We start from the raw sequence: 57,671 nt of genomic DNA on the forward strand, positions 1-57,671 counted from the left end.
ATGACGAGCGAAAATAACAGCTTACTTCTGAACCTTCAGGAAGTTGATAAGACAACCGGCGAAGTTGTTAAGCTGGATGTCAACAGCACCAGTACCGTGCAGCCAGTAGCGCTCATGAGACTCGGTCTCTTCGTCCCAACTCTGAAATCAACAGGGAAGAGCAAGGCGAACCGGAAAAACGTTACAGACGCGACTGAGGAGCTTGTACAGCTGTCCATTGCCAAAAGCGAAGGGTACACTGACGTTAAGATCACCGGTTCGCGTCTTGATATGGACACGGATTTTAAAGTCTGGCTGGGGATAATTCGCTCCATGTCGGAGTATGGGGTAAAAAGTGACACCCTGGAACTGTCGTTCGTCGAATTCGTTAAGATGTGCGGATTTGACTCCCGTCGTTCAAACAAAAAAATGCGCGATCGCATCAGTAATTCCCTGTTTAAACTCGCCTCGGTTACGTTGAAGTTCCAGAGCGAGACCAAAGGATGGACCACCCATCTGGTGCAGTCAGCCTATTATGACATCAACGAGGATATCGTTGAGATCAAGGCTGAACCTAAGCTGTTTGAGCTTTACCACATGGACAGAAGGGTACTGCTGCGGCTGAAAGCCATTGACGCCCTGCAGCGCAAGGAATCAGCCCAGGCGCTTTATACCTACATCGAAAGTCTTCCCCAGAATCCTGCACCTATTTCCATGAAACGGATGCGTGAGCGGCTGAATCTCACCTCAAATGTCTATACGCAGAACCACACGGTGCGTAAGGCGATGGAGCAGCTGCGGGATATTGGTTATCTGGATTACACCGAGTTTAAACGTGGCCGAGCCACCTATTTCAGCGTGCATTATCGCAACCCCAAACTCATCAGTGGCCCTGTGAAGGTTCCGCGCAATGAGGAAGAAGAGAAGGCGCCAGAGCAAAATTATGACGAAGTCATTAAGGCGCTGAAGGCTGCGGGCATCGATCCTCTTAAACTGGCTGAAGCCCTCTCAGCGATGAAGCCAGAAAATTGACTGCGATATGCATATCATGACTGCCGTATGCCGCTAAGGACATTCCATTGACTGTGATATGCATCACGCATACCGCAGTCAATATTTATTCTCTATCATGTCTGCCCGGATCGAACAATCTTGACTGTAATATGTGATTTCGGGTCTTGATACGCAGATATTGACTACGGCATGCGGGTTTAACGGGGGTATTCCCTGGTCTGTTCACTATTTCATGGGTGATAACATGCCACAGTCAATTTTTCAGTAAAGCTCTATACCCCTTACGAAGATCTCAATCGGATGCTGAGACGGTCATGTTACCTGATGGTATCCGTTCCCCTGTGTACTGCAGATTTAGCCCGGCAGGATGAGACTGCAGCTGTTTGTATAACCCGGCGCCAGCTTCACGCTGCTAAATGCGATCAGGAAACGGGAGCCGGATGGCAGAAAAATGTGGGCCACAGATGGTCAATGACTGTCGCAGTTAACGGGATGATTCGCTGAGCTTTCAGGAAATAACGCACCGTGGGATGCACGGCCAGAATGCCTGCATTGTGCCCTGTCTTGTCTGCGGTATGTTGATGCCTGCAGGATTGCAGGTCACCGGGTAAGACCACGGCGGTTCAGTCATCAGCATGATGGACTGGTGTGCTGGAGCAGGGAGGGGGCTGAATGCGCTCTGCTCCTGTATTCCGTATTAGCGGAATACAGGACGTCATGCCAGGCGTGCCAATCTCAGCCGGCCGGGGGCAGGGAGCGAAGGATCTCCGCGGCATCGCGACCGTCACCGGTAAAGGGAACGGCCAGGGTGGCAGCCATGTCCAGCGCAAATACCCGGGTATAGACTTCCATCGAGCGCGGATCCTTATGCCCGGCCAGCGCCTGGATGACCTTCCTGGACTGACGGTGATAAAGCATGTGCATGATATAGCTGTGCCGGAAAGTATGCGGCGTTACCGGAATCGAAAAATGCACGCCGTCAGCTTCAGCCCGCTTCACCGCCTGTTTCAGCCAGTTGCGCATTGTCTCATCCGTGACCGGCCATAACGGCTCACGCCGGCGGGGGCGGGTGGTGACCATCCAGCTTTCCATCTGACGCACAAAACTGGCATCCGTCAGCGGTACCAGACGCACTTCATCTTTTGGCGGCCGGCCACGACGTGCCCGCACTTTTTCCGACAGCACCCGAACAAAAGGGCGCAGACCATCCAGGTCGAACGATTCCGGGGTGAGCGTCCGGGCTTCACCGATACGGATCCCGGTATTCCACATGGTGGCGAACAACATGTGGTGACGCTGGTCAGGCATATACCAGAGGAGGGCGCTCACTTCCGGCGCCAGGAGGTAAGCCGGCGTGGCACCTGTTGAGGTGGCCATCCGCCGGAGTGCCACCGCGGTCGCAAAATCAACGCCCGGGGCGATCGGCAGCAGGGAGACGCGTTCTGGTGAATTCTGCAGGGGAATGATGCTGTTCATGAGTTATTTTTCACGTAGCGCACGCACTGTTTATGGATACAGGTATTTTGCACCTGACGGGCCGATCCTGCCATGACAATAAATCGCAGCGCGCGGATCCTTTTGTTGTCTTATCCCGCATTATTGCGGGTAAAACCAAATACGTAAAGGATCCTTTTTCTGCTCAGATCCTCCATGAAGCCAGTAATGACGCGGGTTGATGGCTGTTTTACGGTTTTTGGGAGAATTGGAGTAATGCCAGGATGTACATGTTAGGCAGGAAACAGAAGAGAAGAGAGCGCTACGCGATTTCCGGCCTGGTACACCCCTGTAACCTTGCGGGATTTCGCGTAACGCTTTCATAAGTTTACAACAGAAGAGAAAAGATAATTGCTGAAAAATGAAGTCCGTAAGTTAAATAAAAAATCATGATCCGTCCGGCACTATGTACTTAGCTGTCGTTTAGGTCTTAGGTGTTTTTGCTAAATTACGATGGTATCCCTTGTAAGAGTAATCTGGCTTGTCCTGCACATCTTCAGGTGACAATTCAGTGCAATTTCAGGGATTAATCCTTTTGTCGTCTGCAGAATCTCTCTATAAACGGGCTGTTTGTTGGTTCGCCAGAAGGAAAAAATTTAGCGTCGCGCAGATTCAGGCTGTGTTGAACTTTTCTGTTCTGTATCAACAGTTCCTGTCTTAAGCTGATACAATATACCCTCAGTAGAAAATATTGGATAAGGAAACTATGTACCTTCCTGGACAATTTTCTTGAACCTTTCATGCCGTCTCGTCTTGTTCAGATTCAGAACTGCCATACGTTTCTTCAGCCACTGGTTTTCATAAGAAACCATGAAGATCAAGCATTAATGTCTTTACATTTATTTGAACAGATGCGCTTTAATTGTGCCACAAAAAATAAGTCATTGTAAGTTATGGCGATTTTTAATATACAAATCATTATGCATTCTGAATACATGGAAGTGTATAATGAGCGCTTCAGGTCACAGATGATTAGATGTAACAGTTCACTATTCATCATGATTTATTGGAAACTTGTTAAGTTTTATATGATTATGAGATATTGGGATTATTGAGTTCCAGGACAATTCTGATAAGATAGCGATAACCAACACTACCCTGCAATAACCACTCAAGATGAAAATTATGACAAACCATAAAGAAGAGAACAGGTTATTATCATTATATTCTATGGGGATCCTTGATACAAAATATGAAGAACGATTTGACAGATTGACGAGGATTGCCACCAAACTCTTTGATGTACCAATAGCACTTGTTTCATTAATTGATAGAGACAGGCAATGGTTTAAGTCATGTTATGGGCTGAAGATAAAAGAGACAGATAGAAGTGATTCATTTTGTACAATAGCAGTAGATCTTAGTGAACCATTAATAGTGCCCGATGCAAGCCTTGATCCAAGATTCAAAGAAAATAAATTAGTTAAAAATGATCCTTATATCCGGTTTTATGCAGGGCATCCCGTAAGACTGCCAGATGGTGAGATAGCTGGAACAATATGTATTATTGATACAGAACCAAGAGTATTAACCAGAGATGACTTCTTATTGCTTAAAGATTTAGCAGAAATCGTAGAGGATGAGTTTAGAATAATAAACGAAGCAACTACTGATCCTTTGACAGGTATATGTAACCGGCGTTCTTTCGCCCTAATGACGGATGAATCGTTAAGAAAAGCCAAAAAAAAGAAAAAAACATTCTGTGTTCTGATCATAGATCTCGATAATTTTAAACCAATCAATGATAACTTCGGTCATTCAGAAGGTAATGAAGTACTTTGCAATTTTGCAGATATGCTGGAAGATCTTAGTAGTTCAAAAAGCGTTGTTGCAAGATTAGGAGGTGATGAATTTGGTGTTCTATTACCCGAGTCAACCTATAAAGAAGCAGAAGAATTCCTTCATAAATTGAGGGCCGGGATTACCAGCTACAATCTTAATTCTCAAAAAAAATACAACATAGATTTTTCTGCAGGGATTATTGAATATGATGAGAAAATTCATACTGAATGCTCTGCTATCATGCAGGATGCAGACGAAAGAATGTATGAAATTAAAAAGGGAAAACGATAGTATATGAAAAAATAGGACATACAGCCCTATTTTTTTTGGCCCCTCAAAAAATCAATCAGTTGATCACCTGACAAAGGCTTCGAATAATAATAACCTTGAAATTCATCGCAATTCATATTTTTTAGCAATTCAAACTGTTCATTATTTTCCACACCTTCTGCGACTATACCTAAACTGAAAGCTTTTCCAAGAGACACTATGCTTCTTACAATAGATAAGTCCCGTGCAACGTGGGCAATACCACTAATGAATGTTCTGTCTAACTTAATCGCATCAAATGGAAATTCTCTTAGATAGTTGAGAGAGGAATATCCAGTCCCAAAATGGCTTTGTTGAATAAATCGAACTTTTGCTGAGTTGAAGGATCAGATCACGTATCTTCCCGACAACGCAGACCGTTCCGTGGCAAAGCAAAAGTTCAAAATCACCAACTGGCCCACCTACAATAAAGCCCTCATCAACCGTGGCTCCATAACTTTCTGGCTGGATGATGAAGCTATTCAGGCCTGGTATGAGTCAGCAACACCTTCTTCACGAGGCAGACCTCAGCGCTATTCTGACCTTGCCATCACGACTGTGCTGGTCATTAAACGCGTATTCAGGCTGACCCTGCGCGCTGCGCAGGGCTTTATTGATTCCATTTTTTCTCTGATGAACGTTCCGCTACGCTGCCCGGATTACAGCTGTGTCAGCAGGCAGGCAAAGTCGGTTAATGTCAGTTTCAAAACGCCCACCCGGGGTGAAATCGCACACCTGGTAATTGATTCCACCGGGCTGAAGGTCTTCGGTGAAGGCGAGTGGAAAGTCAAAAAGCATGGCCAGGAACGCCGCCGTATCTGGCGTAAGCTGCATCTCGCCGTTGACAGTAAAACACATGAAATCATCTGCGCTGACCTGTCGCTGAACAATGTGACGGACTCAGAAGCCTTCCCGGGTCTTATCCGGCAGACTCACAGAAAAATCAGGGCAGCATCGGCAGACGGCGCTTACGACACCCGGCTCTGTCACGATGAACTGCGGCGTAAGAAAATCAGCGCGCTTATCCCACCCCGAAAAGGTGCGGGTTACTGGCCCGGTGAATATGCAGACCGTAACCGTGCAGTGGCTAATCAGCAAATGACCGGGAGTAATGCGCGGTGGAAATGGACAACAGATTATAACCGTCGCTCGATAGCGGAAACGGCGATGTACCGGGTAAAACAGCTGTTCGGGGGGGCACTGACGCTGCGTGACTACGATGGTCAGGTTGCGGAGGCTATGGCCCTGGTACGAGCGCTGAACAAAATGACGAAAGCAGGTATGCCTGAAAGCGTGCGTATTGCCTGAAAACACAACCCGCTACGGGGGAGACTTACCCGAAATCTGATTTATTCAACAAAGCCTATAAAAGAAATAAAGAAAAAGATGAAACTGGCTAGCACATATGAGTTGTATCAATTCGCGTATATGTTAAAATCACTCACGGACTCGACCTAATCTGACCTGCTCCCCGTTGATTAATACACCGTGATGTTAGTAATGTCTTCATAAGCCACATGAGGACATCCCCATGAAGAAGCGTTTTTCCGACGAACAGATCATATGTATTCTCCGCGAGGCCGAAGCCGGCGTTTCTGCCCGTGAGCTCTGCCGTAAGCACGCCATTTCCGACGCCACCTTTTACACATGGCGTAAGAAGTATGGCGGTATGGAGGTGCCTGAGGTTAAGCGCCTGAAGTCGCTTGAGGAAGAGAACGCCAGACTCAAGAAGCTGCTTGCTGAAGCCATGCTGGATAAGGAGGCGCTTCAGGTGGCTCTTGGGCGAAAGTACTGACGACAGACCAGAAGCGGGAAGCCGTGGAAGTCATGTGCGAGGCTAAGGGTCTGTCGCAACGTCGTGCCTGCAGGCTGGCAGGTCTGTCCCTGTCAACCTGCCGATATTCGGCTCAGCGTCCGGCTGCTGACGCGCAGCTGTCTCTACGCATCACAGAGCTGGCACTTGAACGCCGCCGTTTTGGTTACCGGCGTATCTGGCAGCTTCTGCGACGTGAAGGTCTTTGCGTTAACCACAAGCGGGTTTACCGCATCTATCAACTTAATGGCCTGAGTGTAAAACGCAGACGACGTCGTAAAGGGCTGGCAACAGAACGTCTGCCGCTGCTCCGCCCGATGGCGCCCAATCTGACCTGGTCAATGGATTTCGTCATGGACGCACTGGCCACAGGTCGCAGGATCAAGTGCCTGACCTGCGTGGATGATTTCACAAAGGAATGCCTGACGGTCACTGTTGCCTTCGGGATTTCAGGCGTGCAGGTCACGCGTATTCTGGACAGCATTGCGCTGTTTCGCGGCTATCCGGCTATGATAAGAACCGATCAGGGCCCGGAGTTTACCTGCCGCGCACTCGATCAGTGGGCTTTTGAGCATGGTGTGGAGCTGCGACTTATCCAGCCCGGCAAGCCAACGCAGAACGGATTTATTGAGAGTTTTAACGGACGCTTTCGTGATGAATGCCTGAATGAGCACTGGTTCAGCGATATTGTTCACGCCAGGAAGATCATTAATGACTGGCGACTGGATTATAACGAGTGTCGACCACATTCATCACTGAATTACCTGACGCCGGCTGAATTTGCAGCGGGCTGGCGAAACGGGAAATATGAAGAAAAACCAACCGACATTACTAACTGAAGGTTGTATCTAACTCTGGGGGCAGGTCAAATCTCCTTTTTTAATTGTTAACACAGGTATTTTTATGTTATTGTATGTTGTTTTGTCTATTTCGCTGGTTTTATTATATGGGATGATAATAAAATATAAAGTGAAGTCAAGGAAATCACAGGGTACTGTAAAAAAGCCTATGGCAATCAGAAATAATAGAAATCTAAAGTAGATTCAAAGAGAATAGCTTTCGGGTATAAATGTAGTTATTCCGTCTTCAGTAAGTTAATGATAAATGCTTTACTCTACCTGATGTTATACAGGACGAGTTTTTCTCACTTTTATCTAATGTGTATATTGTTTTTTCTTTATATCTAAAACTGAAGTCATTGATTCCAGACAGGGCGCGATGACGGTAGTTATCCCGCCTTGTCATCGCACAAGAATACTGAAACTCTACGGCCAATCCGACTGACCAGAATAATCAGAATTATTATTGCACAACAAATTTCATTTTCCTCACGTCAGTGATTCCGGCGGGCGTTAAGTAAAAACGGAGATGTTCTGCCAAATAATTTATGATTTAATGTAGCTCTATATTATTTTTCCCGGAAATTAGTTGCAACAGATATATTCTGTCTTTCTCAATGAGAGCTGGAAATGTATCGCCAGCAGCTGCCAGCAGAGACCATACTTCCAGGATAGCATAGGCCTTTGTATATTCAAGTGCGAAACCTAACCCTTCCAGAGAACCTGCTCTGCGAATATGTTCACATATTGCATTTTCACATACCCGTGTTAAGGCTTCATAACTGAGCGAAAAATCATATTTTTTATCCATCTTAAGCTATCTTCACCCAAATGCAGATATCCGGTTACACGTTGCAATGCGTAACATTATCAATAATAACCCGATTATAACATGAATTTTCGTTTTGTAATGCCGATGTCACACAACATTTTACTCTGTTTTTTTCAAAAAAGAGTGTCTTTATTTTGGTGTACACCTTAGTGTGCGATCGCCCAGCAAGAAATGAATATTCGTTCTATACTAGTGGGTAAAAAACCGCATTACATGCATCGCTTAAAAGTTGCACCATGCATCTGGAGCCTTCACGAGGCTATTAATAACGCATGAATTATCTCTGTAAATCATAACCAGTATCTATCCGAACCATGTCACATTATTTGATTCATACCCGGGATGAGTAAGGCAAGAATAGGTATACTGGAATAGTATGTTCAGTGCCAGCTAATCGGTCAGTGAAGTTGGCGAAAATATAGCTTTATATCTTTTCAATTTGAGGGGAGATCTGCATGGTTAGTCGTAAGCTGGAACGTTTGATTAGCCCTGGAAAGTGGATACATAATCTATCAGTCCTCTCTTTATCGATTCTTTCAGCTGGTATATTTTTTTTGTATTATCTGAGAGCGTATCTTACCTGATTTTTCGGGATAAAATTAAAGACTATACTTCCGATGTGCTTGTTCGCTCTGAATCGCTCCTGGTTCAGACTGAATCTGTCAAGACTGCTGCAAAGTCACATTTGAATATAGGAGACAGTCCATGTACTAATGAAAATATCCTACATCTTCGGGTTGTAGTATGGCCCTATCCGTTGATTAAAGATGTTGGCTACATCATAAAAGGAGAATTAGCCTGTAGTGCTCTGTGGGGGAGTTTACGTCCCACCTTAAGTCTGGAACATTTTGATAAAAAATGGACTTCGCGGGAAGGAGTGTGGCTTTTTGGTATTAAGCTTATGGATGATATATCCGTCAATGGATATATTTCTGAAGGTATTATGGTGACCCTATCACCATTTGTCTTCAGACGATTCGAAACTGATATGTATTCAAAAAACTTTAGCGCTGTTGTCGGAAATAGTAAGCATGACAGGCATTACTTCAATATAGGACCTGATGCTCCTCTTCTTGATCGGCATGATAGCGTTCCACTAAGGTTTAGAGTGTTTAGGGCATGTAGCCTACATTATGATCTCTGTGTTGCAGGAGGTGGGTATTTTACGGGGATATTTTCAGAGCACTGGAGCATACAAATGTTATTAGTAACAGTGTCACTACTTTCCGGTTTAATGATTTATATTATCATTATGAACAGAGCAGAACTCAATAGTTCACTATCTGCAAGGTTTGTAAAGGCTTTGAAAAATGAAGCCCTGTCGCTGGTCTATCAACCTATTTACAGAATTGAAGACGGACAGATCTGCGGATTTGAGGCCTTGCTCAGATGGAAAGATGAAAGACTCGGGAATATTAGCCCTGAAGTATTTATACCGCTTTCTGAAAGGGAAGGGTTGCAGGAGGATGTGACTTTATTCGTCATTAACCATGCTATCCGAGAATTTATCCATACTGCTATTCAGAATGAAATATTTTTGAGCGTAAACATTAATCCAAGCGATCTTGATTCAGAAAAATTCAGGGATAAACTACTAGGATTAATTTCTGAATATAACATCCCATATAAAACAATCCTTCTTGAAATTACGGAGCGTCAAGGAGGGGATTTTGAAGGTATGAAAATTCACATTGATAAATATAAAAATCATGGTGTCAGGTTTGCCATCGATGACTTTGGGACAGGATATTCTAATCTTAATCTGGTAACTGCGCTTGATGTAGATGAAATAAAAATAGACAAATCGCTAACTAGTGCTATTGGTACTGAATCTTTACGATATGATCTTCTTCCCGGACTGCATGAGATGTTCCGCTCCATTGCAGATAAGATTGTGTTTGAGGGTGTAGAGACTCAGGAGCAGGTGAACTATCTGAAGACGTTCTGGCCACAGAGTTATGCTCAGGGCTGGTATTACTCCAGAGCGCTTCCGCTGGAAGAAGCGAGAAAACTTACCATCCGGGAATTGAACTGACCGGCACTTTCAGCGCAAACACTCAGCAATTGCTTGCCGATCAGCTGGTAGAAATTGAAGGGCAGTGTAATCACCTGCTGCTGGCGCAGGGGAAAGCGTTACTGAAAAGTCGTTCTGAACTGCTTAAATAACAGAGAAACCAGGATGTGATTTGATGCAAAACACGGAACAGCGAATGTAATATTTACTGAGATGAGCGAGCTTTGTCTCATAGTACAGAGGAGTCGGGGCTGCCAGTATCCGGTAGACAGCATTATTCGTCTGCAACATAACTCTGCTGGTTGCTGCGGATAACTACTCAGCGCCTTCCAGAGATGGCATTGATGAAAGTAGTAGAAAAAACCTGGAATCTTTGAAGATGTGTCCCTACCTCAGGGGGCTGGAGTGCCATCTGGCCCTAATTCAGCACAGTGCTGCAGATATGTGTTATGTACAAGTAGACACTGTCTTGAAAATCAGAAGTCGTTGAGGGTTGAATGCAATTCCAATATTTGCTTCAGCAGATAACGAGGACCTCTATCTATTGCATCTAGTGAATAGGAAGCCGTTTCCATTTTTCTCTAAAGCAACTGGTGTTGACATCCTGAATTCCTTCAAATGTCTGATATTCCTTTTTTCAAAGCACTAGGGAAGGTGCGAACAAGTTCCTGATATGAGATCATCATATTCATCCGGAGCGCATCCCAGAGGGACATCATGAGCCATCAACTCACCTTCGCCGATAGTGAATTCAGCACTAAGCGCCGTCAGACCCGAAAAGAGATTTTCCTCTCCCGCATGGAGCAGATTCTGCCATGGCAGAATATGACCGCTGTCATCGAGCCGTTTTATCCCAAGGCGGGCAATGGCCGACGGCCCTATCCGCTGGAGACCATGCTGCGTATTCACTGCATGCAGCATTGGTACAACCTGAGCGACGGTGCCATGGAAGATGCCCTGTACGAAATCGCCTCCATGCGCCTGTTTGCCCGATTATCCCTGGATAGCGCCCTGCCGGATCGCACCACCATCATGAATTTCCGCCACCTGCTCGAGCAGCATCAACTGGCCCGTCAATTGTTCAAGACCATCAATCGCTGGCTGGCCGAAGCAGGCGTCATGATGACCCAAGGCACTTTGGTGGATGCCACCATCATTGAGGCACCCAGCTCTACCAAGAACAAAGAGCAGCAACGCGATCCGGAGATGCATCAGACCAAGAAAGGCAATCAGTGGCACTTTGGCATGAAGGCCCACATTGGTGTCGATGCCAAGAGTGGCCTGACCCACAGCCTGGTCACCACCGCGGCCAACGAGCATGACCTCAATCAGCTGGGTAATCTGCTTCATGGAGAGGAGCAATTTGTCTCAGCCGATGCCGGCTACCAAGGAGCGCCACAGCGCGAGGAGCTGGCCGAGGTGGATGTGGACTGGCTGATCGCCGAGCGTCCCGGCAAGGTAAAAACCTTGAAGCAGCATCCGCGCAAGAACAAAACGGCCATCAACATCGAATACATGAAAGCCAGCATCCGTGCCAGGGTGGAGCACCCGTTTCGCATCATCAAGCGGCAGTTCGGCTTCGTGAAAGCCAGATACAGGGGGCTGCTGAAAAACGATAACCAACTGGCGATGTTATTCACCCTGGCCAACCTGTTTCGGGTGGACCAAATGATACGTCAGTGGGAGAGATCTCAGTAAAAACCGGAAATAACGCCAGAAATGGTGGAAAAAATAGCCTAAATAGGCTGATTCGATGTGTTTGCGGGAAAAAAATCGGCCCAGATCCGCGAAATTTTAATCAGCGAGTCAGCTTGGGAAGAAATGACCTGCTTATTCGCACCTTCCCTAGAAAAATACCCGAAAGCTGTTAATCTAATACATTGACTGACCATACAGTACAGCGTTATTTTGTTGGGTTTACTTCACGTACTTTTTATTGTCGGATACTGTTGGGAAAAGACACAAAGAAGCAAGCCATTAAGCGGAATACTGCGTAGGGTTAGAATATACAATTAACTTTTCCGTGATAGGACTAGTGATAACAATATTTCCAGCATGGGCTGACAGGAGTATAGATGGAACTGCTCTCCATAGGTTAATACATCTCGCAATTAACACGCCCGCATATGCCACAAAACTGACGCCCATTCTCGGAATTTTTTTTGCCATTATCTTTCCTGCGGCCTAATTACTTTCCCCACAACTATGGTTTTTTATTAGAGTCTTCACCACTAAATAAATTATAATAAATTGATTTTATTAGACATCTGTCAGAATCTATATGGTCAGCACGTATTGCATGCTCTAATGTTTCAAATGCTAAATTATGCGCGGCCTCAGAAAATATCCCAGGCCAACCCTTACTCAGCATAGACAGTCCTTTAAGGACTCTTATCTGTATCTCCCTCATACCGGCACCATCGCGCGCGACAGGTGAGAAAAAGTCTTCCAGTAGATCGTTATTCTGAAGTGGTGCAACATGAACTGAAGGATATTTCACTTCTATTTCATCAGATTTATTCTGCGCGTAAGTGGAAAGTATACGAACACCTCTGCCAATGACATCAATGGCGGTTCCAGGATCGTTCACTGCGGGGGAAAGTGCCCGGCAGGCTATTTCGGCCATGACGCTAAGACAAAATCGGGGATCCTGAGCAAATGAACGTACATCCGAGACAATAATCGTCTCAAGTAAATCGGCGCTGATTGATGACTCCTGGCCTTGACTCAGGTACAAAACGGGCATGGATGGATGGATGAAACTGCCTGGCTGCGCCACGAGGTATACATGACGGGGATCATTGGTCAGCAGCTTGCTAAGTTTCACCATATTAATATATTCAACATAGCCAATCTTCTTCGGATAAACTGCAACCGTTCCTTTCGGCTGTTCATTGTTCTCAAGCCATGGATATCCGCCGAGACAGGGATTTCTTGCTCTCGCAATAAATGTTTCGATGGCCGCCTGTTCTACTTTTGCCGTTGTCTCACCTACCCTTCCCAGAGAGGTCAAATGCTGTATCCAGCGAAGCAATGTGATGAGGATTAAGGCAATGACAACCAGTGTGACAATGAATAAAATGACTCTCCCCCTTTCTCCATAAGCTCCCATACTGAGGGCAATAATCCCTACCAGACTGAAGAGAAAAGAACCGATGAAGGTGGCCAGTACATTTTGTGTGGTTACGTCTTCAACAACTAAACGCGTAGCTCTGGGAGTCACATTAGTAGTGGCTGAACCGTAGGCTGTGACCATGATACTCAACGAAAAAGTGGTCACTGCCAGCATACTCGATGCCAGTATGTTCAGAATGTTATCGACTGCTTCCGCACCAACCTTCACGGAAACCGACTCAGGTATCATTGATTTAAAAAGAATTGATAAAAGGGCCGTTATTATCGCGACAATGGCGAATAACGTTGCCCTGAACCATAGCTTTTTAACTGTCTGCTTCAGAATCCATTTCCAGCGTGAAATCATTCTGCATTCCTCATATTGCGGCCGGGATAAATAATTGCCGCCCCCAGGACGGCATGTTGCTATTAACGAACGAGGTGCAGGAAGTGCAGATGTTTTTCGTACTGGTCCAGTATGTCATTAATCAGCTGCTCCTGGTTCCAGCCCATCACATCATAATTTTGACCGCCTTCTTTGAGATATACCTCAGCGCGATAATATCTATGTTGTTCAGTCTGCTGCTCATTATTATCCATCGCGGCGAGCGCGAAGGTCGGTGAGCTATACCCGCGAAGCCTCACTTCATATATAAAATTCAGCTCGTTACCCAAATCGACTTCAAGACGAATACGATCCTCGACTGCGTCACTGATGTGGCTTATCGTCCCCTGCTTGTTCAGCTCTTCCTGAACCAGCGTCATGGCGGGCTGGATGACGTCGTCCATAAAACGTTTCACAAGAGATCGCTTCGGCAGATACGCGATATTGCGTAACCTTCTCTGCCAGGGAATTGGGTTACGTGCAGCCGTAGGAGCAATTGTCGCCATGCTCAGGCTTTCACGCTTGGTCAAATCCCGGCGCAAAGCTTTTAAAAGTCCGTATATGGATATCAGTAAGATCACTGAGAAAGGCAATGCACTCGCTATTGTCACTGTTTGCAGCGCACTTAGCCCTCCGGCAAGGAGAAGCGCAATTGCGACAATGCCCATGAGCGAGGCCCAAAATATTCGCTGCCAGACGGGTGTGTTTGCCACTCCACCTGTTGCCAGAGTATCAACTACCATTGCCCCCGAGTCAGCAGACGTGACAAAGAAGACGATGACCATCGCCATTGCGATGAATGACAGCACGGAAGAGAACGGGAAATGCTCCAGGAAATTAAACAGGGCCAGCGCCACATCCTGCTGAACAGTATTGGCGAGGTCTGTGGCCCCCTGGTTCATAATGAGATAGATCGCGCTGTTACCAAACACTGTCATCCACATTAGCGTAAAACCCGCGGGAACAAACAGCACGCCGGTGACAAACTCGCGAATGGTTCGCCCGCGGGAGACCCGTGCGATGAACATCCCCACAAACGGCGACCATGAAAGCCACCATCCCCAGTACAGTAATGTCCAGCCCCCCAGCCATTTGCTCGACTTAGGCTCATACGCGTAAAGGTTGAACGTTTTACTCACCAGTTCCGAAAGATAACCGCCCGTATTTTCCACAAATGACTTCAGCAGAAGCACGGTTGGTCCCAGACACAGGACCAGCGCCAGGAGCAACAACGCCAGACCCAGATTGAGCTCAGACAGGATACGTATTCCCTTATCCAGGCCGGACACCACTGAAATCGTCGCTAACCCCGTGATGACCACGATCAGAATAACCTGCACCGTTTCATTGATGGGCACCCCGAAAAGATGGTTCAAACCGGCATTCACCTGCAAAACGCCGTAACCCAGCGATGTCGCGACGCCAAAGACCGTGCCTATAACAGCGAAAATATCAACCGCATGACCTACAGGCCCGTATATGCGATCGCCAATAATGGGATAGAGTGCGGAGCGCAGAGTTAAAGGCAGACCGTGACGGTAACTGAAGAACGCCAGAATCAGCGCCACAATGGCATAAATTGCCCATGCGTGCAGTCCCCAGTGGAAGAAGGTCAGACGCATTGCTTCCTTGGCTGCCGCAACGGTTTCTGGCGTGCCAACGGGAGGCGAAAGATAATGCATTACAGGTTCGGCAACGCCAAAGAACATCAGGCCGATCCCCATCCCTGCCGAAAAAAGCATCGCAAACCAGGAATGGTAGCTGAAATCAGGCTGCGCATGGTCCGGGCCCAGCTTGATATCACCGTAGCGTGAGAGTCCAAGGAACGTGACACTTAGTAAAATCAGGGCCACAGCAAGGATGTAGAACCAGCTGGCATTCGTGAAGATTTGTTGCTGTAGTAGTTTAAAATTTTTGTCGGCGACATCCGGGAATACGGCGGCAAAGGCGACAAGAAGGAAAATTAGCAAAGCAGATGTAAAGAATACCGCTTTGTTAATCTGGCTTGTAGACTTCTTCGGGATTGTATCATTATCACTCATAATCATTTATTCCATTAATTAAATCCGCACTGGATAGACGGTACTACCTTTCACAGAGTAGCAAAGTTCAACTGGCTATGCGGCGTTAATCGGAACGCATGGTGTAATGAGTTCCGATACAAATCATCCGATATTCGGTAATGACTCCAACTTACTGATAGTGTTTTATGTTCAGATAATGCCCGATGACCTTGTCATACAGCTCCACCGATTTTGAGAACGACAGTGACTTCCGTCCCAGCCTTGCCAGATGTTGTCGCAGATTCAGGTTATGTCGCTCAATGCGCTGAGTGTAACGCTTGCTGATAACGTGCAGCTTTCCCTTCAGGCGGGATTCATACAGCGGCCAGCCATCCGTCATCCATACCACGACCTCAAAGGCCGACAGCAGGCTCAGAAGACGCTCCAGTGTGGCCAGAGTGCGTTCACCGAAGACGTGCGCCACAACCGTCCTCCGTATCCTGTCATACGCGTAAAACAGCCAGCGCTGACGTGATTTAGCACCGACGTAGCCCCACTGTTCGTCCATTTCAGCGCAGACAATCACATCACTGCCCGGTTGTATGCGCGAGGTTACCGACTGCGGCCTGAGTTTTTTAAGTGACGTAAAACCGTGTTGAGGCCAACGCCCATAATGCGTGCACTGGCGCGACATCCGACGCCATTCATGGCCATATCAATGATTTTCTGGTGCGTACCGGGCTGAGAGGCGGTGTAAGTGAACTGTAGTTGCCATGTTTTACGGCAATGAGAGCAGAGATAGCGCTGATGTCCGGCAGTGCTTTTGCCGTTACGCACCACGCCTTCAGTAGCGGAGCAGGAAGGACATCTGATGGAAATGGAAGCCACGCAAGCACCTTAAAATCACCATCATACACTAAATCAGTAAGTTGGCAGCATTACCAATCATCTGTTCTCCAATGACTGGTCTAAAAACTAGTATTAAGACTATCACTTATTTAAGTGATATTGGTTGTCTGGAGATTCAGGGGGCCAGTCTAGTGATCTTGACCCTCCATCTCCGAACAGCTTTTGTATCTTAAGTTAACGATGTCCGCTGCCGCCGGTATTCCCTCGGGGAGTGATATCCCAGCGCGCTGTGCGGGTGGTTTTCATTGTAATGCGTGAACGCTACTGCAAGGTTTCGCAGTGCTGTTCTCACATCCGGTTTTGGCATGAACGCGATATAGTCTTCTTTCATCGTTTTCACGAACCGTTCGGCCATGCCATTACTCTGCGGGCTGCTCACCGCTGTTGTGCAGGGCTCCAGATTCAGCTCTCTCGCGAACCTCCACGTTTCATACGCGGTATACGCTGAACCGTTGTCCGTCAGCCACTGCACCGCTGTATCGGGCAACCTGTCGCCGAAGCGCTTTTCCACCGACCTCAGCATCACATCCTGCACGGTTGAACTGTCATAGCCTCCCGTGCTTGCTGCCCAGTCTATGGCCTCACGGTCGCAGCAGTCCAGCGCGAACGTTACCCGCAGTTTTTCGCCGTTGTCGCAGCCGAACTCGAAGCCATCTGAACACCAGCGCATATCGCTTTCTGCCACCGCTATCTTGCCCTTATGTTCACGCTTCGGTCGCTCTGGTTTGTCATGCAACAACAACAGGTTATGCTCGCTCATTATCCTGTAAAGCCGTTTGGCGTTCACAGGTGGCTGTCCCTCTGTGCGACGTTGCTTGCGCAGGATGCCCCACACGCGTCGATAACCATAACTCGGCATATCGCTGATGATGTCGAGGATAGCCGACAGTATTTCTTCGTCTGCTTCGTCATTACGCCGGTTACAGCGCTTGTCCTGCCAGTCGGCAGAACGGTTAATCCGCAGTGACAGCTGCGCACGCGACACGCCCATGGTGCGGCTGACCAGGGCTATTCCCCGTCCTTTGGCAACAAGGGCGCGTGCGCTATCCATTTTCGCGACTGGCCGTACTCCACGGCTTCTTTCAGGATCTCAACTTCCATCGTCTTCTTGCCCAGAAGGCGCTGAAGTTCCCGGACCTGCTTCAGAGCAGCAGTAAGCTCAGAAGCAGGAACGACTTCCTCTCCGGCCGCAACGGCGGTGAGGCTGCCTTCCTGATATTGCTTCTTCCACTTAAACAGCAGGCTGGGCTGGATACCATGCAGGCGGGCGACATGGGAGACATTCATGCCCGGCTCCATCGTCTGCTGGATAATGGCGATCTTCTCCTGAGGAGTTTTACGTTTACGGGCTTCTTGCCCTAACAGGATCCCGGTCATCTCAAAATTGGCGTTAGTGTTAGACATATATTCAAGCCTATCTCTTATCTGGAGATACAGCTACTGTCCGGTGTTTCAGGGGGCTACATCATTATGGGCGTTGGCCTCAACACGGTTTTACGTCACTTAAAAAACTCAGGCCGCAGTCGGTAACCTCGCGCATACAACCGGGCAGTGATGTGATTGTCTGCGCTGAAATGGACGAACAGTGGGGCTACGTCGGTGCTAAATCACGTCAGCGCTGGCTGTTTTACGCGTATGACAGGATACGGAGGACGGTTGTGGCGCACGTCTTCGGTGAACGCACTCTGGCCACACTGGAGCGTCTTCTGAGCCTGCTGTCGGCCTTTGAGGTCGTGGTATGGATGACGGATGGCTGGCCGCTGTATGAATCACGCCTGAAGGGAAAGCTGCACGTTAACAGCAAGCGTTACACTCAGCGCATTGAGCGACATAACCTGAATCTGCGACAACATCTGGCAAGGCTGGGACGGAAGTCACTGTCGTTCTCAAAATCGGTGGAGCTGCATGACAAGGTCATCGGGCATTATCTGAACATAAAACACTATCAGTAAGTTGGGGTCATTACCCAGGCACAGTTAAGCAAAGAAGATCGCATTTACGTCAAAAAGTCCATTCGCTGGCTTACCCTGAAGCGACCCGGCAACCTGACGCCCGCAGAGCAAAAGGCGCTGGAGGTTGTAAAGCAGGCGATCCCAGCACTTGCCATGGCCTATGACTTCAAGGAAGCCTTCTTCTGCATCTACGACGAACCCGACAAGCAGAGTGCTCAGAACGCCTTTGAGGCTTGGAAGAACAGCCTGCCGCCTTATGGCATGGAGCCTTTCAAAAAACTGGTAAAAACGGTACACAACCATTACGACGACATCTTTGCCTACTGGGATGCGCCGTTCTCACTCACCAATGGCTATACCGAAGGGCTCAACGGTTTGATCAAGATGTCCAACCGGTTAGGTCGGGGTTATAGCTATGAGATCATCCGTGCAAAGACGTTGTACTCCAAAGAAGCCCGCAAGGTTGGCAGTGGTATTCGAGCAGGACGAGGCAAGGTCGAGTATGGACCGCACATTCCGACATTGTTGAAGCAGGCAGAAGGTGGAGAGTTGGATTAACGCGAGAGAGGGCGCGTCTGAGAATCCAACCAATGTTAGATTTTCGCAGGGTGGTGAAAAACAGAAAAATCCAACCAGAAGCAGCTTTTTGTCCGACTAAGAATCAAGGGTTAGAATGGATGAATTCCAACCCTAGAATGCAAATAGCCCATATAATAATTCCTTTCAGACAGGTACCGGTTAAGTGTAGCTGAGTCAGACAAAAAAGCCCCCTGACGGGGGGCAAAAATGTAGCAACGTTGTTTCAGGAAAATCTATCAGGGAAAAGGTAACAGCACGGATACTACCGTCGCATTCAGCCTGCATTGATCATGCGGCGGTGCGCTTCGGCCATGGCCTGATGTGGGCCGGATTGCCCGTTATTCATGAATTCATGAGCAACCGCTGCTCTTTCATGCTCATTCATCGCCGCGTAAGACGTTGACGGGACGGTCGTGGATACCGTGTTATTTCCCATCATCTTCTGATGACTTTCCACCATTTTCTGGTGAGCATCCGCCGAGCCGTTCGTCATGGTTTCATGAGCAATAATGGCCTGTTCATGCTGGTCCATACCGGTCATACGAGGAGCAGTCCCCTGGATCCCGACAGGAGCCTCAGCAGACTGCATCTGGTGAGCAGGAGCCTGTGCATTGTTGACGCGATCATGGATATTCACGGTTTCAGTGGCCCAGGCCGATGAAATTAAACCAAAGCCCAGCAAAGATGCTAATACGATATTTTTCATGATAACTCTCCATTTCTGAATTAGTGATGTCCGGGGAAGTACAACCGGTGTTTTCAGTTCCATAACTGAAACAAGTTCGGCAGCGTTTATTTCTCCGGAAGAGGGCTGGATATTCATTTCCTGGCGTACTCTGACGCCGGGTATTGATGAAGCAATCCAGCCTTCCTGATAAGTTGCACTAATTATATCGAATGGCTTCTGTTTGCTGCATGACAGGCTAATGACATCTTTGTCATTTACATCTTTATTTTCAGCATTGGGTTTCCGGGATCATTTTCTCCAGTCTGGGCACGGATAAGATAAAACGCGTGGAGCGTACGTCTGATTCCACCTGCACTCTTCCGTGATGTGCTTCCACGATTGACTTCACAATCGCAAGGCCGATGCCGCTGCCTTCTCCTTTTCGTTGTCTGGATGGATCCACCCGATAAAAACGGTCAAACAGCCTTGATAAATGTTCTTCAGGGATCGGTTTCCCCGGATTTTCAATCACAAGGTCAAAAAAGCTCTCCTGCTCTCTTATTGAGACGGTGATTGCCTGTCCCTCCGGGGTATAACGCAGGGCATTGGATAACAGATTATTGATCGCCCTTCTGAACATTTGTGGATCTCCCTCAACCAGGCAGGGCATCCCGTTAAATTTGAGCGTGATATTGCGTTCTTCGGCCCAGGCTTCGAAAAACTCGAAGACTTTCATGACTTCCGCTCTGAGGTCAAACATGACCCTGTCAGGTATCAGCTGATTATTATCTGCCTGTGCCAGGAACAGCATATCGCTGACCATTTTGGTCATCCGGTTATACTCTTCAAGACTGGAATAGAGGACATCCTCAAGTTCCCTCTGTGTTCGATCCTGACTCAGTGCGATTTCAGTCTGCGTCACCAGATTGGTGATGGGCGTTCTGATCTCATGCGCGATATCGGCAGAGAAATTGGCCTGGCGGGTAAAGACATCCTCAATCTTTCCAATCATATGATTGAACGAGATAACCAGTTGCTCCAGCTCAATGGGAACGCGTGTCGGTTCCAGTCGCGCATCAAGATTCTCGGAGGTGATGTTTTTAATGGCATTGCTGACATTACGAAGGGGCAGGTGCCCCTGACGGACAGCGATTCGAATGATCAGAACAATCAACAGGCTTATCACGACGGCAATCGCAATCAGGTTCTTTTTCAGCGCATCGAGGTAATGGAGATGGAAATTAATGGATAGGCCAGTCAGCATGACATAGTTCTGCTGTTTGCCCTGAAATATCGCCTGACCAGAGGAGGCGATAATCCTGTATGTTTCCATCTTCATTTCGGACCCGGTATCCATCGGTCCCGCAGGATCCTCCACCGTCCAGAGAAAGACATCCCGTGCGCGGCTGTGCTCGCTAAAATCTGCTGAATTCACTGCCGGGCGTAGTGCCGCCCCCTGAGCTGAGCTAAAGAGCACTTCACCCCTGGGATTGAGGAGCAAAAGGGCAACGTTGCGGTAGCTGGCAATTGATTCCTTTATTTTGCTTACTTTTTTTTCATCCGGATCTGCCGGGGACTGGAGTATACGGCTCAGTGTGGTGCTGATTTGTTGCAGATCGCTGACATCCTGCTCGGCAAAATGCTTTTCAACAGAATGCAGCATAAACCAGGTGAAGGCGATAAACGCCAGTATTGTGGACAGGCTGATAAAAAAGGTCAGCCGCAGAGCGAGTGAGAAAGGTCGTCTGGACGGTTTGCTATGCATCCGGGATCTCCAGCATGTAGCCCACGCCCCGCACTGTCTGGATCAGTTTTGTCCCGTAATCGTTGTCTATTTTAGCGCGGAGTCGCTTTACTGCGACATCAATCGCGTTAGTGTCGCTGTCAAAATTCATGTCCCAGACCTGAGAGGCAATCAGGGAGCGGGGAAGAACTTCTCCCTGATGGCGAATGAAGAATTCCAGCAAGCTGAACTCTTTACTGGTGAGCACAATGCGGTTCCCGGCGCGGCTGACTTTTCTGGATACGAGATCAACCGAGAGGTCAGCCACTTTAAGCTGGCTTTCCGTGATCATCGTGTTTCCCCGCCTGAGGAGGGTTCTTACCCGGGCGAGCAGTTCAGCAAACGCAAAGGGCTTCACCAGATAATCGTCCGCACCCAGCTCAAGTCCTTTGACCCTGTGTTCAATCGTGCCAAGGGCCGTCAGCAGTAATACCGGCATCCCCTTTCCGGCACTGCGCAGCATACGGATGATATCCCAGCCGTTTACATCAGGCAGCATGATATCCAGGATGACTAAATCATACTCGGCTGTCATGGCAAGATGATATCCGGTCAGACCATTATCAGCGTGATCCACGACGAACCCCGCCTCTGTCAGCCCCTTGCTGAGATATTCACCTGTTTTAATTTCGTCTTCAACGATTAATATTTTCATCATGCTCCCCGGCTGGCTGCTAATGTCATTTTATTGCGCCCACGATCGTTATCAACGGATTACAGCAAAAATGACAACATTGTCATTATCCTGTCACCCGGCAAACAGAGAGCGTTCGGTAAAGTATCCCTATCAATACTCTGGATTTCGTTTGAACCATTTACCAGGTCTGCCTGTACGAGAAGCGTTATGTTCAAATTAAAATTACTCAGCATCAGTACCATATTCATCCTGGCTGGTTGTGTTTCTCTGGCACCTGAATATCAGCGTCCGCCAGCTCCGGTTCCCCAGCAGTTTTCATTGTCTAAAAACAGTCTGACGCCTGCGGTAAACAGCTATCAGGATACGGGCTGGCGAAACTTTTTTGTCGATCCCCAGGTCAGCAGGCTGATCGGTGAAGCCCTGAATAATAACCGTGATTTGAGAATGGCTGCCCTGAAGGTTGAAGAGGCCCGGGCCCAGTTCAACGTCACGGATGCAGATCGTTATCCCCAACTGAATGCCTCATCCGGGATCACATACAACGGTGGTCTGAAAGGTGACAAGCCGACCACACAGGAGTACGACGCGGGTCTGGAGCTCAGCTATGAGCTCGATTTTTTTGGCAAACTTAAGAACATGAGTGAGGCTGATCGCCAGAACTACTTTGCCAGCGAAGAAGCCCGTCGTGCCGTACACATCCTGCTGGTCTCCAACGTTTCACAGAGCTATTTCAGCCAGCAACTGGCGTACGAACAACTCCGTATTGCGCGGGAAACGCTGAAAAATTATGAACAGTCCTATGCTTTCGTTGAGCAACAGCTCGTGACCGGGAGTACGAACGTTCTGGCACTTGAACAGGCGAGAGGACAAATCGAAAGTACCCGCGCCGAAATAGCCAAACGAGAAGGCGATCTGGCTCAGGCAAACAATGCCCTGCAACTGGTGCTGGGAACGTACCGCGCACTTCCGTCAGAAAAAGGGATGAAAGGCGGGGAGATCGCACCAGTAAAATTGCCACCAAATCTATCTTCACAAATTTTGCTGCAGCGACCGGATATTATGGAAGCGGAATATCAGCTGAAAGCGGCTGATGCCAATATTGGCGCAGCGCGAGCGGCCTTTTTCCCCTCCATTACCCTGACCAGTGGTCTTTCCGCAAGCAGTACGGAGCTGTCAAGCCTGTTTACGTCAGGAAGTGGAATGTGGAATTTTATCCCTAAAATTGAAATTCCTATTTTTAATGCTGGCAGGAATAAAGCCAATCTGAAGCTGGCTGAAATTCGCCAGCAACAATCGGTGGTTAATTACGAACAAAAAATTCAGTCAGCCTTTAAGGATGTTTCCGACACGCTTGCGCTGCGCGACAGTCTTAGCCAGCAACTTGAGTCACAGCAGCGTTATCTTGATTCACTTCAGATAACTCTCCAGCGTGCCAGAGGATTATATGCAAGTGGTGCTGTCAGTTACATCGAAGTGCTGGATGCAGAACGTTCCCTCTTCGCTACGCAGCAAACCATTCTCGATCTTACCTATTCCCGACAGGTTAACGAAATTAATCTGTTTACCGCGCTGGGTGGCGGTTGGGTAGAGTAAATTTATTTAATTAATCAGGAAATTAAAAATGCGTAATTCACTTAAAGCCGTTTTATTTGGTGCCTTCTCTGTCATGTTTTCTGCCGGTCTTCATGCTGAAACACATCAGCATGGCGATATGAATGCTGCCAGTGATGCTTCGGTACAGCAGGTTATCAAGGGCACCGGTGTCGTTAAAGACATTGATATGAATAGTAAAAAGATTACCATTTCGCACGAAGCAATCCCTGCTGTGGGCTGGCCTGCAATGACCATGCGCTTCACTTTTGTTAATGCAGACGACGCTATCAATGCCCTGAAAACCGGCAACCATGTCGATTTCTCGTTTATTCAGCAGGGCAATATCTCCTTACTCAAAAGCATTAACGTTACGCAATCCTGATTATCAGTCCGGAGCGAATACATCCAGTGCGCCTGAACATTCATTAAGGGATTACTGTGAATGAATGATCGGGCGCATATGCCAGGTGTTTTGATTTTTCAGCGAGAAATTGTATGGCTTCTTTAAAGATAAAATATGCTGCAATAATTATCAGCAGCCTCATAGCAGGGGGGCTGATATCGGTTACTGCCTGGCAGTATGTAAACTCATCACAAAAAACAGTACAAACCGAACAAAAGGCACCGGAGCGAAAGGTACTTTTCTGGTATGACCCGATGAAACCGGATACCAAATTTGATAAACCCGGAAAATCTCCCTTTATGGATATGGACCTGGTGCCGAAATATGCTGATGAAAGTGGCGATGAAAGCAGTGGCGGGATCCGTATCGATCCAACGCAGGTTCAGAATCTGGGATTAAAAACGCAAAAAGTCACGCGAGGAATGCTGAATTATTCCCAGACAATCCCGGCTAATGTCAGTTACAACGAGTATCAGTTTGTCATTGTGCAGGCGCGCTCTGACGGTTTCGTCGAAAAAGTGTATCCCCTGACGATTGGCGATCATGTGAAGAAAGGCACTCCGCTTATCGATATCACCATTCCTGAATGGGTTGAGGCACAAAGTGAGTTCCTGCTGTTATCCGGTACAGGCGGTACGTCAACCCAGATAAAAGGGGTTCTGGAGCGACTTCGTCTGGCTGGTATGCCGGAAGAGGATATTCAAAGGCTGCGTTCAACCCGCACAATCCAGACCCGTTTTACCATTAAAGCACCTATTGATGGTGTCATTACTGCGTTTGACCTGCGCACCGGCATGAATATTTCGAAAGATAAAGTAGTGGCTCAGATTCAGGGGATGGACCCGGTCTGGATCAGCGCTGCAGTGCCAGAATCTATCGCATATCTGCTGAAAGATACGTCGCAGTTTGAAATTTCGGTACCGGCTTATCCGGATAAAACATTCCATGTCGAAAAATGGAACATTCTTCCCAGCGTGGATCAGACAACCCGTACGCTTCAGGTCCGTCTCCAGGTTTCTAATAAGGATGAGTTTCTCAAGCCGGGCATGAATGCCTATCTGAAACTGAATACCAAGAGCCAGGAGATGCTGCTGATACCAAGCCAGGCCGTTATCGATACCGGCAAAGAACAGCGCGTGATTACTGTTGATGATGAAGGCAAGTTTGTGCCGAAACAGATCCACGTTCTGCATGAATCACAGCAACAGTCCGGCATCGGTTCCGGCCTGAATGAAGGCGATACCGTGGTGGTCAGTGGCCTGTTCCTCATTGACTCCGAAGCCAATATTACGGGCGCGCTGGAACGTATGCGCCACCCTGAAAAAACAGAAAGCAGTATGCCAGCAATGTCTGACCAGCCTGTAAATATGCATTCAGGGCACTGAGGAGACGACGATGATTGAATGGATTATCCGGCGCTCTGTCGCCAACCGTTTCCTGGTCATGATGGGGGCCCTGTTTCTCAGCATCTGGGGTACATGGACGATTATTAACACGCCGGTCGATGCCTTGCCTGACCTGTCAGATGTACAGGTCATTATCAAAACCAGCTATCCCGGCCAGGCCCCGCAGATTGTAGAAAACCAGGTCACCTATCCACTTACCACCACCATGCTGTCCGTACCTGGCGCAAAAACCGTGCGTGGTTTTTCACAGTTCGGGGATTCGTATGTGTATGTCATTTTTGAAGACGGCACCGATCTGTACTGGGCCCGTTCCCGCGTGCTGGAATATCTGAATCAGGTTCAGGGAAAACTGCCTGCCGGTGTGAGTTCTGAAATCGGTCCTGATGCCACGGGTGTGGGCTGGATTTTTGAATATGCCCTTGTCGATCGCAACGGAAAACACGACCTTTCAGAACTGCGCTCTCTGCAGGACTGGTTCCTGAAATTTGAGCTGAAAACCATCCCGAACGTGGCTGAGGTCGCTTCGGTTGGCGGCGTGGTGAAACAGTACCAGATTCAGGTCAATCCGGTAAAACTGTCCCAGTACGGTATCAGCCTGCCCGAAGTGAAACAGGCACTTGAATCGTCTAACCAGGAGGCCGGTGGCTCATCCGTTGAAATGGCCGAAGCGGAGTATATGGTCCGTGCCAGCGGTTATCTTCAGAGCATTGATGATTTTAATAACATCGTCCTGAAAACAGGTGAGAACGGCGTGCCGGTTTATCTGCGGGATGTTGCCCGCGTGCAGACCGGGCCCGAAATGAGGCGTGGTATTGCCGAGCTGAACGGCCAGGGAGAAGTCGCTGGCGGCGTGGTGATCCTGCGGTCGGGTAAAAATGCGCGCGACGTTATCACGGCAGTGAGGGATAAACTGGAGACGCTGAAGGCCAGCCTGCCGGAAGGCGTTGAAATCGTGACCACCTACGATCGCAGCCAGTTAATCGACCGGGCGATTGATAACCTCAGTTACAAGCTTCTTGAAGAGTTTATCGTTGTTGCTGTCGTTTGCGCACTGTTCCTCTGGCATGTCCGTTCTGCCCTGGTGGCGATTATTTCTCTGCCACTTGGCCTGTGTATCGCCTTTATCGTCATGCACTTCCAGGGACTGAACGCCAATATCATGTCGCTGGGAGGGATAGCGATTGCCGTCGGTGCGATGGTGGATGCCGCCATTGTGATGATTGAAAATGCGCACAAACGGCTTGAGGAGTGGGATCATCAGCATCCGGGTGAGCAGATTGACAACGCCACCCGCTGGAAGGTGATTACCGACGCCTCCGTGGAAGTGGGACCCGCGTTGTTCATTAGCCTGCTGATCATCACCCTGTCCTTTATTCCTATCTTTACCCTGGAAGGGCAGGAAGGTCGTCTGTTTGGCCCGCTGGCATTCACGAAAACGTACTCCATGGCGGGAGCGGCCGCACTGGCCATCATCGTCATTCCTATTCTGATGGGATTCTGGATCCGGGGGAAAATTCCTGCCGAGACAAGTAACCCCCTGAACCGGGTGCTGATCAAAGCGTATCATCCTTTGCTGCTGCGGGTCCTCCACTGGCCAAAAACAACCCTGCTGGTTGCGGCCTTGTCCATTTTCACGGTTATCTGGCCACTGAGTCAGGTGGGCGGTGAATTTCTGCCGAAGATTAACGAGGGCGATCTGCTGTATATGCCGTCGACCTTGCCTGGCGTCTCTCCGGCAGAAGCTGCAGCGCTCCTGCAGACAACAGACAAGTTAATCAAAAGCGTTCCTGAAGTGGCTTCTGTATTTGGCAAGACCGGTAAAGCAGAGACCGCAACGGATTCCGCGCCGCTCGAAATGGTGGAAACCACGATCCAGCTCAAACCTGAGGATCAGTGGCGTCCCGGCATGACAATTGACAAGATTATTGATGAACTCGACAGGACAGTCCGTTTACCGGGTCTGGCAAACCTCTGGGTGCCGCCTATCCGTAACCGTATTGATATGCTCTCAACCGGGATCAAAAGCCCGATAGGTATCAAAGTGTCCGGGACTGTTCTGTCCGATATCGACGCGACGGCGCAGAGTATCGAGGCGGTAGCCAAAACCGTGCCTGGCGTGGTGTCTGTCCTGGCTGAGCGACTTGAGGGCGGGCGCTACATCGATATCGATATCAACCGGGAGAAAGCTTCCCGGTACGGGATGACTGTGGGCGACGTCCAGCTGTTCGTCTCTTCAGCAATCGGTGGGGCTATGGTGGGTGAGACGGTTGAAGGCGTGGCCCGGTACCCTATTAACATTCGCTATCCGCAGGATTACCGTAACAGTCCGCAGGCGTTGAGAGAGATGCCAATCCTGACCCCAATGAAGCAGCAAATTACGCTGGGCGATGTTGCCGATATTAAGGTCGTTTCCGGACCAACCATGCTGAAAACCGAAAATGCCCGGCCAGCCAGCTGGATTTATGTTGATGCCCGCGGCAGGGACATGGTGTCGGTGGTGAACGATATTAAGACGGCCATCAGTGAGAAAGTGAAACTGAGACCGGGGACCAGTGTGGCATTCTCAGGACAGTTTGAATTACTCGAGCACGCCAATAAGAAATTAAAACTGATGGTACCGATGACGGTGATGATCATCTTCATCCTGTTATATCTGGCATTCCGCCGGGCTGATGAGGCCTTACTTATTCTGATGAGCCTGCCGTTTGCCCTGGTTGGCGGGATATGGTTCCTGTACTGGCAGGGCTTCCATATGTCAGTGGCGACCGGAACCGGGTTTATCGCCCTGGCCGGGGTGGCAGCAGAGTTTGGCGTGGTCATGCTGATGTATCTGCGTCATGCCATTGAAGCGCACCCGGAATTGTCCCGTAAAGAGACGTTCACACCGGAAGGCCTTGATGAAGCCCTCTATCATGGTGCCGTACTGCGTGTCCGGCCGAAAGCCATGACCGTGGCGGTGATCATTGCGGGTCTGCTGCCAATACTCTGGGGAACCGGTGCAGGTTCAGAAGTCATGAGCCGTATCGCGGCACCCATGATTGGTGGGATGATCACGGCTCCGCTGCTGTCCCTGTTCATTATTCCTGCCGCCTACAAATTAATCTGGCTGCGCAGACATAAAAAAAGCGTGTCCTGAACCTGAAAGGGCACCCCCTGTGGGTGTCCTTCTTTACTGATTCACCCTGACGTCAGGGTTTATATCGATAATATACAGAGGTGAGTATGAAAAAAGTGGTTCTAATGGCGCTGGCTCTCGGCCTTTCACTACCCGCGATGGCGAGTGAAAAAGTGATTGATATGTACAAATCTGAAAACTGTGGCTGTTGTTCCCTGTGGGGCAAAGCGATGGAAAAAGACGGGTTTGAAGTACGAACTCACGTCATGAATGATCAGGCGCTGTCAGCCCTGAAAGAAAAGCATGCTATTCCTGCAGGACTACGAAGTTGTCATACCGCGGTTGCCGGTAATTTGATCATTGAAGGCCATGTGCCTGCGACAACGATACATAAGGCAATGCAGTCTGGTTCGGGTATATACGGTCTCGCCACCCCCGGTATGCCAGCAGGAAGTCCTGGAATGGAGATGGGAGCCCGAAAAGAGGCTTACGATGTTATCGCATTCTCACCGGATGGAAGTAAAAAAGTCTTCCAGCGAATCGAATAGTCAGCGGAACGGCTGATAACGGGACGCCGGTAGCAGGCACTCCTGTGCCGGCGATATTCGTGGTAATCGCATCCATGACATACCCTGAAGACAGAAGATGCTTCGGTATGCATAAGGAGAGTTACTGTGAAAAATGACAATGCAGTGCAACACAACAACCAGACTGCTTCTGAGCAGACATTATCCCCGGACGAGGGCCACGTATTGCATAAGGTGAGAGATCCCGTGTGCGGGATGGCCATCCTGCCCGACAGGGCGCACAGCAGCATTCGATACCAGGACCACCAACTTTATTTCTGCTCCGCCAGCTGTGAGAGTAAATTTAAAGCCCATCCCGATCGTTATCTTACCGAAGATGCCAGTGAACATTCCCATCACCATCACCACGATCATCACGAAGTCAGCCCTGATCAGATAAAACAGCCTCACAACCAGGCGGAAAAAGAGAATTCTGAAGGTGTGTGGACATGTCCGATGCACCCGGAGATACGCCGCAGTGGTCCCGGAAGCTGTCCTGTCTGTGGAATGGCACTGGAGCCGCTCGTAGCTACGGCATCCACGGGGCCGAGTGATGAACTTCACGACATGACAAGACGCTTCTGGCTGGGGTTGTTGCTGGCGTTTCCGGTTCTGGTACTCGAAATGGGATCTCATCTGTTTCCCGACTTGAGGAATACAGTACCGCCACAGTACAACACATGGCTGCAGTTGCTTCTGGCCTCCCCTGTCGTGTTGTGGTGTGGCTGGCCATTCTTCGCCCGGGCCGGAATGTCGTTACGTAACCGCTCCCTGAATATGTTTACCCTTGTTGCAATGGGGACCGGCGTAGCCTGGGTTTACAGCGTCATTGCAACCGTCTTCCCCTCCTGGTTTCCTGCATCGTTCAGAAACATGGATGGCCTGGTGGCCGTTTATTTTGAAGCCGCAGCAGTTATTACGGTGCTTGTTCTGCTGGGACAGGTTCTTGAGCTGCGGGCACGGGAACAAACCTCAGGCGCCATTACTGCGCTTCTGAACCTTGCCCCCAAAACCGCCAGACGGCTGGATCATGACGGTCATGAAACGGATATTAATGCGGAAGATGTCCTGCCTGGCGATAAGCTCCGCATCAGACCTGGAGAGAGTATTCCGGTCGACGGTATCGTGATCGAAGGCAAAACAACCGTTGATGAATCGATGGTGACCGGGGAGTCTATGCCGGTTACCAAAACGAAGGGTGACCCTGTCATTGGGGGGACGATTAATCAGACAGGTAGTCTTATCATCCGTGCAGAGAAAGTCGGTGATGAAACGATGCTCTCACGAATTGTTCAGATGGTCGCTGATGCACAGCGTTCGCGTGCCCCCATCCAGAGAATGGCAGACAGCGTTTCAGGCTGGTTTGTTCCTCTGGTGATACTTATCGCGGTTGTTGCTTTCTTGATCTGGTCTGTCTGGGGGCCCGAGCCCAGGATGGCGCACGGTCTCATTGCGGCTGTGTCGGTCCTGATTATTGCCTGTCCCTGCGCGCTGGGACTGGCCACGCCGATGTCGATAATGGTGGGGGTGGGCAAAGGCGCCCAGGCCGGGGTGTTAATCAAGAATGCCGAAGCCCTTGAGCGTCTTGAAAAAGTGGACACGCTGGTTGTCGACAAAACAGGCACGCTCACGGAAGGTTCGCCTACGGTGACAGGGATTATCAGTCTCAGTCCGGGTGGGGAAATATCTCTTTTACGTGTAACAGCTGCAGTGGAAAAAGGTTCGCAGCATCCGTTGGGTATGGCTGTTGTCAGAGCCGCGCATGAAAAGGGGATCGTGATACCTGCCGTCAGTAATTTCAATGCCCCGTCGGGGAAAGGTGTCTCAGGCGATGTCGAAGGTCAACGGGTTGTTATTGGTAATGAACTGGCTATGCAGGAAAACAGTATCGTTATTGATAATCAAAAGGCCGTTGCGGATACGTTGCGGATGGAAGGCGCTACCGTTATCTATGTGGCCACAGACGGGAACCTTGCAGGCATGATAGCTATCTCGGATCCCGTGAAAGCAACCACGCCGGATGCGCTTAAAGCTTTGCGTCAGGCGGGGATCCGCATTGTTATGCTCACCGGGGATAACCAGCTTACTGCTGAAGCAGTCGCACGGAAACTGGGAATAGATGAGGTTGAAGCCGGGATTCTGCCGGATGGCAAAAAAGCAGTGATAACCCGACTGAAAGCGTCTGGCCATGTGGTTGCGATGGCCGGAGACGGTGTGAATGATGCCCCGGCGCTGGCAGCGGCTGACGTGGGTATAGCCATGGGAACGGGTACAGATGTGGCAATAGAAAGTGCTGGCGTTACCCTTCTCAAAGGCGATTTGATGATACTCAACAGGGCCCGTCATCTGTCAGAAATCACCATGAAAAATATCCGGCAGAATCTGTTTTTTGCGTTTATCTACAATGCTCTTGGGGTGCCTGTAGCTGCAGGTCTGCTTTATCCTGTGTATGGAATACTGCTGTCGCCAGTTATTGCGGCGGCGGCTATGGCCCTTTCCTCCGTTAGCGTCATTGCAAATGCGTTGCGTCTGAAAAGTGTCAGGCTCGGGAAATAACCCTGAATGAAGGGTCTGTTACTAACAGAAGGAGTCCGGTATGAAAAGTACCACCTATGCGCTTATTGCTGTCGCCGCGATTGCGGCATTTGCCCTCCTGCGCGAACACTGGTCACATGTGGCAGGTTACTGGCCATATCTGTTATTGCTGGTCTGCCCGCTAATGCATCTTTTCCACGGCCACGGAGGGCATGGAGATCATCAACATCAAGGAAGTGAAAACGATAAAAAAAATTAATCCGGCAGACGGGGCCGCGTCGCGGCCCCGTTATCAGTCCAGGTATCGTTCGTAGTCTCTGGCATGCGCAAAGGCATGCTGTTCAAGTTTGTTATCAGCGGGTGCCGCTGCCCGGAACGCCAGTGAGTTAACAGGATTGTTATTGATGACCAGCTCGTAATGCAGATGAGGACCGGATGAACGTCCGCTGTTACCGGATAACGCAATAGCGTCTCCCCGGGTAACCCTGGCCCCTTTAGTAACGAGTATTTTATTGAGGTGGAGATAGCGAGTTTTAACACCGGCTTTTCCCGTTACTTCAACAAAATATCCCATGGTACTGTTGTATTCGGCCCGGGTGATTTTTCCGTCGATGACGCTGACTATTTTCGTGTTCATGGGCATGGAATAATCAATGCCATTATGGGGACTCACTTTTCCCGATACCGGGTTAAGTCTTGCAGGATTGAAAGGCGAACTGAGTCTTGCTGTGGCCGGTAACGGATAATCGAGACTGCCTTTCCCGGAAGTATCGGAAAGGTTATAGAACTTTTTATCTGATATACGATACGCCGTGTAATTAAATGAACCGGACGTAAATTTATAGGCCACGACACGTGATTTTCCCGCTTTCTTTTGCAGTACGAGTTTTAATGATTCATTTTTTTTCAAATGCCGCAGATTAAACCGGGAAGGCAAGGAGCGCTGAAGAGTAGCGATCTCGTTCGATTCCAGCCCCGAGCGGGTGGCTGAAAGGTAGGCATTTTCTTTTACGACATCGGTAGAATACATTTACTGGAATTCGCCGTTAGCATGAACACTGCGGCGTATGCTAGGGGTTTTCAGGAGGCGTGTCATCTGTCAGTTAATCGGGAGCACCGTTGATGGTCGTCATTTTTGTAACATATCTTGTTTCCCGTTTGCTCCTGAAGCTCTGGGAACTGTATGACCAGCCCGACGGTGATGATTAACGGGACTGAAACAGGTTACGGCAGAGCAATATGGGGCTCATGTCCTGCTACGTAACCCGTCAGTAAAGCCCTGCTGCGCACCTGACGCTAAGCACTAACCCGCCTGCAGTTACCTGGTCGAATACAGCCCGCGAAGCTTTCTTGCCTGCGTCTGATGTGCTTCCGCACCGGCATTATTGACCTGCTCATGCACGAGAGCGGCTTTTTCTCCGGCATTCAGTTCGTTAAAAGAAGAAGACGAGGTCTTTGAATTTGCATCACTGCCGGACAGCATTTTTTTATGTTCCTCAATCATTTTCTGATGCGCATAGGACGCGCTGTTGTTCATAAATGAATGAGCAACAATGGCCCTTTCATGTTCATTCATTTCAGAGAATGAGGACGTGTTGTTTTTATTAACCCTGTCCGGTAAGTTTTCATGCGTCGAGGAGTTCACATGACTGACGGCTGAGGCATTATTAACAAATCGATGTGCTTCATGGGCAATATCACTGGACTGAGCAAAAGCTGCCCCACAAAATAAAGCTGTAAACGCAGTGGTCGTGATTAATATATTCATGTGTAATTACCTTCTGAGGTACATAAAAGATGTCCTTATGATCATATATAAAAAAATCAACCTGTGGGGAAGATGACGTAAATGTAATACAGCCACGTACATTACACGATTGTAATGAATTTGTTTCTTAAGGTGTGCTAGATTCATTTCATTGTAAGTGGATGAACCAGTAATTTAATTTAAATCGGTTCTCGAATTCTGTCAGTAACCATACTTTAAATAAGGGAATGCGCATGCTGTTGAAAACGTCTCGACGAACTTTCCTGAAGGGGTTAACCCTCTCTGGCGTAGCCGGAAGTCTTGGCGTATGGAGTTTCAATGCGCGTTCCAGTCTGAGCCTGCCAGTTGCCGCATCCCTGCAGGGTACTCAGTTTGACCTGACCATTGGTGAAACGGCCGTCAATATCACGGGCAGTGAGCGTCAGGCCAAAACAATCAATGGAGGCCTGCCGGGGCCCGTTCTTCGCTGGAAAGAAGGTGACACCATTACCCTGAAGGTCAAAAACCGTCTTAATGAACAGACGTCCATTCACTGGCACGGCATTATTCTTCCGGCCAATATGGATGGTGTTCCGGGGCTGAGTTTTATGGGCATAGAGCCTGATGATACCTACGTTTACACCTTTAAGGTTAAGCAGAACGGGACTTACTGGTACCACAGCCATTCCGGTCTGCAGGAACAGGAGGGGGTATACGGTGCCATTATCATCGATGCCAGGGAGCCAGAACCGTTTGCTTACGATCGTGAGCATGTGGTCATGTTGTCTGACTGGACCGATGAAAATCCTCACAGCCTGCTGAAAAAATTAAAAAAACAGTCGGATTACTACAATTTCAATAAACCAACCGTTGGCTCTTTTTTCCGCGACGTGAATACCAGGGGGCTGTCAGCCACCATTGCCGATCGGAAAATGTGGGCTGAAATGAAAATGAATCCGACTGACCTCGCGGATGTCAGTGGCTACACCTACACCTATCTCATGAACGGGCAGGCCCCGCTGAAAAACTGGACCGGACTGTTCCGTCCCGGTGAAAAGATACGCTTACGGTTTATCAACGGCTCGGCAATGACCTATTTCGATATCCGTATCCCCGGGCTGAAAATGACGGTCGTGGCTGCAGATGGCCAGTATGTAAACCCGGTTACCGTTGACGAATTCAGGATTGCCGTTGCCGAAACCTATGATGTCATTGTGGAGCCTCAGGGTGAGGCCTATACCATCTTCGCACAATCCATGGACAGGACCGGTTACGCTCGAGGGACACTGGCCACGAGAGAAGGGTTAAGTGCTGCCGTTCCCCCCCTCGATCCCCGTCCTCTGTTGACCATGGAAGATATGGGTATGGGGGGAATGGGACATGATATGGCAGGAATGGACCACAGCCAGATGGGAGGCATGGATAACAGCGGAGAGATGATGTCTATGGACGGTGCTGACCTTCCGGATAGCGGGACATCCTCCGCGCCCATGGATCACAGCAGCATGGCCGGTATGGATCATTCCCGGATGGCCGGAATGCCGGGTATGCAAAGTCATCCTGCGTCAGAAACGGATAACCCACTGGTTGATATGCAGGCGATGAGCGTCTCTCCGAAATTAAATGATCCGGGTATTGGTCTTCGAAATAACGGAAGAAAGGTTCTCACGTACGCGGATTTGAAAAGCCGCTTTGAGGATCCTGACGGACGTGAACCTGGCCGTACCATAGAACTGCATTTAACCGGCCACATGGAAAAGTTTGCCTGGTCATTTAACGGAATCAAGTTTTCAGATGCCGCACCGGTGCTGCTGAAATACGGTGAGCGGCTCAGGATCACGCTGATCAACGATACCATGATGACTCACCCCATTCACCTGCATGGTATGTGGAGCGATCTGGAAGATGAAAACGGTAATTTCATGGTTCGTAAACACACAATAGATGTTCCCCCTGGTACAAAACGCAGTTACAGAGTGACAGCAGATGCGCTTGGCCGCTGGGCGTATCACTGCCATTTGCTCTATCACATGGAAATGGGAATGTTTCGTGAAGTCCGGGTGGAGGAATGATGCGAATGAAGAGAAATTTGAAGGCCATACCTGTTCTGGTCGCCGGTTTGTTTACCTCACAGCTTTCTATTGCGGCGGGCTCCGTCTCTGCAGATCCCCACGCCGGGCACGACATGTCTGCCATGCAGATGCCAGCAGATGAGAATTTCACTGAGATGACGTCAATGGAGCCCATTGTAACTGAGAGCAGAACGCCAATTCCGCCTGTTACCGATGCCGACCGGAAGGCTGCATTCGGCAATTTACAGGGGCATGCGATTCACGACAGTGCGATTAATTATCTGGTTCTGCTGGATCAACTGGAATGGCAACGGTCGGATAACACCAACAATTTCAGCTGGAGTGTTAACAGCTGGATTGGAGGCGACACAGATCGGATTTGGCTAAAGAGTGAAGGTGAACGAAGCAATGGGGAAACGGAGGCGGCTGAAGCGCAGTTACTCTGGGGACATGCGGTTGGCCCATGGTGGGATTTGGTTGCGGGTGTCAGGCAGGATTTCAGACCTGCTTCTGCCCGGACCTGGGCTGCTGTCGGTTTTCAGGGGCTGGCACTCTATAATTTTGAGTCTGAAATTACGGGTTTTGTCAGTAATGGCGGAAAAGCAGCCCTTCGTCTGGGAGGAGAATACGACGTTTTACTGACTAACCGGCTCATACTCCAGCCATCCTATGAGGTGAATTTCTACAGTCAGGATGATGAATCGCGGGGTCGCGGCAGGGGACTGACTGACACAGAGCTGGGGCTCCGGCTGCGCTATGAAATACGCCGTGAGTTTGCACCCTATATAGGCGTTTCCTGGAATCAACTTTACGGGAAAACATCCGATATGGCGAAAAGAGAAGGTGAGAAAGACCATCAGGTAGTATTCCTGGCGGGAGCCAGAATCTGGTTTTAACGCACTGATATAAAACACTCAACTAAACAGGTAAATAAAATGTCGATTTTAAATAAAGCCATTCTTACAGGTGGCCTCGTTATGGGCGTTGCTTTCTCTGCTATGGCCCATCCGGAATTAAAAAGCTCTGTGCCACAGGCTGATTCAGCCGTAGCGGCCCCGGAAAAGATTCAGCTTAATTTCTCGGAAAATCTGACCGTGAAATTCTCAGGTGCAAAATTAACGATGACGGGTATGAAAGGCATGTCATCACATTCTCCGATGCCGGTCGCGGCAAAAGTGGCGCCAGGCGCTGACCCTAAATCGATGGTCATTATTCCGCGAGAGCCTTTACCCGCTGGCACTTATCGTGTTGACTGGCGCGCGGTTTCTTCAGATACGCACCCTATTACCGGTAATTACACCTTTACAGTGAAGTAATATTATGAACGACCTGATTATGATTGTTATTCGTTTTCTTCTTTATCTGGATTTGATGGTAATATTTGGATTGCCATTTTTTCAGATATATGGAATAAGCGGTGTCAGACATGAAACCTATAACCTGACTAATTTCAGGTCGTTTATAACCTTTGCTGTTGTTACAGGCATCATTCTTACTGGCATTAATATGCTCCTGGTATCTAATGCCATGAGTGGAGTAACTGACCTCAGAGAATTATCCATCCATGTTATCGAGATGGTGATAGAAGAAACTGATGTGGGTATTAGCTGGATTGTCAGACTCTGTGCCCTGTTTACCACACTCGGTGCTTTGTTCCTTTACACTAATAAGAGAGTATTGTCCTGCCTGCTGATGACGATGAGTGGGGGCGTGGCGCTGGCTACACTTGCCTGGGGAGGACACGCCGTTATGCATGACGGTCTGCATTACTATCTCCATTTACTGAGCGATCTGACCCATCTCGGCGCTGCAGGTGCCTGGACAGGTGCTCTGGTTGCATTTGCTATCCTGCTGATGCGCAGAAACGAGCATAATGCACAGAGCGTCATGGTGATATCTGACTCCCTGGCAAAATTTGCCACGGCAGGAACGGTGATTGTTGTAGCCCTGATCCTGAGTGCGCTGGTCAACTATCTGTATATTGCTGAGGGTAACTTAACTCCCTTATTCAACAGTTCCTGGGGGAGGATATTGCTTGCCAAGACGGCTCTGTTTGTTCTGATGCTTCTTCTGGCTGCAGCAAACCGGTTTCACCTGGGTCCCCGGCTTGAAGTTATGGTCAGGGAAGGGAATTATGATCGCAGCGTTGCCCTGATGCGAAACAGCATCCTGACAGAATTCGTTGTTGCGATTATCATTCTGGGCGCCGTAGCGTGGCTTGGAATGCTTGCTCCGTCTCAGATCAGCTAGGGGACAGCCAAAGCTCATGCGTGAGATTTTTACTTTCATATCAGCGAGTTGACCATGCAGCGTATTTTAATCGTTGAAGACGAACAAAAAACAGGTCGTTACCTGCAGCAGGGACTGGTTGAGGAAGGCTATCAGGCCGATCTCTTTAATAATGGCCGCGATGGTCTCGGGGCCGCGTCGAAGGGACAGTATGATTTGATAATACTGGACGTGATGCTGCCTTTCCTCGACGGGTGGCAAATCATCAGCGCACTGAGGGAGTCCGGGCACGAAGAACCGGTCCTGTTTTTAACCGCAAAGGACAACGTGCGGGACAAAGTGAAAGGACTGGAGCTTGGCGCAGATGACTACCTGATTAAGCCCTTTGATTTTACGGAGCTGGTTGCACGTGTAAGAACCCTACTGCGCCGGGCACGCTCGCAGGCCGCAACAGTCTGCACCATCGCCGATATGACCGTTGATATGGTGCGCCGGACCGTGATCCGTTCGGGGAAGAAGATCCATCTCACCGGTAAAGAATACGTTCTGCTTGAGTTGCTGCTGCAACGCACCGGAGAAGTGTTACCCAGGAGTCTTATCTCGTCCCTGGTCTGGAACATGAATTTTGACAGTGATACGAATGTGATTGATGTCGCCGTGAGACGTCTGAGAAGTAAAATTGATGATGACTTTGAGCCAAAACTGATCCATACCGTTCGCGGTGCCGGATATGTCCTGGAGATCAGAGAAGAGTGAGGTTCAAAATTTCCCTGACCACACGCCTGAGCCTGATTTTTTCTGCGGTGATGCTTACGGTATGGTGGTTATCAAGTTTTATCCTGATTAGCACCCTGAATGGCTATTTCGATAATCAGGACCGCGATTTTCTGACAGGTAAACTTCAGCTCACCGAAGAGTTTCTTAAAACAGAGACGTTCAGGAACAAAACGGATATTAAGTCATTATCAGAAAAAATAAACGATGCGATGGTGGGGCACAATGGCTTATTCATTTCTATAAAAAACATGGAAAATGAAAAAATTGTTGAACTCTATGCCAAAAATTCTGTTGTTCCAGCGGTCCTGCTTAATAAGTCGGGTGATATTCTCGACTATATGATCCAGACGGAAGAAAATAACACCGTGTACCGCAGTATCTCGCGGCGGGTTGCCGTGACGCCGGAACAGGGTAAAAGCAAACATGTCATCATTACGGTTGCCACGGATACTGGGTATCACACCCTGTTTATGGACAAACTCAGTACCTGGCTGTTCTGGTTCAATATCGGTCTGGTCTTTATTTCTGTTTTTCTGGGCTGGCTGACCACACGTATTGGTCTGAAACCGCTACGGGAAATGACCAGTCTGGCTTCCTCCATGACCGTACACAGCCTGGATCAGCGTCTAAATCCCGATCTGGCTCCGCCGGAAATCTCTGAGACCATGCAGGAGTTCAATAATATGTTTGATCGCCTGGAGGGGGCATTCCGGAAACTGTCAGATTTCTCGTCTGACATCGCGCATGAGCTGCGCACACCAGTCAGTAATCTGATGATGCAGACGCAGTTTGCACTGGCTAAGGAAAGGGATGTTTCGCATTACCGCGAAATTTTATTCGCTAACCTGGAAGAACTGAAAAGGTTGTCACGAATGACCAGTGACATGCTTTTTCTGGCACGTTCAGAGCATGGTCTGCTGCGGCTGGATAAACATGATGTGGATCTGGCAGCCGAACTGAATGAATTACGTGAGTTGTTCGAGCCCCTGGCAGACGAAACAGGAAAGACAATCACGGTTGAAGGAGAGGGCGTTGTTGCCGGAGACAGCGATATGCTCCGACGTGCTTTCAGTAACCTGCTTTCCAATGCAATCAAGTATTCTCCCGATAACACCTGTACAGCGATACACATTGAGCGTGACAGTGACTGTGTGAACGTGATGATTACGAATACGATGTCCGGCCAGGTTCCCGCTAATCTGGAACGTTTGTTTGACCGGTTCTATCGCGCAGACTCATCAAGGTTCTACAACACGGAAGGCGCGGGGCTGGGATTATCAATTACAAGGTCGATCATTCATGCTCACGGCGGCGAGCTGTCAGCAGAACAGCAGGGGCGGGAAATTGTGTTCAGTGTGCGTCTGTTAATGGATTAATACCGTTATTCAGGAGAAACCCGGAAGGTGACAAAAATGTCATCGTTCAGTCACGCGATAAACAGAGGCGGTTTTTTATAATCAGCCATAAATCAGGACAGCGTGATAATTCAATCGCCCGGTTCCTGGCGTGATGATCAACCAGCCCTGAGATCAAATGCTTTCTCTGTTATAAGCCGTTGATTGTTTGGGTATGAAAACACCGGAGACCCAACCATGAAAAAGATCCTTGTATCATTTGTTGCCATTATGGCTGTCGCTTCATCCGCCATGGCTGCAGAGACAATGAACATGCATGACCAGGTAAATAATGCCCAGGCACCCGCCCATCAGATGCAGTCAACCTCTGAAAAAAGCGCTGTTCAGGGAGACAGTATGACAATGATGGATATGAGTGGTCACGATCAGGCTGCAATGACCCATGAAATGATGCAAAACGGCAACGCTTCTGCCCATCAGGACATGGCTGAAATGCATAAAAAAATGATGAAATCCAAGCCAGCAGCTTCTAACGAAACAGCAAAATCATTTTCCGAAATGAACGAGCATGAGAAAGCCGCTGTTGTACACGAGAAGGCGAATAATGGTCAGTCTTCAGTGATTCATCAGCAGCAGGCTGAAAAGCATCGCAGCCAGATCACCCAGAATTAACCCGCAGCTCCACTTGTCAGACCCTCATTTGACGCCGAAGTCACTGGCTTACGCTCCCGCCGGGAGCGTTTTTTTTCGTAATTAATAAGTGTCATCAAAAGCATCCATCACCATTATCATAATTGGCCCTGATCAAATAAAATTTAACTTATGTTGCGCGAGAATTCAGTTCATGAAAAAAATATCAGTATCATATTGTTTTTAATTATTATTTTCGTTCCCGGTTATATCCTATATCCAGGGTTCATGCCGCGCCGTATCCTGAGACTGGCTGAGAATACGAATGATCGTAACCACCGAATGTGATGACACAAAATAGATCATGTGCTGTTCCACCGGCAGCGAGCAGATATTGTCTCCCAGCTCCGCGCGATGCGTGCCTATGTCATGCATGGCCAGAACGTCAAACACCGCTGCTATACTGTTACCAACGGTGCAAAACTGGGTCTTCCGCAACTTAGGTGGAGTTGTTTAAGCCAGAGGGCTCATGACTCGTCGTCGCAGTAACTCGAAGCCAGCTCGACCGTACATCTGCCGTTTCAGCATCTTCAGGCGGTTTACATGGCCTTCCACAACGCCATTACTCCATCTGCTGCTTATCGCTTCGTGTATTGCTGTTGCATCCGCTTCCATACCGGCCGCAACACGCTGAAGGTCAATGAGCCCACTTTGACTGACGTCAGAGAACCATTGATTTAACTGCGATTTATTCTTCGTTTTCAACATTCGATAGAAGTCGAGCGACAGCTGTTGCGCCATTTTCAGTTGCGGTTCTTTCTGGCACATCGATTCGATGAAGCGGGATGCATAGTTTTCTTCTCCTCTGATCATTCGCCAGGGCATTAACCAGCGGCTTACTCTGGATGCTGAGGGGAGTCGAACTGGGGCGATAACGGGACTGTTAACCTGCTTACGCCACTTAGCCACAGCATCCCTGACCGTCGTTTCGCTCCCGGTGAAGCCAGCATTTACCATCTCCCGCCATAGCTGCCCGGCATTATGGTTACCGTTTATCCGTTGTTCTTCCAGCCATTCCTGCCATGGTTCAAGTAACCCGGGTCTGGGTGGCTTAGTTGATATTTCAGGGAACGCTTTTGACTGTATCCACCGGCGAACCGTCACCCGGGACAGTCCGGTGATACGCGATATTTCTCTTATCCCACAACCCTTTTTATGAAGAGAGTCTACCTCAGCCCAGCGCTGATACCGTTTGTCACGTCGCTCTCGTTTAATACGTTCAGGGCGACGTAACGTTGACGTTGGCACCAAAGACGCTTCAGCATTCTGTTTTTTGGGGGGATAACTCGGTGGCCACCAGTCGTATCAATGGCATGTGTCTGTACATCATGCGCTCCAGCGCATCACCAATATTCTTCAGCAGATGCCAGCGATCGGCCACCTGTATTGCCTGCGGTGCACCATCGCGAGCAGCTAACGCATAGATCCCCCCACGATCGCGTGAGACGACCTGTATTTCTGGGTATTTTTTGAACCATGCCGCCAGAGTGCGTTGCTCCCGGCCTGGCAGTAACACCAGGGGGCGATGGGTATCAAGATTTACGATCAGTGTGCCGTACCTGTGGCCCCGATGCCATGCCCACTCGTCAATACCAACATGCCTGGTCCGGTTCTCTGTTTGTTCCGGAGCTTGAACCACTCTGCGCAGTAAAGTATCCGCGCTGATCTGTATTCCTGAAGCTACTGCAGCTCGTCTCCCTGCTTCACCACCTGCGATAAGCCCCAGCTGATGCTGCAGATTTTTCAGCAATGCAGAAGACTGCTGCTGCGGGCCTGCAAAGGGAGCAAGCGATTCAGCAAAAATTTTACGTGAACAGGAAGGGTTACGACAGTACCAGTGCCGGATGGCGAAGACTAACCAGAGGGCCTGGCCTGAGCATGGAAGATGCTGTACTCGCCTCCGCCGGCAACTATGAACAGAATGACTGTGCGTGAGGCACTCAGGACATGATGCCGTTTTACGTGTGGCGCGGAGATGGAGGGTTATTCCATCAGTACCAGTAATCTGTCGGCAGGTTTGCCACCCGCGCGGTAGCTGTAAAAGTCTCTTAAGTGAGGCCATTTTGTTATACATAACTTAAAACACCTTAGATCCTTGTTAACTAAAAAGTTTCATCAATTTTTGTCCACCTAAGTTGCGGAAGACCCACTTTTTACCCGTTGTTGACAGCGGAGCACACCTTAACCCCGTGGTAAGCCTGATTTTTTATCTGATCGGGGCCTGCTCTTTCAGGGCAACCATGAATTACATCGTGGCTCAGTTGTTAGGGGCCGGCGCTGCTGCACTGTGCCTGAAGGCTGTCTTTGGCCACTCCCTGCTGGCCGGGGTGACCCGGGTCCATATGGGGGTATCACTGTACAATGCCTTTTTCATCGAAGGTGTCATGACTTTTATTCTGATTATGAGCATCCTAACGACCAGAAACCCCGCGATTATCAGCATTGCTGTTTTTCTTGATGCTTTTATTGGCGGGCCGCTGACGGGGGCAAGCATGAACCCGGCCCGTAGCTTCGGGCCGGCATTGGCCATGGGATACTGGGATAATCAGTGGCTGTACTGGGCCGCTCCGCTGTCTGGCGGGCTTGCAGCTGTTGCGTGCTGCCAGCTGTTTATGCCGCAACTGAAGTCACCCTCACCGGAATAAAGTCCCTTCCAGGACAGAATGCCTCTGATGAACAGAGGCATTCTTTTTTTCAGCAACCCACTGTCCGGCTACGCCTTTCCAGAATGAGAACATCTCTCCATTTTCCGTTCATTTCACCCACTTTTTCCCGGCAGCCGACTTCCCTGAATCCCTGGCTGCGATGTAAAGCAACACTGGCCTGGTTTTCCGGAAAGATGCCAGCAAGTAGCGTCCAGAAACCCGCACTTTCCGAGCCCTTTATCAGCCCGGAGAGCAAAGCCCTGCCCGCGCCTTTTCCCTGAAAATGAGTACTGACATAAATGCTCAGCTCTGCGACACCGCGGTATGCATGCCGGCGGGAAAAAGGAGATAGCGCAGCCCATCCCACCACTCTGTTATCAACAGTGGCGACGTAGCGGCAGTCCTGAAGATGCCCTTCATTCCATTCCAGCCACTCAGGTGCTGCGGTCTGAAAGGTGACGTTCCCTGTTGCAATTCCTTCCTGATAAATTTCCCTGACTGCACACCAGTCCTCTTCGTGCATTTTTCTAATGATGATCTCTGCCATTTCTCTGTACCGTATGTTTGCTGTATTCATAGGCAGTCAGAAAACGAGCCTGCCTGGGCTTCCCGGCGGGACATAATGCGCCCGTCAGCAAAGGATGAAGGTCATTTTATTTTTAGCGGGAATCGGTTTCTACTGTGACGGATTCATATGCATTTTTCCATATATATTGTGACGTACCTCATTTCTGAGAGGTATAAACACCGATCATGTTTTCTCCATGCCGCGTAAGTGTAAGGCCCCGGAGATGGAGTCATATTATGGACGTGGTTGCGCTCACTATATATTTCTATTATTCTGGAAATATAGAAATAAAATTACGAGGAATGGGATGGAGCTGAAAATCGCCGCGATGGTGCTGAAAGAACTTGGCCACACCACTCGTCTCGATATTTACAAAACACTCGTTAAGGCCGGACGTCAGGGACTGCCCGTGGGGGAACTGCAGCAACATCTCGCCATTCCGGCCTCGACCCTGAGTCATCATCTTTCATCGCTGATATCCGTCTCACTGGTTCGCCAGGAAAGGCAGGGGAGAACACTGTTCTGCCACGCCTGTTATGACAACCTTGCTGCATTGATTGCCTTTCTGACAGAAGAGTGCTGTGCAGACGAATATGCCCCGCCTGGTTTTATGTCACCACCGGAGAAAAAATGATTGCTGAACTGAAAAATGTTGTTCCTGAGCTGTTTGATACAGGTCGCACCGGGGTCCGCCTGGGTGTAAAGACAGTTGACCATCCTCCCCGGATCCTGATGTTGTACGGTTCCGTTCGAGAGCGGTCCTACAGCCGTCTGGCCACCGAAGAGGCTGCCCGGCTTCTTACCGCCATGGGTGCGGATGTCCGCATCTTTAATCCTTCCGGTCTCCCTCTGCCGGATGATGCAGCGGATACGCATCCCAGGGTTATGGAACTTCGCGAAATGGTGCGCTGGTCTGAAGGGATGGTATGGTGCTCTCCTGAACGTCATGGTGCGATGACCGGCATTATGAAAGCCCAGATTGACTGGATACCACTATCAGAGGGCGCAGTACGCCCTTCTCAGGGAAAAACCCTGGCCGTCATGCAGGTCTGCGGAGGCTCCCAGTCTTTCAATGCGGTAAACCAGATGCGTATTCTTGGCCGCTGGATGCGAATGATTACTATACCTAATCAATCCTCGGTAGCGAAAGCCTGGCAGGAGTTTGATGAAGACGGACGGATGAAACCATCCCCGTACTACGACCGTATTGTGGATGTAATGGAAGAGCTGATGAAGTTTACCCTGCTGACCCGGGAGTATGCAGCGTATCTCGTCGATCGCTACAGTGAACGTAAAGAGTCGGCAGAAGCACTTTCCCGGCGGGTGAATCAGAGCAAAATCTGAGGGCTGGTATGAGTGATGTAACGGCATTCAACAACTGCATGAGCGTGTTCTGGCAACAGCATGAAGCAGAGCTCTCCCGTTTTCTGGCATCAAGGACAGGCGATCGGGAGCAGGCAGCCGATCTGCTTCAGGAAGTCTTCCTGCGCGCCCGGGCCTGTGCAGACCGCTTCTGTGAAATGGAGAACCCGCGGGCCTGGCTGTACCGGACGGCGAGGAATCTGCTGACGGATGAGTACCGTGCCGCCAGAGACGTCGTGGTGCTGGAAGACGAGATCCCGCTGCCTGACGCCTTCCATGAGGCGGTTTCAACGCTGGAGATTTGCCTGCCTGAAACCCTGCAGGCCTTACCTGACGAGGAAAGATGGCTGATAGAAGAGGCCGATCTGAACCGGCGTCCCCAGCAGCGCCTGGCCGACGAGCTGGGGATCACGCTGACGGCGTTTAAGTCGCGCCTGCTTCGCGCCCGGAAACATCTGAAGAAGACGATGACGGAACTCTGCCAGGTGGAAGTGGATGATGCGTCTTCCGTCTGCTGCCATAAAAAAATGGATTAACCGCGCATCTTTTTCCCGCCTCACTCGTTTACCTCAGTGTAAAGCCCCATCATTCAACACTGAGGTAAACAGTCCATGTCAAAAATTGAGATCTTTGAAGCCGCAGGCTGCTGTGCGACCAGCAGCGTCGTGGTCAGCGATGAAGCCGTCAAATGGAACGCCAGCGCCGAATGGGCGAAAAAGCATGGTGTGAATATTCAGCGTTACAGCCTGGCAAAGAACCCGCAGCAGTTCCTGAATACGCCCGTCATCAGGGCCTTCCTGAACACGTCAGGAATGGAGTCCCTTCCCGCTACCCTGCTTGACGGCCAGCTGGTGATGGCGGGCAAGCTCCCGTCCCGGGAAGATATCGCCCGCTGGGCCGGTATTTCCCTCACGCAGGACTGGAATGAAGACAGCACGCAGCCGCGCTGCTGCAGCATTCCCCGTATGCCTTAATCCCGGAGGAGCTCAACAATGACGATGCCATTTTTACAGAATATCCCCCCGTTTATCTTCTTCACCGGCAAAGGCGGCGTGGGGAAAACCTCTCTGGCCTGCGCGACGGCGGTATGGCTGGCTGACCAGGGCCGGAGAACGCTTCTGGTCAGTACCGATCCGGCCTCCAATGTCGGTCAGGTCTTCAGCCAGACTGTGGGCCACCGGATCACTGGTATCCGCACCGTGGAAAACCTTGCGGCAATGGAAGTTGACCCGATGGCGGCCGCGCAGGCTTACCGCGATCGCGTGCTCGATCCTGTTCGTGAACTGATGCCTGCCGATGTCATCAGCAACATTGAAGAACAGCTTTCCGGTTCATGTACCACGGAGATCGCGGCGTTTGATGAATTTACCGCGCTGCTGACCAGTCATGAACTGCGCGAAAAATATGATCATATCGTCTTTGATACTGCACCAACCGGACACACCATCCGTATGCTTGAGCTGCCGGGCGCCTGGAGCGGGTACCTCGATGCACATCCTGATGCTGCGGCGAACCTCGGCCCTCTGGTGGGGCTGGAGAAACAACAGGACCAGTACGCTGACGCAGTGAAAGCCCTCTCTGATACGGCACTCACGCGACTGGTTCTGGTTGCCCGCGCACAGGCGTCGACCCTGAAAGAGGTCTCCCATACCCACGAGGAGCTGTCGGCTATCGGTCTGCAGCATCAGCACCTTGCCATCAATGGCGTGCTGCCTCCCTTTGCCGGTGAACAGGATCCGCTGGCGCACAGTATTCTGGCGCGGGAGGAACGGGCCTTACGGGCCATGCCTGAAAACCTCGCGCATCTTCCCCGGTCGATGCTGTATCTGAAGCCTTTTAATCTGGTTGGTCTGGAAGCCCTGAGGGCGCTGTTTACAGAGAGCACACTTGTTCTGCCGGATCCGGGAGCCACGCTCACGACGGTCGATTTACCGGAGCTTGCCTCCCTGGTGGAGGACCTCAGCCGAGCGGGAAAAGGGCTGGTCATGACGATGGGAAAAGGGGGCGTGGGGAAAACCACGGTGGCGGCTGCGGTCGCGGTCTCGCTGGCCAGACGCGGTCATAAAGTCCACCTGACCACCTCCGATCCGGCAGCCACCTGTCTTACACACTGGATGGCTCGCTGCCAGGCCTTCAGGTCAGCCGTATCGATCCAAAAGCAGAGACTGAGCGCTATCGTCGCTTTGTGCTGGAAAATCAGGGAAAAGGTCTGGATGAAGAGGGACTGGCGGTACTGGAGGAAGATCTCCGTTCCCCCTGCACCGAAGAGATTGCCGTGTTTCAGGCATTCTCCCGGATCATCAAAGAGGCCAACGACCATTTTGTCATTATAGACACTGCGCCCACCGGGCATACGCTGCTGTTGCTGGATGCAACCGGGGCCTATCACCGGGAAATGGTGCGCCAGATGGGGCAGGCTCACGATCACGTGATAACGCCAATGATGCAGCTGCAGGATCCGGAGAAGACCAGAGTCATTATCGTGACGCTTGCCGAAACCACGCCGGTACTGGAAGCGGCCGGGCTGCAGCAGGACTTACGCCGGGCCGGGATTGAACCCTGGGCGTGGGTCATCAATAACAGCCTCGCGGCCGCGAAGCCGTCCTCCCCGTTCCTGGTCACCCGTGCCCGTCGCGAACTGCCGCTGATCGACGACGTTGCCGGGCATTATGCACAGCGCATTGCCCTGACGCCACTGCTGAAGGACGACCCGGTAGGCGTGGACCTGCTGGCTGAAATGGCGGGCTGACAGGTGGGGCGACGCCCTACCTCCACTTAAAACATTTCCTTATACAGGTCATAAGATGAAGCGCTTAATCTGCCGTCGCGAATTCCGGTAGTGTGTCAGTCAACGTCACAGGAGTCATACAATGCACATTATCAATGCTGAAGAGCAGCACATTCCCGCCATACGGCGCATTTACGCCCATCATGTCCTGCACGGCACAGGCAGCTTCGAGACGGAACCCCCGGACACGCAGGAAATGCTTGCCCGGGTGAAAAATGTTCAGTCACGTGGATTTCCCTGGTATATCGCCCTGCAGGGGGAGACGGTCATCGGCTACTGTTATCTCTCCCGCTACCGCGAACGCCATGCCTACCGGTTTACGGTTGAAAATTCGGTGTACATCGATCCGGCTTATCAGCGGCAGGGGGGCGGAAAAGCCTTACTCGATCATGCCTTAACATGGGCCCGGTCTCAGGGATACCGCCAGATGATAGCGGTTGTGGGGGACAGTGCGAACGTCGCGTCTGTAGCGCTGCATCTTCGCGCCGGATTTACTGAAATCGGCACGCTGAAGGACATCGGTTTCAAGCATGGCCGCTGGCTGGACACGGTGTTGCTGCAGCGTCAGCTGGGAAAAGGGAGCTGTACGCTGCCGGACAGTCCGGTACCCGGACGCTGAGGCAGGAGAAAGGGGGCATCGCCCCCTTTCGGTTATTTCAGCCGTTTCCCTGCCTCATCTACTACTTTCTCGCCGTCTTCCTTAGCAAATGCGCCTTTTTGCGCATCCGGAAGAATATCCAGTACCACTTCGGAAGGGCGGCACAGACGCGTTCCCAACGGTGTCACCACAATCGGACGGTTAATCAGGATCGGATGCTGAAGCATAAAATCGATTAACTGATCGTCAGTAAACTTATCTTCCTCAAGCCCCAGTTCTTCATAAGGCTCGACGTTTTTGCGCAGCAAAGCCCGGACTGAAATGCCCATATCTGCAATGAGTTTGACCAGCTCATCGCGTGACGGTGGATTTTCAAGGTAATGAATAACGGTCGGTTCATTACCACTGTTGCGGATCATCTCCAGCGTATTACGCGACGTGCCGCAGGCCGGGTTGTGATAAATGGTGATGTTGCTCATATCAGTATCTCATTACAAAGTGAAAGAGAGACGTAGCGCCAGCGCTGCCAGCGTTACAAACAGCACAGGCAGAGTCATGACGATCCCGGTGCGGAAATAGTATCCCCAGGTGATGGTCATATTCTTCTGTGAAAGGACATGCAGCCAGAGCAGCGTTGCCAGGCTACCAATAGGTGTAATTTTAGGTCCCAGATCGCAGCCAATCACGTTGGCGTAGATCATCGCTTCTTTGATAACGCCTGTTGCGGTGCTTCCATCGATAGAAAGAGCGCCAACCAGCACGGTAGGCATGTTGTTCATGATGGAAGACAGGAAAGCCGTCAGGAAGCCAGTACCCAGCGTTGCAGCCCAGAGTCCTTTATCCGCAAGTACATTCAGCACACCTGAAAGGTATTCGGTTAGCCCGGCGTTGCGCAGACCGTAGACCACCAGGTACATCCCCAATGAGAAGATGACGATCTGCCATGGCGCACCGCGCAGCACTTTGCCAGTTTTAATGGCATGGCCTCGTTTAGCTACTGCAAACAGGATCACAGCTCCAACAGCCGCAATCGCGCTAACGGGAATACCAAGCGGCTCAAGGACAAAGAACCCAACCAGCAGAAGTATTAAAACTATCCAGCCGGTTCTGAAGGTTGCCAGATCTTTAATCGCTTTTGCCGGTGCTTTCAGAAGAGCCAGGTCGTAAGTCGGTGGGATATCCTTGCGGAAGAACAAATGCAGCATAACCAACGTGGCAACAATGGCTGCAATATCCACCGGCACCATTACCGACGCATACTCGGTGAAGCCCAGTCCAAAGAAGTCTGCAGAAACGATGTTAACCAGGTTGGACACGATAAGCGGCAGGCTGGCTGTATCGGCAATAAACCCGGCAGCCATGACGAATGCCAGTGTCGTGCCTTTGCTGAACCCTAATGCCAGCAGCATGGCGATGACTATCGGCGTCAGAATAAGTGCCGCACCATCGTTGGCAAACAGTGCCGCCACCGCTGCACCAAGCAGAACGATATACGTAAAGAGCAAACGGCCACGACCGTTACCCCAGCGCGAAACATGCAATGCCGCCCATTCGAAAAAGCCGGACTCATCAAGCAGCAGGCTGATAATAATCACGGCAATAAAGGTCGCCGTCGCGTTCCAGACGATATTCCACACCACCGGAATATCGCCCACATGCACAACGCCAGATATCAGAGCCAGTCCCGCGCCCAGCATTGCACTCCAGCCGATCCCTAATCCCTTTGGTTGCCAGATAACCAAAACAATGGTCAGGACAAAAATAGCGCCTGCCAGTAACATAAAACCTCCTGACAGGGCGACTTTGTCGCCCTGTAGATGTCAAAAAATTAACTCATCAACTCTCTGAGCTTTTCAATACCGGCGGGCTCTGACGCCAGCACCGGAACAAGCGCTATACGGTCAGCATGCTGATTCTTAACAGCCTCAATCTGAGGCAGTTCCTGTTGAGCACGCTGACAAAGCAACGGAGAACGCGTATCCGCAATGGAAAGGCTGTTATTGATAATCCAGCCCCACGGATGAATCCCCGCTCTTTCAAGGTCAGCCTGCAGGTTTGCCGCTTCCAGCACCGGTGTGGTTTCAGGAAGCGTAACCAGCAGAACTTTGGTTCTATCCGGGTCCTGAAGCTGCATCATGGGGGTAGTAAAATGACCTTTACTCCCCATTTTTTTGGCAATCTCTCGGTGATAAGCCCCGGTCGCATCCAGCAACAGCAGCGTGTGTCCGGTAGGGGCGGTATCCATGACAACAAAGCGCTTACCCGCTTCACGAATCACACGGGAGAAGGCCTGAAACACGGCAATTTCTTCAGTACAGGGAGAGCGTAAATCCTCTTCCAGTAACCGTTTCCCTGCTTCGTCCAGATCTCTTCCCTTCGTCTCAAGAACATGCTGGCGATAGCGTTCGGTTTCATCGTGAGGGTTGATGCGGCTGACCTGCAGGTTTTTGAGGCTGCCGTTCAGCGTTGTACTCAGGTGCGCAGCAGGATCAGAGGTCGTGAGATGCACGTCAAATCCCATGTCGGCCAGCCTGACGGCGATGGCGGCAGCCATCGTGGTTTTCCCTACACCACCTTTGCCCATCAGCATAATCAGGCCGTGTTCACTGCGAGCGATATCATCGACCAGGCCAGAGAGTGATAAGTTTTCAGGCGTGTACAGGATGTTCGTTACCGGGAGCGGTAATGCCTCAGAACGGGTAGCCAGCAGTCCCTTCAATGCTGAAACACCAACCATATTGACTGGCTGGAGTAACAGGGTATCTGTCGGTAGCTCAGATAAACCGGCAGGAAGATTTGCCAGTGCCTCCTGCTCACGTTGCCATATCGCCGCGGCCAGGGCGTCATGTTCAGCTTCGGCTTCAGGCAGCACACCATTAATCACCAGATATTGATTTTTCAGGCCAATCTCAGCCAGTTCCTCATGAGTGCGGGCGACTTCCTGCAGCGTAGAATTTTGCAGTCGTGCAACCAGAACCAAGCGGGTACGTTCAGGGTCGGATAACGCCTCTACCGCATGAGCATACTGCTCACGCTGCTTTTCCAGCCCGGCCATCGGGCCAAGACAGGAGGCACCATCTGGATTGCTTTCAATAAAGCTACTCCAGGCACCAGGAAGCTGGAGAAGGCGAATCGTGTGGCCCGTCGGCGCGGTATCAAAAATGATGTGATCGAAACGGGTCAGCAGGGAAGCGTCTGTCAATAAGCCGGTGAACTCATCAAACGCCGCAATCTCAGTGGTGCAGGCTCCTGAAAGCTGCTCGCTGATACTGTTAACAACGTCATCAGGCAGAAGACCTTTGATAGGATCAACGATTCTGGCCCGATATTGCCGGGCGGCTTCCTGCGGGTCAATCTCCAGAGCAGAAAGCCCAGGAACTGCTGTCACAGGGCGAATCGTGTTACCGATAGCCAGATCGAATACCTGACCGACATTGGAGGCCGGGTCGGTACTGACCAGCAAAACCCGCTTACCCTGTTCGGCAAGGTGGATAGCCGTCGCGCAGGAAATGGAAGTTTTTCCTACACCACCCTTGCCAGTAAAAAACAGGTAAGGCGGGATATTCTGTAATAATTTCATATGTCCTCCTGACATATTCAGCAACAGGAAGTATTACCACCACAGCAACTGGTGGGAGCTAACCCTACCTTCTCCAGCGGAATACCGAACCAGCGAGCCAGCTCAGCGCGTTTTGGGTATCGCCCAGCCATCACCGTTTCGCCGTCCAGCAACAGCAGCGGAAGCCCTTCTGCGCCGGATGCATCGAGGAAGGCTTTCGCTTTCTCATTGTGAACAAAGCTCATGGGCTGCTGCGCCAGGTTGTAACGTTCAACCTGTACGCCACGTCCTTTCAGCCACTGCATATCAGCAGAAAAATCAACCAGAACCTGATCGACATCTGAACCACATACACCGGTACTGCAGCACATTGCCGGGTCAAACACTGTTAACGTCTTCATTCTGAATACCTCATACATTCGAAAAAACACATATGTTCAGGCAAATTTTTTAGATGCAAACAGCCTTACCGCTACCAGAGCAGTTTGCCGATGCCAGCTTACGGGCGATGGCCTGTACGTCGTCCTGTTGGCTTAACCAGGCCTGCTCAATCACCTGAGCAGCCCAGGAAGGAATATGCGGGGATAAGCGATAATGAACCCATTTCCCCTGCTTGCGATCCAGCAATAGACCGCTTTCCCGGAGCATTGCCAGATGACGGGAGATCTTGGGCTGGGACTCATCCAGCGCCGTGCAGAAATCGCAGACGCACAGTTCTCCCAGCTCCCTGAGCAGCAGGACAATACCCAGACGGGTTTCATCGGACAGGTTTTTGAAAAGCTTAAGGGCTGTAAGGGGCATTATTCCTCCTGTTCGGTTGCGTAAAGCATACGCCCGAAGACAAAAAAAACAACCATATATTCGGAAAATCGAATGTGTGAAAGTGTCAGATGACGCTGTCACGCTGGTATACGTCCATTACTTTCCGGGGAAAATACATGTGTGTTACAGAGATCCGACTTAGCCAGAAATCGGATCTGCGCGGCGGGAAACCGGTAAGTGATATGATAATTAAGTCACACTCACAAAATCATACTTGATATGATATTTATCATTAACCGCATAATAATATCTGATATGATGTTTAAATGATGAATAACAAATCATATATGATATGATTTATCTTCTTTAATCACATAATCAGACGGAGCGTGCAGGATGGATGAGAAAGTATTCTTTCACCTGAGTTATGAAACCATGCTTGGCGACACGGAAGATTTTATTAACGCGTGTCTTGAACGGGCAAACCGTGCGGACTGCAATGATGCCGATGCGGAGATTGCCCGGGCACGCAGCGCGATCGAACTCTGGTACCACCTGGCGATGGCGGGCCGTGCCCCGGAAGACGTCGCCGACAGGGACCATCTGCGCCTCACCGGAATGCTCCTGCGCGCTCCCACAGCAGAACAACGTTCATGGCAGCAGTAACAACCTCCCGCAGGCCGTCGCCGCTGCAGCGACGGGTACTGATTGTGCTGGCCGCCCTCGATGCGAAACGTCCGGGGCCGGTGGCGACGCGGGATATCGAGCGGGTGCTGGAGCAGGGCGGGGACGCCCCGGTGTACGGACCGAACCTGCGCGCCTCCTGCCGGCGCATGGAAGCCGCGGGCTGGCTGCGCACCCTGCGCGCGCCGAACCTGCAGCTGGCCGCCGAGCTGACGGAGGCCGGTCGCGGCATTGCAGAACCGCTCTTCCAGGCAGAACGCGAGGCTGAAACGGCACGACAACGACTGACCGACGTCCGGCGTCTGCCGTTACGCCAGACGGCTGCCGGTGACGCGGTGGAGCTGCAGCTGGGTGACGGCCATTACACCATCAGGGAAGCGGCCTACGTGATCCGTCTGGACGGTACCACCTGCCTGCAGCTGACGGATGCCGGCGGCATACGCCGGATAAAAGAGGGCGATCCCCTGCAGGTGGCCAGCTGGTATCAGGCCTGTTTTGATGCAGGCCTGCCGGTCATCGTTCAGGTGAATGAGAGCCGGGACTGATCGCCACCACACAAGGAACAGGAGCATAAAATGAAAGTCACTGAACCCGGACTGAATACGCTGATCGATAACCTGAACACCCTGATTTGTGAGGACAGCCTGCTCACGCGCCAGGAGCGTGAAACCCTGGTGCGGGCCGTGGCGGCCATCGGCGCCATGAAAGCACGCGTCAGCATGAAAAAAGGCGAAGCGCCGACCGTTGCCAGACGGGAAAAAAGGGAGAAAAAAGACCGCCAGCCTGATCCGCGTTTTCCGCGAGCCGGTCATCCCTGGCAGGAAGACGAAAAAACCTTACTGAGTGATGCGCTTGAACCGGTCCCGGATGAAGAGATCGGTACGCATCTTTTCTGGCTTTCCGAGAAACTGGGCAGAACGCCTTTCAGTGTTGCTTTCCAGATCGCGGCAATCAGGGAGCTGCAGGACGGCTGGGAGGAGCAGTTCAGGGAGATTTCGGATAAAATTCGCTTGTCCGGCCTGAGCATCAGTGATTATCTGAAGCAGAACGGCACGGGCCATAACGCCTGAAGAAATTTGCGTTACAGAAAAATTATATAACTGAGGGGCAGTGATGAAAACAGCGATATGGGTGGTGGTGTATTTCACGATGTGTTTTCTGCTTTTCACAGGCTGGATTTTCGCCTTTGCGCAGTATGCGCCCTATAACGGGCAGGAACACGCGTTTTCTCTGACGTATCTGCTTAATTTATTTTTTCTTCATGTAGTGATGGTACCTTACTACGAGTTTTTTCAGACTGAAATATACAGCAATGTATTAATGAGTCTGGCAGATGAATCCGGTCAGATGATACGTTTTCATCACGTGGTACCTGTTCTAGGGATATATAGTCTGTCCGCACTCTTAACTTTTGTAGGTTACATCATATATGCAAAATGGTTCACTCATAACCGGCTGAAAGGAAATCTTCTTCCAAAATGAAATTACCGGGACACCTCAGGATATAAAAAACCAATGACGAAACAGGAATGGATTTTAAGACTACGCCGCTGTACATCTAAGGAAACTCTGGAAAGGATAATAGAAAAAAATAAATATTCCCTGACGGATGACGAACTTGAGCACTTTAATGCCGCAGTGGATCACCGGCTGGCGGAAATGGCAATGGGGAAGTTTTATGATAAAATTCCTGCAGGCGTCTGGAAATATGTTAAATAAAACAGCCAGCATCAGTCTGTTCGCAGTTATCTCACCTGGAGCGCAATCATGAATATGATATTTGAACTGATTGGATTGTTACTTGTAGTCGGATGCGCATTCTTCACCACTTTTTTCTTAGCCGCAGTAGCAGGCACTATGGTAGTTATTTTTGGGTGGGGAATTTCTATTGTCACCCCGAAGTTGGTTACCTGTACTAATGATTGCATCACTACTGTTTTTGATGCCAAACCCTTTGGCTGGCTTCTGATTGTGTTTTCATTAACCATGATGTTCTTTATTATCAGAGGTATGATTAAACGTTAGATTGCCTTTAGTGTGTAGTTAAATCATCATCATAACAGCGTTAATCTGAAACTGATATTGCCGGAGGGGATCATCATGACGGGAAGAGGCATTAACACAGTACGTATCGGCGATGAAGTGAAGCACATCACCGAGCTCGATGCACTAACACTCATGCATGAATGGTCAAAGCTTAAAAAAGAAAATGCAGACCTGTATGACTATAACGGTCAGGTTAACCGGGGGTGGCGCGGCTTTATTCTTCGCATGATGGGTATCCATTTGCCTGATAACGACCGTGTTCGTCTTCAGGGCATTAATGCCAGAAAAGACTCCATCTATCCAGAATGAAGCCACGCCTGCAGCGATAATGAGCTGACTATTGCAGAAGATCAGCCATCATTTTTCATTAAATGTATGATATTTAACATAAAACGCATTATCGGTACTTTGAAGTGTATAGCATTTGCTATACGTTCGTGTTGTGTTATTCTTGTATATCAATTGCTATACAAGAGAGGTGTGTATGAAATCAGATGTTCAACTCAACCTAAGAGCTAAAGAGTCTCAGAGAGCACTCATCGATGCTGCTGCAGAGATCCTTCATAAATCGCGAACCGACTTTATCCTGGAGATGGCCTGCAAGGCTGCGGAGAATGTGATCCTTGATCGCCGTGTTTTCAATTTTAACGACGAACAGTATGCAGAGTTCATCGATATGCTCGATGCACCAGTCGAGGATGAGCCCGCCATTAATAAACTACTGGCAAGGAAACCTCAGTGGGACGTATAACCACGCCCGAGCCGTTATCCAGCTCTCATCAGCTGGCTGAGTTCGTCAGTGGAGAGACAGTCCTCGATGAATGGCTAAAACAGAGAGGTTTAAAAAATCAAGCTCTTGGCGCTGCCCGAACGTTCGTTGTTTGCAAGACGGGTACGAAGCAAGTAGCTGGTTTTTACTCTTTGGCCACCGGTAGCGTTAACCATACGGAAGCGACAGGTAGTCTTCGGCGTAACATGCCAGATCCTATACCGGTGATTATACTCGCTCGCCTGGCGGTAGATGTCTCATTGCACGGAAAAGGGGTTGGCGCCGATTTACTCCACGATGCAGTTCTACGGTGTTATCGCGTAGCTGAGAACATTGGGGTTCGTGCGATAATGGTTCATGCGCTTACTGAAGAAGCCAAAGGTTTCTATGCTCACCATGGATTTAAGGCATCACAAACTCATGAGAGGACTCTGTTTCTAAAGCTTCCATGACTGGTTGCTGGAATGGGAAAGTAGCTGGTTACCGTCTTAACATATTGATTTTTATGTTATTTATTTTAATATTTAACATAATCTTTGTTATGCGAACCGGCTTTGTCAGCACAAAGCGTTATTGTCGTCTCAGCACAATTCACACGCGTCGTGTACGCTAAGCCTTCATTTTGCTCAGCACAGGACCGCGATCTTATGTTGGTGACTATGACAGACAAAGAACTTTACCGGCTTGGCATTATTCAGCGAGTATTTGACCGGGCTTTGCTTCAGCGCGACGCAGCAGACATACTTAAGCTCAGTGTTCGTCAGGTGCAGCGTCTTGTGCGCCTGTACCGGACAGATGGCGCAACCGCGTTTGCATCTTCCCGCCGTGGACGTCCTGCAAACAACCGGATCGATGAAGAAACACGCTGTAAAGCCCTGGATTTGATCCGGTGCCACTATTCAGATTTTGGCCCAACGCTCGCAACCGAAAAACTGGCTGAACGCCATCATATTCATCTCTCTGTTGAAACCGTCCGTAACTGGATGACAGCCGACGGTCTCTGGCGTCCTCATTCCCGCCGGCGAACCCGGGTTTACCAGCCACGCTATCGTCGCGACTGTCTCGGTGAACTGGTTCAGATCGATGGCTCTCACCATGACTGGTTCGAAGGCAGAGCCCCAAAATGCTGTCTTCTGGTCTTCATGGATGATGCCACTGGTCGCATAATGCATCTTCGTTTTGGTGAAACCGAATCAGCCTTTGACTACATGCTTGCTACCCGTGTGGAGTGACCCCGAGCCCGTAGACAAATCTGCCCTATAGTTGGAGTGACCCCGAGCCCGTAGACAAATCTGCC

Annotated in this window: 55 protein-coding genes and 6 pseudogenes; 41 read left to right on the forward strand and 20 right to left on the reverse strand. The window is 49.9% G+C overall.

Annotation, left to right across the window (positions count from 1 at the left end; genetic code table 11):
- The gene (locus B8P98_RS27860) at window positions 1–1,011 is read left to right on the forward strand and encodes a RepB family plasmid replication initiator protein (RefSeq protein WP_004182030.1); all 1,011 of its coding nucleotides are present in this window, start codon (window positions 1–3) and stop codon (window positions 1,009–1,011) included.
- A gap of 717 nt (window positions 1,012–1,728) precedes the next feature.
- Here B8P98_RS27860 and B8P98_RS27865 read toward each other — a convergent pair.
- Window positions 1,729–2,469, reverse strand: a complete 741-nt coding sequence (locus B8P98_RS27865) for a tyrosine-type recombinase/integrase (RefSeq protein WP_064141638.1) — start codon at window positions 2,467–2,469, stop codon at window positions 1,729–1,731.
- A gap of 1,143 nt (window positions 2,470–3,612) precedes the next feature.
- Between B8P98_RS27865 and B8P98_RS27870 the strand changes: the two genes are divergently transcribed.
- A complete protein-coding gene (locus B8P98_RS27870) occupies window positions 3,613–4,560 on the forward strand; it encodes a sensor domain-containing diguanylate cyclase (RefSeq protein ID WP_004152065.1) in 948 nt (315 codons plus the stop codon).
- Between the two features lie 26 nt (window positions 4,561–4,586).
- Here the strand turns inward: B8P98_RS27870 and B8P98_RS27875 are convergent, their stop codons facing one another.
- Entirely contained in the window at window positions 4,587–4,898 is a 312-nt protein-coding gene (locus B8P98_RS27875) for an EAL domain-containing protein (protein ID WP_071527918.1), read from the reverse strand.
- Window positions 4,899–4,917: 19 nt separating this feature from the next.
- Here B8P98_RS27875 and B8P98_RS27880 point away from each other — a divergent pair, with 19 nt between their 5' ends.
- On the forward strand, window positions 4,918–5,886 hold the full coding sequence (locus B8P98_RS27880) for an IS5-like element IS903B family transposase (protein ID WP_011977741.1): 969 nt from the start codon (window positions 4,918–4,920) through the stop codon (window positions 5,884–5,886).
- 223 nt (window positions 5,887–6,109) lie between these two features.
- Window positions 6,110–7,230 (forward strand): IS3-like element ISKpn34 family transposase gene (locus B8P98_RS27885; protein WP_087759866.1). Its coding sequence is split into 2 segments (ribosomal slippage): window positions 6,110–6,368 and window positions 6,368–7,230, totalling 1,122 coding nucleotides; the frame shifts between segments, so codons are not numbered across the junction.
- Window positions 7,231–7,783: 553 nt separating this feature from the next.
- On the opposite strand, the gene B8P98_RS27890 is transcribed toward B8P98_RS27885, so the two are convergent.
- Window positions 7,784–8,041 carry a hypothetical protein gene (locus B8P98_RS27890; RefSeq protein ID WP_004197688.1) on the reverse strand — a complete coding sequence of 86 codons (258 nt, stop codon included), beginning with the start codon at window positions 8,039–8,041 and terminating at the stop codon, window positions 7,784–7,786.
- Between the two features lie 640 nt (window positions 8,042–8,681).
- Here B8P98_RS27890 and B8P98_RS31755 point away from each other — a divergent pair.
- The 4 genes and pseudogenes from B8P98_RS31755 to B8P98_RS31945 form a co-directional block, all read left to right on the forward strand.
- Window positions 8,682–9,194: pseudogene (locus tag B8P98_RS31755) on the forward strand (CSS-motif domain-containing protein); the annotation flags it as partial.
- Between the two features lie 66 nt (window positions 9,195–9,260).
- A complete protein-coding gene (locus tag B8P98_RS31760; RefSeq protein ID WP_004178087.1) occupies window positions 9,261–10,097 on the forward strand; it encodes an EAL domain-containing protein in 837 nt (278 codons plus the stop codon).
- Between the two features lie 696 nt (window positions 10,098–10,793).
- The gene (locus B8P98_RS27900) at window positions 10,794–11,774 is read left to right on the forward strand and encodes an IS5-like element ISKpn26 family transposase (protein WP_020806188.1); all 981 of its coding nucleotides are present in this window, start codon (window positions 10,794–10,796) and stop codon (window positions 11,772–11,774) included.
- A complete protein-coding gene (locus tag B8P98_RS31945) occupies window positions 11,756–11,947 on the forward strand; it encodes a hypothetical protein (protein WP_318191006.1) in 192 nt (63 codons plus the stop codon). The genes B8P98_RS27900 and B8P98_RS31945 overlap by 19 nt, the downstream gene beginning before the upstream one ends.
- A gap of 332 nt (window positions 11,948–12,279) precedes the next feature.
- Here the strand turns inward: B8P98_RS31945 and B8P98_RS27910 are convergent, their stop codons facing one another.
- From B8P98_RS27910 to B8P98_RS27930, 4 genes are all read right to left on the reverse strand, one after another.
- Entirely contained in the window at window positions 12,280–13,557 is a 1,278-nt protein-coding gene (locus B8P98_RS27910; RefSeq protein ID WP_004152070.1) for a DUF2254 domain-containing protein, read from the reverse strand.
- Window positions 13,558–13,619: 62 nt separating this feature from the next.
- The gene (locus B8P98_RS27915) at window positions 13,620–15,617 is read right to left on the reverse strand and encodes a BCCT family transporter (RefSeq protein ID WP_004178088.1); all 1,998 of its coding nucleotides are present in this window, start codon (window positions 15,615–15,617) and stop codon (window positions 13,620–13,622) included.
- 151 nt (window positions 15,618–15,768) lie between these two features.
- A protein-coding gene (locus tag B8P98_RS27920; RefSeq protein WP_223174975.1) for an IS1 family transposase occupies window positions 15,769–16,466 on the reverse strand; the annotation gives its coding sequence in 2 pieces (ribosomal slippage) (window positions 15,769–16,217 and window positions 16,217–16,466; 699 coding nt in all).
- A 190-nt stretch (window positions 16,467–16,656) separates the two neighbouring features.
- A protein-coding gene (locus tag B8P98_RS27930; RefSeq protein WP_085955172.1) for an IS3 family transposase occupies window positions 16,657–17,864 on the reverse strand; the annotation gives its coding sequence in 2 pieces (ribosomal slippage) (window positions 16,657–17,543 and window positions 17,543–17,864; 1,209 coding nt in all).
- Between the two features lie 90 nt (window positions 17,865–17,954).
- Here B8P98_RS27930 and B8P98_RS27935 point away from each other — a divergent pair.
- A pseudogene (locus B8P98_RS27935) lies at window positions 17,955–18,439 on the forward strand (IS1-like element IS1X2 family transposase); the annotation flags it as partial.
- A 15-nt stretch (window positions 18,440–18,454) separates the two neighbouring features.
- A pseudogene (locus B8P98_RS27940) lies at window positions 18,455–18,997 on the forward strand (ISL3-like element ISKpn25 family transposase); the annotation flags it as partial.
- 295 nt (window positions 18,998–19,292) lie between these two features.
- Here B8P98_RS27940 and silE read toward each other — a convergent pair.
- The 3 genes from silE to silR form a co-directional block, all read right to left on the reverse strand.
- Window positions 19,293–19,724, reverse strand: coding sequence for a silver-binding protein SilE (gene silE, locus B8P98_RS27945; protein WP_004178091.1), 432 nt, complete (start codon window positions 19,722–19,724; stop codon window positions 19,293–19,295).
- Between the two features lie 250 nt (window positions 19,725–19,974).
- Window positions 19,975–21,450: a copper/silver sensor histidine kinase SilS gene (gene silS, locus B8P98_RS27950; protein ID WP_003032875.1), complete on the reverse strand. Its 1,476-nt coding sequence runs from the start codon at window positions 21,448–21,450 to the stop codon at window positions 19,975–19,977.
- Window positions 21,443–22,123, reverse strand: a complete 681-nt coding sequence (gene silR / locus B8P98_RS27955; RefSeq protein WP_001572351.1) for a copper/silver response regulator transcription factor SilR — start codon at window positions 22,121–22,123, stop codon at window positions 21,443–21,445. The genes silS and silR overlap by 8 nt, the downstream gene beginning before the upstream one ends.
- A gap of 189 nt (window positions 22,124–22,312) precedes the next feature.
- On the opposite strand from silR, the gene silC reads away from it, so the two are divergent.
- From silC to B8P98_RS27990, 7 genes are all read left to right on the forward strand, one after another.
- Window positions 22,313–23,698: a Cu(+)/Ag(+) efflux RND transporter outer membrane channel SilC gene (gene silC, locus B8P98_RS27960; RefSeq protein ID WP_000475512.1), complete on the forward strand. Its 1,386-nt coding sequence runs from the start codon at window positions 22,313–22,315 to the stop codon at window positions 23,696–23,698.
- A gap of 28 nt (window positions 23,699–23,726) precedes the next feature.
- Window positions 23,727–24,080: a cation efflux system protein CusF gene (cusF, locus tag B8P98_RS27965; protein ID WP_001246153.1), complete on the forward strand. Its 354-nt coding sequence runs from the start codon at window positions 23,727–23,729 to the stop codon at window positions 24,078–24,080.
- A 113-nt stretch (window positions 24,081–24,193) separates the two neighbouring features.
- The gene (gene silB / locus B8P98_RS27970; RefSeq protein WP_004152079.1) at window positions 24,194–25,486 is read left to right on the forward strand and encodes a Cu(+)/Ag(+) efflux RND transporter periplasmic adaptor subunit SilB; all 1,293 of its coding nucleotides are present in this window, start codon (window positions 24,194–24,196) and stop codon (window positions 25,484–25,486) included.
- A 10-nt stretch (window positions 25,487–25,496) separates the two neighbouring features.
- A complete protein-coding gene (gene silA / locus B8P98_RS27975; RefSeq protein WP_004098958.1) occupies window positions 25,497–28,643 on the forward strand; it encodes a Cu(+)/Ag(+) efflux RND transporter permease subunit SilA in 3,147 nt (1,048 codons plus the stop codon).
- Window positions 28,644–28,729: 86 nt separating this feature from the next.
- Complete coding sequence (locus B8P98_RS27980; protein WP_000758228.1) at window positions 28,730–29,170, forward strand: DUF411 domain-containing protein; 441 nt, start codon at window positions 28,730–28,732, stop codon at window positions 29,168–29,170.
- Window positions 29,171–29,296: 126 nt separating this feature from the next.
- Complete coding sequence (gene silP, locus B8P98_RS27985; protein ID WP_064141818.1) at window positions 29,297–31,744, forward strand: Ag(+)-translocating P-type ATPase SilP; 2,448 nt, start codon at window positions 29,297–29,299, stop codon at window positions 31,742–31,744.
- 40 nt (window positions 31,745–31,784) lie between these two features.
- Complete coding sequence (locus B8P98_RS27990) at window positions 31,785–31,982, forward strand: DUF2933 domain-containing protein (protein WP_000843497.1); 198 nt, start codon at window positions 31,785–31,787, stop codon at window positions 31,980–31,982.
- 33 nt (window positions 31,983–32,015) lie between these two features.
- On the opposite strand, the gene B8P98_RS27995 is transcribed toward B8P98_RS27990, so the two are convergent.
- Both B8P98_RS27995 and B8P98_RS28000 read right to left on the reverse strand, forming a co-directional pair.
- Window positions 32,016–32,753 carry a peptidoglycan DD-metalloendopeptidase family protein gene (locus tag B8P98_RS27995; RefSeq protein ID WP_004118669.1) on the reverse strand — a complete coding sequence of 246 codons (738 nt, stop codon included), beginning with the start codon at window positions 32,751–32,753 and terminating at the stop codon, window positions 32,016–32,018.
- Between the two features lie 288 nt (window positions 32,754–33,041).
- Window positions 33,042–33,491 (reverse strand): hypothetical protein, encoded by a 450-nt coding sequence (locus B8P98_RS28000; RefSeq protein WP_064141817.1) that lies wholly within the window; start codon window positions 33,489–33,491, stop codon window positions 33,042–33,044.
- A gap of 233 nt (window positions 33,492–33,724) precedes the next feature.
- Here B8P98_RS28000 and pcoA point away from each other — a divergent pair, with 233 nt between their 5' ends.
- From pcoA to pcoE, 7 genes are all read left to right on the forward strand, one after another.
- The gene (gene pcoA / locus B8P98_RS28005; RefSeq protein WP_000925242.1) at window positions 33,725–35,542 is read left to right on the forward strand and encodes a multicopper oxidase PcoA; all 1,818 of its coding nucleotides are present in this window, start codon (window positions 33,725–33,727) and stop codon (window positions 35,540–35,542) included.
- Window positions 35,543–35,547: 5 nt separating this feature from the next.
- Window positions 35,548–36,438: a copper resistance outer membrane transporter PcoB gene (pcoB, locus tag B8P98_RS28010; RefSeq protein WP_001378118.1), complete on the forward strand. Its 891-nt coding sequence runs from the start codon at window positions 35,548–35,550 to the stop codon at window positions 36,436–36,438.
- Window positions 36,439–36,477: 39 nt separating this feature from the next.
- On the forward strand, window positions 36,478–36,858 hold the full coding sequence (gene pcoC, locus B8P98_RS28015) for a copper resistance system metallochaperone PcoC (RefSeq protein ID WP_000025662.1): 381 nt from the start codon (window positions 36,478–36,480) through the stop codon (window positions 36,856–36,858).
- A 55-nt stretch (window positions 36,859–36,913) separates the two neighbouring features.
- Window positions 36,914–37,792 (forward strand): copper resistance inner membrane protein PcoD, encoded by an 879-nt coding sequence (pcoD, locus tag B8P98_RS28020; protein ID WP_306671887.1) that lies wholly within the window; start codon window positions 36,914–36,916, stop codon window positions 37,790–37,792.
- A 54-nt stretch (window positions 37,793–37,846) separates the two neighbouring features.
- Window positions 37,847–38,527: a copper response regulator transcription factor PcoR gene (pcoR, locus tag B8P98_RS28025; RefSeq protein ID WP_001188930.1), complete on the forward strand. Its 681-nt coding sequence runs from the start codon at window positions 37,847–37,849 to the stop codon at window positions 38,525–38,527.
- The gene (gene pcoS / locus B8P98_RS28030) at window positions 38,524–39,924 is read left to right on the forward strand and encodes a copper resistance membrane spanning protein PcoS (RefSeq protein ID WP_004152084.1); all 1,401 of its coding nucleotides are present in this window, start codon (window positions 38,524–38,526) and stop codon (window positions 39,922–39,924) included. Before pcoR ends, pcoS begins: the two co-directional genes overlap by 4 nt.
- 216 nt (window positions 39,925–40,140) lie before the next feature.
- Entirely contained in the window at window positions 40,141–40,575 is a 435-nt protein-coding gene (gene pcoE / locus B8P98_RS28035) for a copper resistance system metallochaperone PcoE (RefSeq protein WP_004152085.1), read from the forward strand.
- Window positions 40,576–40,806: 231 nt separating this feature from the next.
- Here pcoE and B8P98_RS28040 read toward each other — a convergent pair whose 3' ends face one another.
- Together B8P98_RS28040 and B8P98_RS28045 are read right to left on the reverse strand one after the other, a co-directional pair.
- Complete coding sequence (locus B8P98_RS28040) at window positions 40,807–40,986, reverse strand: type II toxin-antitoxin system RelE/ParE family toxin (RefSeq protein WP_004152086.1); 180 nt, start codon at window positions 40,984–40,986, stop codon at window positions 40,807–40,809.
- A 60-nt stretch (window positions 40,987–41,046) separates the two neighbouring features.
- Window positions 41,047–42,667, reverse strand: a pseudogene (locus B8P98_RS28045) (ISL3 family transposase).
- Window positions 42,668–42,728: 61 nt separating this feature from the next.
- Here B8P98_RS28045 and B8P98_RS28050 point away from each other — a divergent pair.
- Window positions 42,729–43,238 (forward strand): aquaporin, encoded by a 510-nt coding sequence (locus B8P98_RS28050; protein ID WP_031944101.1) that lies wholly within the window; start codon window positions 42,729–42,731, stop codon window positions 43,236–43,238.
- A gap of 49 nt (window positions 43,239–43,287) precedes the next feature.
- Here the strand turns inward: B8P98_RS28050 and B8P98_RS28055 are convergent, their stop codons facing one another.
- On the reverse strand, window positions 43,288–43,785 hold the full coding sequence (locus tag B8P98_RS28055; protein ID WP_064184138.1) for a GNAT family N-acetyltransferase: 498 nt from the start codon (window positions 43,783–43,785) through the stop codon (window positions 43,288–43,290).
- A gap of 328 nt (window positions 43,786–44,113) precedes the next feature.
- Between B8P98_RS28055 and B8P98_RS28060 the strand changes: the two genes are divergently transcribed.
- The 6 genes and pseudogenes from B8P98_RS28060 (at window position 44,114) to B8P98_RS28085 (ending at window position 48,575) form a co-directional block, all read left to right on the forward strand.
- On the forward strand, window positions 44,114–44,440 hold the full coding sequence (locus tag B8P98_RS28060) for an ArsR/SmtB family transcription factor (RefSeq protein WP_004152092.1): 327 nt from the start codon (window positions 44,114–44,116) through the stop codon (window positions 44,438–44,440).
- Entirely contained in the window at window positions 44,437–45,150 is a 714-nt protein-coding gene (gene arsH, locus B8P98_RS28065; protein WP_004152093.1) for an arsenical resistance protein ArsH, read from the forward strand. The genes B8P98_RS28060 and arsH overlap by 4 nt, the downstream gene beginning before the upstream one ends.
- An 8-nt stretch (window positions 45,151–45,158) precedes the next feature.
- Window positions 45,159–45,704 carry a sigma-70 family RNA polymerase sigma factor gene (locus B8P98_RS28070; RefSeq protein ID WP_004182005.1) on the forward strand — a complete coding sequence of 182 codons (546 nt, stop codon included), beginning with the start codon at window positions 45,159–45,161 and terminating at the stop codon, window positions 45,702–45,704.
- 75 nt (window positions 45,705–45,779) lie between these two features.
- Window positions 45,780–46,142, forward strand: a complete 363-nt coding sequence (locus B8P98_RS28075) for an arsenic metallochaperone ArsD family protein (protein ID WP_004152095.1) — start codon at window positions 45,780–45,782, stop codon at window positions 46,140–46,142.
- Between the two features lie 18 nt (window positions 46,143–46,160).
- Window positions 46,161–47,917, forward strand: a pseudogene (gene arsA / locus B8P98_RS28080) (arsenical pump-driving ATPase).
- Between the two features lie 121 nt (window positions 47,918–48,038).
- A complete protein-coding gene (locus B8P98_RS28085) occupies window positions 48,039–48,575 on the forward strand; it encodes a GNAT family N-acetyltransferase (RefSeq protein WP_004152096.1) in 537 nt (178 codons plus the stop codon).
- Window positions 48,576–48,607: 32 nt separating this feature from the next.
- Here B8P98_RS28085 and arsC read toward each other — a convergent pair whose 3' ends face one another.
- The 5 genes from arsC to arsR are packed head-to-tail and all read right to left on the reverse strand — an operon-like array spanning window position 48,608 to window position 52,914.
- Window positions 48,608–49,033: a glutaredoxin-dependent arsenate reductase gene (gene arsC / locus B8P98_RS28090; RefSeq protein WP_004152097.1), complete on the reverse strand. Its 426-nt coding sequence runs from the start codon at window positions 49,031–49,033 to the stop codon at window positions 48,608–48,610.
- Window positions 49,034–49,045: 12 nt separating this feature from the next.
- Complete coding sequence (arsB, locus tag B8P98_RS28095) at window positions 49,046–50,335, reverse strand: arsenite efflux transporter membrane subunit ArsB (RefSeq protein ID WP_004152098.1); 1,290 nt, start codon at window positions 50,333–50,335, stop codon at window positions 49,046–49,048.
- Between the two features lie 47 nt (window positions 50,336–50,382).
- Window positions 50,383–52,134: an arsenite efflux transporter ATPase subunit ArsA gene (arsA, locus tag B8P98_RS28100; RefSeq protein WP_004152099.1), complete on the reverse strand. Its 1,752-nt coding sequence runs from the start codon at window positions 52,132–52,134 to the stop codon at window positions 50,383–50,385.
- A 17-nt stretch (window positions 52,135–52,151) separates the two neighbouring features.
- A complete protein-coding gene (arsD, locus tag B8P98_RS28105; protein ID WP_004152100.1) occupies window positions 52,152–52,514 on the reverse strand; it encodes an arsenite efflux transporter metallochaperone ArsD in 363 nt (120 codons plus the stop codon).
- Between the two features lie 49 nt (window positions 52,515–52,563).
- A complete protein-coding gene (gene arsR / locus B8P98_RS28110; protein WP_004152101.1) occupies window positions 52,564–52,914 on the reverse strand; it encodes an As(III)-sensing metalloregulatory transcriptional repressor ArsR in 351 nt (116 codons plus the stop codon).
- A gap of 357 nt (window positions 52,915–53,271) precedes the next feature.
- Here arsR and B8P98_RS28115 point away from each other — a divergent pair, with 357 nt between their 5' ends.
- The 10 genes and pseudogenes from B8P98_RS28115 to B8P98_RS28160 all read left to right on the forward strand — a co-directional run.
- On the forward strand, window positions 53,272–53,541 hold the full coding sequence (locus tag B8P98_RS28115) for a hypothetical protein (protein WP_004152102.1): 270 nt from the start codon (window positions 53,272–53,274) through the stop codon (window positions 53,539–53,541).
- On the forward strand, window positions 53,529–54,104 hold the full coding sequence (locus tag B8P98_RS28120) for a hypothetical protein (RefSeq protein WP_040207219.1): 576 nt from the start codon (window positions 53,529–53,531) through the stop codon (window positions 54,102–54,104). The genes B8P98_RS28115 and B8P98_RS28120 overlap by 13 nt, the downstream gene beginning before the upstream one ends.
- A gap of 30 nt (window positions 54,105–54,134) precedes the next feature.
- Window positions 54,135–54,629, forward strand: coding sequence for a DNA-binding protein (locus B8P98_RS28125; RefSeq protein ID WP_004152104.1), 495 nt, complete (start codon window positions 54,135–54,137; stop codon window positions 54,627–54,629).
- Window positions 54,630–54,672: 43 nt separating this feature from the next.
- Window positions 54,673–55,041, forward strand: coding sequence for a hypothetical protein (locus B8P98_RS28130; protein ID WP_004152105.1), 369 nt, complete (start codon window positions 54,673–54,675; stop codon window positions 55,039–55,041).
- Window positions 55,042–55,074: 33 nt separating this feature from the next.
- Window positions 55,075–55,278, forward strand: a complete 204-nt coding sequence (locus B8P98_RS28135; protein WP_004152106.1) for an HHA domain-containing protein — start codon at window positions 55,075–55,077, stop codon at window positions 55,276–55,278.
- A gap of 48 nt (window positions 55,279–55,326) precedes the next feature.
- Window positions 55,327–55,584, forward strand: a complete 258-nt coding sequence (locus B8P98_RS28140; RefSeq protein ID WP_004152107.1) for a hypothetical protein — start codon at window positions 55,327–55,329, stop codon at window positions 55,582–55,584.
- Between the two features lie 75 nt (window positions 55,585–55,659).
- On the forward strand, window positions 55,660–55,914 hold the full coding sequence (locus B8P98_RS28145) for a hypothetical protein (protein ID WP_004152108.1): 255 nt from the start codon (window positions 55,660–55,662) through the stop codon (window positions 55,912–55,914).
- 175 nt (window positions 55,915–56,089) lie between these two features.
- Entirely contained in the window at window positions 56,090–56,356 is a 267-nt protein-coding gene (locus tag B8P98_RS28150; RefSeq protein WP_003026799.1) for a type II toxin-antitoxin system TacA family antitoxin, read from the forward strand.
- Complete coding sequence (locus tag B8P98_RS28155) at window positions 56,344–56,826, forward strand: GNAT family N-acetyltransferase (protein ID WP_003026803.1); 483 nt, start codon at window positions 56,344–56,346, stop codon at window positions 56,824–56,826. The genes B8P98_RS28150 and B8P98_RS28155 overlap by 13 nt, the downstream gene beginning before the upstream one ends.
- A 207-nt stretch (window positions 56,827–57,033) precedes the next feature.
- Window positions 57,034–57,597: pseudogene (locus tag B8P98_RS28160) on the forward strand (helix-turn-helix domain-containing protein); the annotation flags it as partial.
- Between the last annotated feature and the right edge of the window lie 74 nt (window positions 57,598–57,671).

It is taken from the genome of Klebsiella quasivariicola, from assembly GCF_002269255.1.
Classification (GTDB): domain Bacteria; phylum Pseudomonadota; class Gammaproteobacteria; order Enterobacterales; family Enterobacteriaceae; genus Klebsiella; species Klebsiella quasivariicola.

Excerpts from the sequence above, each read along its gene's own strand:
- pcoD (WP_306671887.1), top strand. The coding sequence starts at position 36,914 with ATGGTAATATTTGGATTGCCATTTTTTCAGATATATGGAATAAGCGGT.
- arsC (WP_004152097.1), bottom strand. The coding sequence starts at position 49,033 with ATGAGCAACATCACCATTTATCACAACCCGGCCTGCGGCACGTCGCGT.
- B8P98_RS27990 (WP_000843497.1), top strand. The coding sequence starts at position 31,785 with ATGAAAAGTACCACCTATGCGCTTATTGCTGTCGCCGCGATTGCGGCA.
- arsH (WP_004152093.1), top strand. The coding sequence starts at position 44,437 with ATGATTGCTGAACTGAAAAATGTTGTTCCTGAGCTGTTTGATACAGGT.
- B8P98_RS28000 (WP_064141817.1), bottom strand. The coding sequence starts at position 33,491 with ATGAATATATTAATCACGACCACTGCGTTTACAGCTTTATTTTGTGGG.
- B8P98_RS28130 (WP_004152105.1), top strand. The coding sequence starts at position 54,673 with ATGAAAACAGCGATATGGGTGGTGGTGTATTTCACGATGTGTTTTCTG.
- B8P98_RS28085 (WP_004152096.1), top strand. The coding sequence starts at position 48,039 with ATGCACATTATCAATGCTGAAGAGCAGCACATTCCCGCCATACGGCGC.
- B8P98_RS27870 (WP_004152065.1), top strand. The coding sequence starts at position 3,613 with ATGACAAACCATAAAGAAGAGAACAGGTTATTATCATTATATTCTATG.
- silR (WP_001572351.1), bottom strand. The coding sequence starts at position 22,123 with ATGAAAATATTAATCGTTGAAGACGAAATTAAAACAGGTGAATATCTC.
- pcoR (WP_001188930.1), top strand. The coding sequence starts at position 37,847 with ATGCAGCGTATTTTAATCGTTGAAGACGAACAAAAAACAGGTCGTTAC.
- cusF (WP_001246153.1), top strand. The coding sequence starts at position 23,727 with ATGCGTAATTCACTTAAAGCCGTTTTATTTGGTGCCTTCTCTGTCATG.
- B8P98_RS28120 (WP_040207219.1), top strand. The coding sequence starts at position 53,529 with ATGGCAGCAGTAACAACCTCCCGCAGGCCGTCGCCGCTGCAGCGACGG.
- B8P98_RS27915 (WP_004178088.1), bottom strand. The coding sequence starts at position 15,617 with ATGAGTGATAATGATACAATCCCGAAGAAGTCTACAAGCCAGATTAAC.
- B8P98_RS31760 (WP_004178087.1), top strand. The coding sequence starts at position 9,261 with ATGTTATTAGTAACAGTGTCACTACTTTCCGGTTTAATGATTTATATT.
- B8P98_RS28075 (WP_004152095.1), top strand. The coding sequence starts at position 45,780 with ATGTCAAAAATTGAGATCTTTGAAGCCGCAGGCTGCTGTGCGACCAGC.
- arsB (WP_004152098.1), bottom strand. The coding sequence starts at position 50,335 with ATGTTACTGGCAGGCGCTATTTTTGTCCTGACCATTGTTTTGGTTATC.
- pcoB (WP_001378118.1), top strand. The coding sequence starts at position 35,548 with ATGAAGAGAAATTTGAAGGCCATACCTGTTCTGGTCGCCGGTTTGTTT.
- B8P98_RS28055 (WP_064184138.1), bottom strand. The coding sequence starts at position 43,785 with ATGGCAGAGATCATCATTAGAAAAATGCACGAAGAGGACTGGTGTGCA.
- B8P98_RS28060 (WP_004152092.1), top strand. The coding sequence starts at position 44,114 with ATGGAGCTGAAAATCGCCGCGATGGTGCTGAAAGAACTTGGCCACACC.
- arsA (WP_004152099.1), bottom strand. The coding sequence starts at position 52,134 with ATGAAATTATTACAGAATATCCCGCCTTACCTGTTTTTTACTGGCAAG.
- B8P98_RS27980 (WP_000758228.1), top strand. The coding sequence starts at position 28,730 with ATGAAAAAAGTGGTTCTAATGGCGCTGGCTCTCGGCCTTTCACTACCC.
- B8P98_RS27860 (WP_004182030.1), top strand. The coding sequence starts at position 1 with ATGACGAGCGAAAATAACAGCTTACTTCTGAACCTTCAGGAAGTTGAT.
- silB (WP_004152079.1), top strand. The coding sequence starts at position 24,194 with ATGGCTTCTTTAAAGATAAAATATGCTGCAATAATTATCAGCAGCCTC.
- B8P98_RS28150 (WP_003026799.1), top strand. The coding sequence starts at position 56,090 with ATGAAATCAGATGTTCAACTCAACCTAAGAGCTAAAGAGTCTCAGAGA.
- pcoA (WP_000925242.1), top strand. The coding sequence starts at position 33,725 with ATGCTGTTGAAAACGTCTCGACGAACTTTCCTGAAGGGGTTAACCCTC.
- arsD (WP_004152100.1), bottom strand. The coding sequence starts at position 52,514 with ATGAAGACGTTAACAGTGTTTGACCCGGCAATGTGCTGCAGTACCGGT.
- B8P98_RS27865 (WP_064141638.1), bottom strand. The coding sequence starts at position 2,469 with ATGAACAGCATCATTCCCCTGCAGAATTCACCAGAACGCGTCTCCCTG.
- pcoC (WP_000025662.1), top strand. The coding sequence starts at position 36,478 with ATGTCGATTTTAAATAAAGCCATTCTTACAGGTGGCCTCGTTATGGGC.
- B8P98_RS28135 (WP_004152106.1), top strand. The coding sequence starts at position 55,075 with ATGACGAAACAGGAATGGATTTTAAGACTACGCCGCTGTACATCTAAG.
- silE (WP_004178091.1), bottom strand. The coding sequence starts at position 19,724 with ATGAAAAATATCGTATTAGCATCTTTGCTGGGCTTTGGTTTAATTTCA.
- B8P98_RS28070 (WP_004182005.1), top strand. The coding sequence starts at position 45,159 with ATGAGTGATGTAACGGCATTCAACAACTGCATGAGCGTGTTCTGGCAA.
- silS (WP_003032875.1), bottom strand. The coding sequence starts at position 21,450 with ATGCATAGCAAACCGTCCAGACGACCTTTCTCACTCGCTCTGCGGCTG.
- B8P98_RS28125 (WP_004152104.1), top strand. The coding sequence starts at position 54,135 with ATGAAAGTCACTGAACCCGGACTGAATACGCTGATCGATAACCTGAAC.
- pcoE (WP_004152085.1), top strand. The coding sequence starts at position 40,141 with ATGAAAAAGATCCTTGTATCATTTGTTGCCATTATGGCTGTCGCTTCA.
- arsR (WP_004152101.1), bottom strand. The coding sequence starts at position 52,914 with ATGCCCCTTACAGCCCTTAAGCTTTTCAAAAACCTGTCCGATGAAACC.
- B8P98_RS27890 (WP_004197688.1), bottom strand. The coding sequence starts at position 8,041 with ATGGATAAAAAATATGATTTTTCGCTCAGTTATGAAGCCTTAACACGG.
- B8P98_RS28145 (WP_004152108.1), top strand. The coding sequence starts at position 55,660 with ATGACGGGAAGAGGCATTAACACAGTACGTATCGGCGATGAAGTGAAG.
- B8P98_RS27910 (WP_004152070.1), bottom strand. The coding sequence starts at position 13,557 with ATGATTTCACGCTGGAAATGGATTCTGAAGCAGACAGTTAAAAAGCTA.
- B8P98_RS27900 (WP_020806188.1), top strand. The coding sequence starts at position 10,794 with ATGAGCCATCAACTCACCTTCGCCGATAGTGAATTCAGCACTAAGCGC.
- B8P98_RS28140 (WP_004152107.1), top strand. The coding sequence starts at position 55,327 with ATGAATATGATATTTGAACTGATTGGATTGTTACTTGTAGTCGGATGC.
- B8P98_RS27995 (WP_004118669.1), bottom strand. The coding sequence starts at position 32,753 with ATGTATTCTACCGATGTCGTAAAAGAAAATGCCTACCTTTCAGCCACC.
- silA (WP_004098958.1), top strand. The coding sequence starts at position 25,497 with ATGATTGAATGGATTATCCGGCGCTCTGTCGCCAACCGTTTCCTGGTC.
- B8P98_RS28115 (WP_004152102.1), top strand. The coding sequence starts at position 53,272 with ATGGATGAGAAAGTATTCTTTCACCTGAGTTATGAAACCATGCTTGGC.
- silC (WP_000475512.1), top strand. The coding sequence starts at position 22,313 with ATGTTCAAATTAAAATTACTCAGCATCAGTACCATATTCATCCTGGCT.